The 57,671-nt window shown below is 54.7% G+C and carries 53 protein-coding genes and 1 pseudogene (2 of these 54 only partly in view); 37 read left to right on the forward strand and 17 right to left on the reverse strand.

What is annotated here, in order from left to right:
* From ACZF99_RS07395 to ACZF99_RS07430, 8 genes are all read left to right on the forward strand, one after another.
* Positions 1–275, forward strand: the end of a protein-coding gene (locus tag ACZF99_RS07395) for a bifunctional metallophosphatase/5'-nucleotidase (RefSeq protein ID WP_483610406.1). Its footprint begins 1,159 nt before the window's first position; 275 of the gene's 1,434 nt are visible here — the last part of the coding sequence; the start codon falls outside the window, past its left edge; it ends in the stop codon at positions 273–275.
* A 36-nt stretch (positions 276–311) separates the two neighbouring features.
* Positions 312–1,139, forward strand: coding sequence for an undecaprenyl-diphosphate phosphatase (locus ACZF99_RS07400; RefSeq protein ID WP_483610408.1), 828 nt, complete (start codon positions 312–314; stop codon positions 1,137–1,139).
* Between the two features lie 85 nt (positions 1,140–1,224).
* A complete protein-coding gene (locus ACZF99_RS07405; RefSeq protein WP_483610410.1) occupies positions 1,225–2,352 on the forward strand; it encodes an HD-GYP domain-containing protein in 1,128 nt (375 codons plus the stop codon).
* A complete protein-coding gene (yfkAB, locus tag ACZF99_RS07410; protein WP_483610412.1) occupies positions 2,336–3,463 on the forward strand; it encodes a radical SAM/CxCxxxxC motif protein YfkAB in 1,128 nt (375 codons plus the stop codon). The genes ACZF99_RS07405 and yfkAB overlap by 17 nt, the downstream gene beginning before the upstream one ends.
* A 33-nt stretch (positions 3,464–3,496) precedes the next feature.
* Entirely contained in the window at positions 3,497–4,861 is a 1,365-nt protein-coding gene (locus ACZF99_RS07415; protein WP_483610414.1) for a hemolysin family protein, read from the forward strand.
* 194 nt (positions 4,862–5,055) lie between these two features.
* Entirely contained in the window at positions 5,056–5,274 is a 219-nt protein-coding gene (locus ACZF99_RS07420) for a spore coat associated protein CotJA (protein ID WP_408635057.1), read from the forward strand.
* 4 nt (positions 5,275–5,278) lie between these two features.
* Entirely contained in the window at positions 5,279–5,557 is a 279-nt protein-coding gene (locus ACZF99_RS07425; protein ID WP_483610416.1) for a spore coat protein CotJB, read from the forward strand.
* Positions 5,558–5,581: 24 nt separating this feature from the next.
* Positions 5,582–6,151 (forward strand): manganese catalase family protein, encoded by a 570-nt coding sequence (locus ACZF99_RS07430; RefSeq protein ID WP_483610418.1) that lies wholly within the window; start codon positions 5,582–5,584, stop codon positions 6,149–6,151.
* 361 nt (positions 6,152–6,512) lie between these two features.
* Here the strand turns inward: ACZF99_RS07430 and ACZF99_RS07435 are convergent, their stop codons facing one another.
* From ACZF99_RS07435 to ACZF99_RS07445, 3 genes are all read right to left on the reverse strand, one after another.
* Positions 6,513–6,956 carry a hypothetical protein gene (locus tag ACZF99_RS07435; RefSeq protein WP_483610420.1) on the reverse strand — a complete coding sequence of 148 codons (444 nt, stop codon included), beginning with the start codon at positions 6,954–6,956 and terminating at the stop codon, positions 6,513–6,515.
* Between the two features lie 196 nt (positions 6,957–7,152).
* Positions 7,153–7,332, reverse strand: coding sequence for a hypothetical protein (locus tag ACZF99_RS07440; protein ID WP_483610422.1), 180 nt, complete (start codon positions 7,330–7,332; stop codon positions 7,153–7,155).
* Positions 7,333–7,342: 10 nt separating this feature from the next.
* Positions 7,343–7,945 carry a TetR/AcrR family transcriptional regulator gene (locus tag ACZF99_RS07445; RefSeq protein ID WP_483610424.1) on the reverse strand — a complete coding sequence of 201 codons (603 nt, stop codon included), beginning with the start codon at positions 7,943–7,945 and terminating at the stop codon, positions 7,343–7,345.
* Between the two features lie 120 nt (positions 7,946–8,065).
* On the opposite strand from ACZF99_RS07445, the gene ACZF99_RS07450 reads away from it, so the two are divergent.
* The 3 genes from ACZF99_RS07450 (at position 8,066) to ACZF99_RS07460 (ending at position 10,394) form a co-directional block, all read left to right on the forward strand.
* A complete protein-coding gene (locus ACZF99_RS07450; protein ID WP_483610426.1) occupies positions 8,066–8,461 on the forward strand; it encodes a hypothetical protein in 396 nt (131 codons plus the stop codon).
* An 8-nt stretch (positions 8,462–8,469) separates the two neighbouring features.
* A complete protein-coding gene (locus ACZF99_RS07455; RefSeq protein WP_483610428.1) occupies positions 8,470–9,177 on the forward strand; it encodes an ABC transporter permease in 708 nt (235 codons plus the stop codon).
* 131 nt (positions 9,178–9,308) lie between these two features.
* Complete coding sequence (locus ACZF99_RS07460) at positions 9,309–10,394, forward strand: AI-2E family transporter (protein WP_483610430.1); 1,086 nt, start codon at positions 9,309–9,311, stop codon at positions 10,392–10,394.
* Here ACZF99_RS07460 and ACZF99_RS07465 read toward each other — a convergent pair.
* Both ACZF99_RS07465 and ACZF99_RS07470 read right to left on the reverse strand, forming a co-directional pair.
* A complete protein-coding gene (locus tag ACZF99_RS07465) occupies positions 10,389–11,021 on the reverse strand; it encodes a DUF2306 domain-containing protein (RefSeq protein ID WP_483610432.1) in 633 nt (210 codons plus the stop codon). The genes ACZF99_RS07460 and ACZF99_RS07465 overlap by 6 nt on opposite strands.
* Positions 11,018–12,085 carry a DJ-1/PfpI family protein gene (locus ACZF99_RS07470; protein ID WP_483610434.1) on the reverse strand — a complete coding sequence of 356 codons (1,068 nt, stop codon included), beginning with the start codon at positions 12,083–12,085 and terminating at the stop codon, positions 11,018–11,020. The genes ACZF99_RS07465 and ACZF99_RS07470 overlap by 4 nt, the downstream gene beginning before the upstream one ends.
* A 166-nt stretch (positions 12,086–12,251) precedes the next feature.
* On the opposite strand from ACZF99_RS07470, the gene ACZF99_RS07475 reads away from it, so the two are divergent.
* The 3 genes from ACZF99_RS07475 (at position 12,252) to ACZF99_RS07485 (ending at position 14,926) form a co-directional block, all read left to right on the forward strand.
* Entirely contained in the window at positions 12,252–12,941 is a 690-nt protein-coding gene (locus ACZF99_RS07475; protein WP_483610435.1) for a response regulator transcription factor, read from the forward strand.
* Position 12,942: 1 nt separating this feature from the next.
* Positions 12,943–14,286, forward strand: a complete 1,344-nt coding sequence (locus ACZF99_RS07480; RefSeq protein WP_483610437.1) for a sensor histidine kinase — start codon at positions 12,943–12,945, stop codon at positions 14,284–14,286.
* Between the two features lie 91 nt (positions 14,287–14,377).
* On the forward strand, positions 14,378–14,926 hold the full coding sequence (locus tag ACZF99_RS07485) for a CueP family metal-binding protein (protein WP_483610439.1): 549 nt from the start codon (positions 14,378–14,380) through the stop codon (positions 14,924–14,926).
* Positions 14,927–15,004: 78 nt separating this feature from the next.
* Here the strand turns inward: ACZF99_RS07485 and ACZF99_RS07490 are convergent, their stop codons facing one another.
* On the reverse strand, positions 15,005–15,745 hold the full coding sequence (locus ACZF99_RS07490; RefSeq protein WP_483612598.1) for a sulfite exporter TauE/SafE family protein: 741 nt from the start codon (positions 15,743–15,745) through the stop codon (positions 15,005–15,007).
* A gap of 26 nt (positions 15,746–15,771) precedes the next feature.
* The gene (locus ACZF99_RS07495; protein ID WP_483612600.1) at positions 15,772–17,250 is read right to left on the reverse strand and encodes a carboxylesterase/lipase family protein; all 1,479 of its coding nucleotides are present in this window, start codon (positions 17,248–17,250) and stop codon (positions 15,772–15,774) included.
* Positions 17,251–17,381: 131 nt separating this feature from the next.
* Between ACZF99_RS07495 and ACZF99_RS07500 the strand changes: the two genes are divergently transcribed.
* Positions 17,382–18,278 (forward strand): LysR family transcriptional regulator, encoded by an 897-nt coding sequence (locus ACZF99_RS07500; RefSeq protein ID WP_483610441.1) that lies wholly within the window; start codon positions 17,382–17,384, stop codon positions 18,276–18,278.
* A 59-nt stretch (positions 18,279–18,337) separates the two neighbouring features.
* On the opposite strand, the gene ACZF99_RS07505 is transcribed toward ACZF99_RS07500, so the two are convergent.
* Positions 18,338–19,177, reverse strand: a complete 840-nt coding sequence (locus ACZF99_RS07505) for a helix-turn-helix transcriptional regulator (protein WP_483610443.1) — start codon at positions 19,175–19,177, stop codon at positions 18,338–18,340.
* Between the two features lie 196 nt (positions 19,178–19,373).
* Between ACZF99_RS07505 and ACZF99_RS07510 the strand changes: the two genes are divergently transcribed.
* The 10 genes and pseudogenes from ACZF99_RS07510 to ACZF99_RS07555 all read left to right on the forward strand — a co-directional run bounded on the left by ACZF99_RS07510 (position 19,374) and on the right by ACZF99_RS07555 (position 35,215).
* Positions 19,374–20,726 carry a carbohydrate ABC transporter substrate-binding protein gene (locus ACZF99_RS07510; protein ID WP_483610445.1) on the forward strand — a complete coding sequence of 451 codons (1,353 nt, stop codon included), beginning with the start codon at positions 19,374–19,376 and terminating at the stop codon, positions 20,724–20,726.
* Positions 20,723–21,613 carry a carbohydrate ABC transporter permease gene (locus tag ACZF99_RS07515; RefSeq protein WP_483610447.1) on the forward strand — a complete coding sequence of 297 codons (891 nt, stop codon included), beginning with the start codon at positions 20,723–20,725 and terminating at the stop codon, positions 21,611–21,613. The genes ACZF99_RS07510 and ACZF99_RS07515 overlap by 4 nt, the downstream gene beginning before the upstream one ends.
* A 42-nt stretch (positions 21,614–21,655) precedes the next feature.
* A complete protein-coding gene (locus tag ACZF99_RS07520) occupies positions 21,656–22,519 on the forward strand; it encodes a carbohydrate ABC transporter permease (protein WP_483610449.1) in 864 nt (287 codons plus the stop codon).
* Positions 22,520–22,537: 18 nt separating this feature from the next.
* Positions 22,538–24,715: a 1,3-beta-galactosyl-N-acetylhexosamine phosphorylase gene (gene gnpA, locus ACZF99_RS07525; protein WP_483610451.1), complete on the forward strand. Its 2,178-nt coding sequence runs from the start codon at positions 22,538–22,540 to the stop codon at positions 24,713–24,715.
* On the forward strand, positions 24,712–24,870 hold the full coding sequence (locus ACZF99_RS07530) for a DUF6903 family protein (protein ID WP_483610453.1): 159 nt from the start codon (positions 24,712–24,714) through the stop codon (positions 24,868–24,870). Before gnpA ends, ACZF99_RS07530 begins: the two co-directional genes overlap by 4 nt.
* Before the next feature lie 46 nt (positions 24,871–24,916).
* The gene (locus tag ACZF99_RS07535; RefSeq protein ID WP_483610455.1) at positions 24,917–26,371 is read left to right on the forward strand and encodes an alpha-L-fucosidase; all 1,455 of its coding nucleotides are present in this window, start codon (positions 24,917–24,919) and stop codon (positions 26,369–26,371) included.
* Between the two features lie 145 nt (positions 26,372–26,516).
* The gene (locus ACZF99_RS07540) at positions 26,517–27,587 is read left to right on the forward strand and encodes a peptidylprolyl isomerase (protein WP_483610457.1); all 1,071 of its coding nucleotides are present in this window, start codon (positions 26,517–26,519) and stop codon (positions 27,585–27,587) included.
* Between the two features lie 55 nt (positions 27,588–27,642).
* On the forward strand, positions 27,643–29,544 hold the full coding sequence (locus tag ACZF99_RS07545) for a right-handed parallel beta-helix repeat-containing protein (RefSeq protein WP_483610459.1): 1,902 nt from the start codon (positions 27,643–27,645) through the stop codon (positions 29,542–29,544).
* A gap of 532 nt (positions 29,545–30,076) precedes the next feature.
* Positions 30,077–33,544, forward strand: a pseudogene (locus ACZF99_RS07550) (BadF/BadG/BcrA/BcrD ATPase family protein).
* A gap of 33 nt (positions 33,545–33,577) precedes the next feature.
* Entirely contained in the window at positions 33,578–35,215 is a 1,638-nt protein-coding gene (locus ACZF99_RS07555; protein WP_483610461.1) for a 2-hydroxyglutaryl-CoA dehydratase, read from the forward strand.
* 310 nt (positions 35,216–35,525) lie between these two features.
* Here ACZF99_RS07555 and ACZF99_RS07560 read toward each other — a convergent pair whose 3' ends face one another.
* On the reverse strand, positions 35,526–35,888 hold the full coding sequence (locus tag ACZF99_RS07560) for a class I SAM-dependent methyltransferase (protein ID WP_483610463.1): 363 nt from the start codon (positions 35,886–35,888) through the stop codon (positions 35,526–35,528).
* A 165-nt stretch (positions 35,889–36,053) separates the two neighbouring features.
* Between ACZF99_RS07560 and cls the strand changes: the two genes are divergently transcribed.
* Positions 36,054–37,472, forward strand: a complete 1,419-nt coding sequence (cls, locus tag ACZF99_RS07565; RefSeq protein WP_483610465.1) for a cardiolipin synthase — start codon at positions 36,054–36,056, stop codon at positions 37,470–37,472.
* A gap of 76 nt (positions 37,473–37,548) precedes the next feature.
* On the opposite strand, the gene hcp is transcribed toward cls, so the two are convergent.
* Positions 37,549–39,237 (reverse strand): hydroxylamine reductase, encoded by a 1,689-nt coding sequence (gene hcp / locus ACZF99_RS07570; protein WP_483610467.1) that lies wholly within the window; start codon positions 39,235–39,237, stop codon positions 37,549–37,551.
* A gap of 279 nt (positions 39,238–39,516) precedes the next feature.
* On the opposite strand from hcp, the gene ACZF99_RS07575 reads away from it, so the two are divergent.
* The 8 genes from ACZF99_RS07575 to ACZF99_RS07610 all read left to right on the forward strand — a co-directional run bounded on the left by ACZF99_RS07575 (position 39,517) and on the right by ACZF99_RS07610 (position 47,723).
* On the forward strand, positions 39,517–40,596 hold the full coding sequence (locus tag ACZF99_RS07575) for an FAD:protein FMN transferase (protein WP_483610469.1): 1,080 nt from the start codon (positions 39,517–39,519) through the stop codon (positions 40,594–40,596).
* A 75-nt stretch (positions 40,597–40,671) separates the two neighbouring features.
* Positions 40,672–41,220, forward strand: a complete 549-nt coding sequence (gene yfcE, locus ACZF99_RS07580) for a phosphodiesterase (protein WP_483610471.1) — start codon at positions 40,672–40,674, stop codon at positions 41,218–41,220.
* 304 nt (positions 41,221–41,524) lie between these two features.
* On the forward strand, positions 41,525–43,003 hold the full coding sequence (locus ACZF99_RS07585) for a spore germination protein (RefSeq protein ID WP_483610473.1): 1,479 nt from the start codon (positions 41,525–41,527) through the stop codon (positions 43,001–43,003).
* A gap of 7 nt (positions 43,004–43,010) precedes the next feature.
* Entirely contained in the window at positions 43,011–44,174 is a 1,164-nt protein-coding gene (locus ACZF99_RS07590; protein WP_483610475.1) for a Ger(x)C family spore germination protein, read from the forward strand.
* On the forward strand, positions 44,174–44,383 hold the full coding sequence (locus ACZF99_RS07595; RefSeq protein WP_483610477.1) for a hypothetical protein: 210 nt from the start codon (positions 44,174–44,176) through the stop codon (positions 44,381–44,383). The genes ACZF99_RS07590 and ACZF99_RS07595 overlap by 1 nt, the downstream gene beginning before the upstream one ends.
* A 19-nt stretch (positions 44,384–44,402) precedes the next feature.
* Positions 44,403–45,500, forward strand: a complete 1,098-nt coding sequence (locus ACZF99_RS07600) for a GerAB/ArcD/ProY family transporter (RefSeq protein WP_483610479.1) — start codon at positions 44,403–44,405, stop codon at positions 45,498–45,500.
* Positions 45,501–45,573: 73 nt separating this feature from the next.
* On the forward strand, positions 45,574–46,269 hold the full coding sequence (locus tag ACZF99_RS07605) for an HAD family hydrolase (protein WP_483610481.1): 696 nt from the start codon (positions 45,574–45,576) through the stop codon (positions 46,267–46,269).
* Between the two features lie 209 nt (positions 46,270–46,478).
* A complete protein-coding gene (locus ACZF99_RS07610) occupies positions 46,479–47,723 on the forward strand; it encodes an MFS transporter (protein WP_483610483.1) in 1,245 nt (414 codons plus the stop codon).
* Positions 47,724–47,792: 69 nt separating this feature from the next.
* Here the strand turns inward: ACZF99_RS07610 and ACZF99_RS07615 are convergent, their stop codons facing one another.
* From ACZF99_RS07615 to ACZF99_RS07640, 6 genes are all read right to left on the reverse strand, one after another.
* Entirely contained in the window at positions 47,793–48,902 is a 1,110-nt protein-coding gene (locus tag ACZF99_RS07615) for a YheC/YheD family endospore coat-associated protein (protein ID WP_483610484.1), read from the reverse strand.
* Positions 48,859–49,413, reverse strand: a complete 555-nt coding sequence (locus tag ACZF99_RS07620; RefSeq protein ID WP_483610486.1) for a GNAT family N-acetyltransferase — start codon at positions 49,411–49,413, stop codon at positions 48,859–48,861. Before ACZF99_RS07620 ends, ACZF99_RS07615 begins: the two co-directional genes overlap by 44 nt.
* Positions 49,414–49,611: 198 nt before the next feature.
* Entirely contained in the window at positions 49,612–50,736 is a 1,125-nt protein-coding gene (locus ACZF99_RS07625) for a YheC/YheD family endospore coat-associated protein (RefSeq protein ID WP_483610488.1), read from the reverse strand.
* Positions 50,733–52,109: a YheC/YheD family endospore coat-associated protein gene (locus ACZF99_RS07630; protein ID WP_483610490.1), complete on the reverse strand. Its 1,377-nt coding sequence runs from the start codon at positions 52,107–52,109 to the stop codon at positions 50,733–50,735. The genes ACZF99_RS07625 and ACZF99_RS07630 overlap by 4 nt, the downstream gene beginning before the upstream one ends.
* A gap of 23 nt (positions 52,110–52,132) precedes the next feature.
* The gene (locus ACZF99_RS07635; protein ID WP_483610492.1) at positions 52,133–53,245 is read right to left on the reverse strand and encodes a YheC/YheD family endospore coat-associated protein; all 1,113 of its coding nucleotides are present in this window, start codon (positions 53,243–53,245) and stop codon (positions 52,133–52,135) included.
* Positions 53,246–53,298: 53 nt separating this feature from the next.
* Positions 53,299–54,666: a YheC/YheD family endospore coat-associated protein gene (locus tag ACZF99_RS07640; RefSeq protein ID WP_483610494.1), complete on the reverse strand. Its 1,368-nt coding sequence runs from the start codon at positions 54,664–54,666 to the stop codon at positions 53,299–53,301.
* Positions 54,667–54,907: 241 nt separating this feature from the next.
* Between ACZF99_RS07640 and ACZF99_RS07645 the strand changes: the two genes are divergently transcribed.
* The 3 genes from ACZF99_RS07645 to ACZF99_RS07655 all read left to right on the forward strand — a co-directional run bounded on the left by ACZF99_RS07645 (position 54,908) and on the right by ACZF99_RS07655 (position 57,275).
* Positions 54,908–56,071: a DUF445 family protein gene (locus ACZF99_RS07645; protein WP_483610496.1), complete on the forward strand. Its 1,164-nt coding sequence runs from the start codon at positions 54,908–54,910 to the stop codon at positions 56,069–56,071.
* A gap of 429 nt (positions 56,072–56,500) precedes the next feature.
* Positions 56,501–56,845 (forward strand): YlbF/YmcA family competence regulator, encoded by a 345-nt coding sequence (locus ACZF99_RS07650; RefSeq protein WP_483610498.1) that lies wholly within the window; start codon positions 56,501–56,503, stop codon positions 56,843–56,845.
* A 136-nt stretch (positions 56,846–56,981) separates the two neighbouring features.
* Entirely contained in the window at positions 56,982–57,275 is a 294-nt protein-coding gene (locus ACZF99_RS07655) for a hypothetical protein (protein ID WP_483610500.1), read from the forward strand.
* A 114-nt stretch (positions 57,276–57,389) separates the two neighbouring features.
* Here ACZF99_RS07655 and ilvB read toward each other — a convergent pair whose 3' ends face one another.
* Positions 57,390–57,671, reverse strand: the end of a protein-coding gene (gene ilvB, locus ACZF99_RS07660; protein ID WP_483610502.1) for a biosynthetic-type acetolactate synthase large subunit. The gene runs 1,434 nt beyond the window's last position; the window shows 282 of its 1,716 coding nt (coding positions 1,435–1,716); its start codon lies beyond the right edge, outside the window; the stop codon is at positions 57,390–57,392.

Below are 57,671 nucleotides of genomic sequence, written 5' to 3' on the forward strand. Positions count from 1 at the left end.
TCGACGGCTTGGAGATCGAATACGACCCCGGGGCTCCTCGCTACGAACGTATTGTCCGGGCAAGCGTGGCGGGCGAGCCGCTGCGGGAAGATCGAACCTATCTCGTCGGTACGCTGGATATGTTTACGTTTGGCGTCGGATACGAACGGTTGAAGCGGGGGACGGAGAAACGTTATATGCTCCCCGAGTTTTTACGCGACCTGCTCCGCCTCGAGCTGCAAACCGTCGGCGCGGTGGATACCTGTTTTCAATCCCGATGGAAAAAAGTAGAATAATGGTAGCGCAAAGTCACACTCGATCAGGAGGAATGAATGAGTCTCATTGTCTCGATTATTCTCGCCGTAGTGGAAGGGTTGACCGAGTTTATTCCCGTCTCGTCGACGGGACACATGATTTTGACGGCCAAGCTGATGGGATACGACGATCAATCGCCTGAAATGAAAACCTTTGAAATCGTCATTCAGCTGGGCGCCATTTTGGCGATGGCCTGGGTCTACCGGGAGCGGATTTCGAATCTGCTCGGTTTGAGCCAAAAAGTGACGGTGGTCGACCGGAACGCCCCGAAAGGCCGTCTCAATTTGGTCCATATTTTATTGGGGATCGTGCCGGCGCTGGGTGTCGGGTTTTTCTTCCGAGATTTCATCAAAAGCCTGTTCAGTTCCCAGACCGTGTTGTGGGCGCTGGTGGCCGGGGGCATATTCATGATCGTCGCCGAATGGTTTAATAAGAACAAAGCGACGGTCACCGCCCAGGAAATGGATCAGCTTACATATAGGCAGGCCTTGCTGATCGGCTTGTATCAGTGCATCTCCGTGTTGTGGCCCGGGTTTTCCCGGTCGGGTTCAACGATCGCCGGAGGGATGCTCAGCGGTGCCAGTTACAAAGCGTCCGCCGATTTCTCGTTCCTGATCGCCATTCCGATCATGTGTGCGGTTTCGGGCTATGAAATGTTGGACTCCTACCGATATTTGACGTCGGATACGATCGGGTATTTCCTTATCGGATTTGTGATCGCTTTTGTTGTTGCGTATGTGGTCGTACTTGCGTTTTTCAAGCTGATCCAGAAGATCCAGCTTCGTCATTTTGCGTATTATCGATTTATTTTGGCCGCTATATTCTGGATTTTTATCATGCGTTGACCCGCTTCAAAGGCAAGTGGTGTTCAGTAACGACCGCAGATTCCAGATACTTATTGAAACCTAAACAGAGACGGAAGTGGAAGCCATGCGGTTAATCCCAGTCGCCTCGCTGCAGGCTGGAATGAAATTAGGAAAAAAGATTTATAATGAGGACGGGATCATTCTGCTGTCCGAAAATGCGGAATTAACCGATGCGATCATCCGCAGGCTGCAAACCCACGGACTCGATTTTGTCTACGTGGCCGATCCTCGCACGGACGATCTGGTCATTCCCGAAATGATAGAAGAAGAAACACGCCGCCGCGCGCTTAGCGAAATCCGGACGAATTTCCGCAAATGGGCCGCACCTAATGTAAAGAATGTGGTCTATCCTTACTTGGGCAAAACGTTCTCCGGTCTGATCGAGTCGATTCTGGACGACCTCACTTCCCGCGACGATGCCATGATTATGATGCTCAATATGAACAGCATGGATCATTATCTGTATCGTCATTCGCTGAACGTCTGCGTGTATACCCTGCTGCTGGGCCAGATTCACGGGTATACGAAAGACGAACTGACCGTGCTGGGGCTTGGCGCCTTGCTGCATGATATCGGCAAAACGAAGCTTCCCCTCGAACTGCTCAACAAACCGTCGCGGCTGACGGACGAGGAGTACGAAATGATCAAACGGCATCCCGATCTGGGCTTTAAAATGCTGAAAGACGAGCCGGGAATACCGTTAATGGCGGCACATTGCGCGTATCAGCATCATGAGAAAATGGACGGCAGCGGATATCCTCGCGGTATCCAAGGCAACGAAATCCATGAATATGCCCGTTGGATCGCCATTACGGACGCGTACGATGCCATGACGACGCATCGGGTTTACCGCAAGGCGTTGCTGCCGCATTTGGCGCTCGAGGTGTTATATACCGGCTGCGGGCATTGGTACGAGAAATCGAAACTGGAGATGTTCCGCGAGCGGGTCGCCATTTATCCGATCGGGATGACCGTCAAACTGAGCACCGGCGAAATCGGCGTGGTGTCGAAAATTCCCGGTCACATGCCGCAGCGGCCAATTGTGCGGGTCCTTAAGGATCCGCAGGGGCAGGATCTCCTGTCGCCTTATGAAGTAGATTTGTCCTCCCGACACTCGATCGTGATTACGGAGGTGGACGGAATGGGAACGGGGGTAGCGGATGAGAGAGAATCAAATGAAAACTTGGGATAGGGAAGAAAGGCGGATCAGTCCAAGCTATGATCCGTGGGACCCGATTTTGTCGCTGCGTGAACATGGACGCCACGTATTGACCAGCGTCGAGTTGACGGTAACGAATCTGTGCAATATGCGGTGCGAACACTGCGCGGTGGGAGACAGCTTGGTGCTGAAGGAACCGGAGCAACTGCCGCTGCCGCTGATTTTGAAGGCGTTGGATGAAGTCGAGCATTTGCAAACGATCAGTATTACCGGCGGCGAGCCAACGTTCCGGCGCCAAACCGTAGAGGAGAAAATCATCCCGCTGCTGAAATACGCTTCCGCGCGGGGGATCCGCTCGCAAATTAATTCCAATCTGACTTTGGATTACGAACGTTACGAGCAGTTGCTTCCTTATCTGGACGTCATGCATATCTCGTTCAACTATACGAGCGAGCGCGATTTCCACGAGATCGGATTCGCACGCAGCGGGCATCCGGTGAAGCCGGAGGTTGCCTACAAAATGTACGATACGATGATTGAAAATACGCGCAGGCTCAGCGAGGCGGGGATGTTCATCTCCGCCGAATCGATGATCAACTACCGCACGCACCGGAAACTTCCGGAGATTCACCGGATGATCGTAGAGATGGGATGCCAAAGGCATGAGGTCCATCCGATGTATGCGGCCGATTTTGCCGAAGGCTTGCCGGTATTGGCTCTAAGCGATATGCGAACGGCGATCCATTCGCTGCTGGACGAGCGAGATCCATCGGTCTGGATGCTGTTCGGGACCCTGCCGTTTTTCGCTTGCAACGGAGACGAGGAGGATTTGCGGTTGCTGCGGCGCTTGCGCAAGGAGCCGAACGTCACGGTGCGCAACGATCCGGACGGACGCAACCGCGTCAATGTGAATATGTTTACCGGGGACGTATATGTGACGGATTTTGCCGCGATTCCGGCTTTCGGGAATGTGCGGGAAGGACGTCTGGACGATATATTCGAACGTTGGGTCACGGAACATCCGTTGAACCGGAAGGTTAATTGCCACTGCGATGCAGCCGGCTGCTGCGGCCCGAATTTGTTGGTCGCCGACATGTATTATCAAGATACCGATTTTAAAACGCGCAAAGCGGCTACTTTATAGAGGTAGAAACAAATTAGGAAAGAGGCGTATGACATGCCTGTACCCCCTGATGGTCATACCGAATTTGAAATAGGCAAGCTGATCTGGAATCTGCTGCTCGTCCTTATTCTTGTTTTCTTGAACGGGTTCTTCGTGGCTGCCGAGTTCTCGCTTGTCAAAGTACGCCAATCCCGGCTCACCCAACTGGCACGGGAGGGCAATCGGCGGGCGAACTACGCCCTGAAGGTCAACCGGCGCTTGGATACTTACCTGTCGGCGACGCAGCTCGGCATTACCCTCGCTTCATTGGGGCTAGGGTGGGTCGGGGAGCCGGCGGTGTCGGAGCTGTTAATCGAACCGTTGATGCACAAGCTGGGCGCGACCGACCCAACGCTGATCTCAACGGTTTCGGTGGCGGTTGGTTTTGCGATCATCACCTTTTTGCATATCGTGATGGGCGAGTTAGCGCCTAAATCGCTGGCCATCCAAAAGTCAGAGGAGTCGTCGCTATGGCTTTCGTGGCCGCTGCTGATGTTCTACCGCCTGTTTCTTCCGGTCATTTGGCTGCTCAATTCGGCGGCGAACGCTATGCTGCGGCTGATTGGCATCGAACCGGCCGGCGAAGGCGAGGCGGCGCATTCCGAAGAAGAAATCCGTATCCTGATGGATCAAAGCGCCAAAAGCGGCGTTATCGATAAAGACGAAATGAAGCTGATGGACAATATTTTCGAATTCTCCGACATGCTGGCGCGGGAGGTGATGCTGCCGCGGACGGACATGGATTGTTTGTACACGAATCTGAGCTGGGAAGACAATATGAAAATCGTCGCAAACACGAAGCATTCCCGCTATCCGGTGGCGGTGGAGGATAAAGACCAGATCATCGGTTTCGTCCATATCACCGATCTGTTGCTGCCCGATTCGGAGAAGCCGCTTGAACTGGCGGAGATGGCTCGCCCGATCCTGAACGTGCCGGAGTCGATGGAGATCAGTCAGGTGCTGCGTCTGATGCAAAAGAAGCACTCCCAGCTGACGCTGGTCGTCGACGAATACGGCGGGACAGCCGGTTTGCTGACGGCGGAAGAAATTCTCGAGGAGATCGTCGGCGATTTGCACGACGAGTTCGAGGATGAACGGCCCGATATCGAGAAATTGGCCGATGGCGTTTATTCGGTCGATGGTCGTTTGCTTATTGAGGAGGTCAACGATCTCGTCGGCAGCGAAATCGAAGACGAAGAGGTCGACTCGATCGGTGGCTGGTTATTCAAGGAGCTGGAAGGAAGCCCGGCCAAAGGTAAGAGAAAGCAGGTCGACCGCTTCTTATTCGAGGTCGAAGAAGCCAGCCGTTTGCGCATCACGCGCGTCAAGGCCATCCGCTTGGCCATTGAGGAGCCGGAAGAAGAAATTGAAGAGGAATAAGGCGGACAAGCTCCGCCCCCGTCGGCCGGCTGTGTACGTCGCCCCCTGGAAACAGGGGACGGCGTTATTTTTTTGCGAATTTTGCATTCGTTTGGTTCAATATTTGGGCGACTGTCATATGTTATTGGTAGGATGCAGGGAAAATATGGCGATCTCGCCTGCATGAACATGTTTTTAAGAAGGAGGAAGTTTCTTTGAGCCATCCGCAGGAACGTGTGTGGACCCCGTTTATTGGCCCGTTCGACCCCTGTCCGCCGATTACGCACAAAACCTACAGCACCCCTCCGCAGCTGTTTATTCACTTTCAACCCCCGAATTTGCCGCAGTTTAGCCCGATGGACGCTCTAAGACACGGCACGTTATGGCCAGCTTTGTACAGTCCTTATGAATCCAAATGGGGAAAAGGACGGTGATCCCATGACGACAGATCCCAACAAGCAACCGTTCGATCAGGAGTATTACGAGATGCTTGAGAAGCTGCAGGCGCTTGACTTTGCGCTGGTAGAGCTGAATTTGTACCTCGATACGCATCCGGATGATCTGGCGGCGATTCAGCAGTTCAATCAGCTGACCCAGGAACGGACGCAGCTTGCGAACCATTTTCAACAGCTTTACGGCCCGTTGCAAAACTTTGGTCGAGCTTATTCGAAATTCCCGTGGGAATGGTCGCAAAGCCCATGGCCTTGGCAGGTTTAAAGTAAAGGAGGTAATTCAGCCGATATGTGGGTATATGAGAAAAAGCTGCAATACCCGGTTCGCGTCAGCAAATGCGATCCGCGGATGGCCAAATTGCTGATCGAGCAATACGGCGGCGCGGACGGGGAACTGGCGGCGGCACTGCGCTATCTGAATCAGAGATATACGATCCCCGACAAGGTAATCGGGCTCTTGAACGACATTGGAACCGAGGAATTCGCCCATCTCGAAATGATCGCGACGATGGTCTACAAACTCACAAAGGACGCGACACCGGAGATGCTGAAGGCGGCCGGAATGGACCCTTATTATGTGAACCACGATAAGGCGCTCTTCTACGAGAACGCGTCAGGGGTGCCTTGGACGGCGACGTACATCCAGGCCAAAGGCGATCCGATCGCCGATCTGTATGAAGACATCGCGGCCGAGGAGAAGGCGCGGGCTACATACCAGTGGCTGATCGACATGACCGACGACGTCGACATCCAGGACGGCCTGAAGTTCCTGCGGGAGCGCGAAATCGTGCACAGCTTGCGGTTCCGCGAAGCGGTGGAGATCCTGAAAGAGGATCGGGAACAAAAGAAGTTCTTCTAGTTGTTGAAATGAACTCATTCTGTCGTTGAAGGTGATAAGGAATGGCCAAAAATAAACGTGGCAAATCGCTCTGGCATCTGCCGTCACGCAGCCGCGGAACGTGTCCGGTGTGCGGAAGCACACGAATCAAGCTGTTGTATGTCAAGAACACCAGTTCAGGGCAACAGCTAAAAGTATGCAAGAAGTGCTCGAACGCCTCGCAGATTAGAATCGATTCGGCGAATGGATCCATGCTTTAATTTAAAAATAGGAGTGACGGCTACATTCCGTATCACTCCTATTTTTAGTGCACATGTGTCCAATAAGTATGCATCTTTTAGCCGGTGAAAAAACAGGTGCGTAATCCTATTTGCCTGGATTTTTACTTGTCTTCCTCTTCTTGAATTTTTTTGAATAGAAACAAGGTGAAGCTTACCAGTGCTAATCCAAGTGAGACTTTGAAAAACGGAAAAACTTGATTCATATTCAAATAGAAAATATATAAGTAACTGATCTCAGTTGCTCCTTGCATGGTTTGAATATAACCATAAAGAAGTAGTACAGAATTCAGTGTAAATAGAAACCCAAGTGTTAAAAATAAATCTCGAAGCTTGTGATTGCTTCTCAGCAAGAATAGTACTTGAAAGAGTAAACAAAGTAGTAAAACAAAGCAACCAAACATTCCCAAGGTAATAACCTCCACAGTTTTTTGTAAATTAGCCTGATGTATATGAAAAATACATATTGCTGGTTTTTTGGCCGACAGCAGGGCTATAGATATTTTGAGCATTCCAAATCGGCCAAACGAGTTTGAACGATATTTCATACAAAATCCCCCTCGTCCGCTCGTTTCACGGGCATTTTGTACGATATTTCGTTTGAAATCCTGGGTTCAGGCGGTACTGGAGTAAAGTTTGTACGACTTTTCGTACAAAACTCTGGCGTGAAGCCGTCCGCCGAGCGAAGTGATCGATATTTCGTACAAAACTCCGGCATGGGGCGATCCGCCAACCCGGGTTGACTCAAATTTTAAAATGAGCCATTCGATCCGTGAGCTCCTGCACGAGACGGCGCCGTTCGCTAAGCCGATGGATCGCCTCGTTCGACTCGTTCATGGACTCGGAGATCGCGTTCGTATGATTGTCGTGGGAGATCAAATCGATGGCTAGATTATCGTATTGTTCCCGAATAAGCCAACGCACGAAGACCGGTTTATAGACGGGTCTTTTCCTTCGTATACATCGGCATCAGCACTTCATCAACCAACTGTTCCAGATACTCCTTCGTGACCTTTCCGCCCCGCATCATGTTCTCAAACCGCAATAAATCGAATGGCAAACTCATTTGCATCACCGAAAATTCATGTCGGATTTCCCCTCGCCGTCTGGCGAAACCCTCAATTTTTCGCATGATCTCGAAATTGCTCTCCTGTCCTCGAAGCGAGAACTCCCGAAATCGTTCGTTGTTCCGGCTCAATTCAAACATAATAGCGCTCGTAATTTCCGGACCCGCCGCATCCAAAAATTGCTGGTATAACTCTAAAACTGCGAATAAATCGGCTCGCAAATCTCCCTTGTCCTGAACCCAATCGATCATTTTCCCGCCGTGCGCCTGCGTGAATTTGTATTGGACCAAGGCGTACAGGAGATCGGCCTGACTGTGGTAACGCCCGTAGATGACCGTCCGGCTGGTCTTCGCTTGTTTGGCGACGTTTTGAAAAGTCATCTGTTCATATCCCGCCGTCGACAGGATGTCATAGGCCGCCCCCAGTATGGCCGCTTCCAATTTTTCTCCTCTTCTTCGTTCGATAGCCATGGTTAAACCTCCCGACAGATCTATAGTGTACAAATTGTACTTTATATAGAGAGGTTGTGAACGATAAGCTGGTATGAACAAAATATTAATCGTGGATGATGACCCGCATTTTCGCAAGATTTGGCCGGCAATCATGGCTTCACGATCTTCATTTCCAGCCATATTCTGGAGGAGATGTCCAAGATGGTGTCGCGGTTCGGAATTATCCATCAAGGCCGGATGGTCCAGGAAATGAGCGCTACGGAGCTGGACCGTCTGCGAGGCAAACATCTTTGGGTGGAATCCCATCATCAAGAAGCGGCCAGAGCAGCGCTTGCGAATGCGGGCTACACCGTTCAACTGTCCGAGAGTGGGGCGCTTGAGGTCACTAGCGAACAAGCGATCCGCCATCCCGAACGGATTGCCAAGCTGCTGGTTCAGGCCGATCTGCCGCCCACCTTGTTGAAGGTTGAGGAGGAGGATTTGGAATCTTATTTTTTGAGAACGATCGGCGGGATTGGAGGGGCGTCCCAATGAACCACTTTATGTCTGCGTTCGGAGTTGAAATCTATAAATTGCGCCGTTCCCCGGTTGCTTGGTTAACCCTGATTTTCCTCATTTTTATCATCTCGCAAGAAGCGAAGGTCAATGCGGACTGGCAAGCCTATTTCGGCGGAGCGGCCTATCGGTTTACGATTTTAGGGGGCGTCGGTTTTGGCTTTATCACCAGTTGGTTATTTGGCCGTGAATATGCGGATCGTACCTTAAAAGATATGCTTTCGTTGCCCGTATCCCGCTTCAGCTTAGTCCTCGCCAAATTTGCGACGGTGACGGTAGCTTGTTTGCTTATCACGCTCAGCGTGTTTGTTTATTCCCTGGCTTTGGGCGCCGTGACGGGATTGGCCGGTTTTTCATGGGATCTGGTCGGGGGAAGCTTCGGGGGACTTGCCCTGACGGCTCTTTATAATATGCTGTTGTGCACGTTGGTCGCTCTGTTAGCTTGCTGGTCGCGCGGCTGGTTGGCTCCGATCGGCTTTGTCTTCCTGACCTTAATTCTGGCGCTCATCCTTGGGGCCAGCGCCTTAGGCCCTTATGTTCCTTGGGCGATCCCAACGCTGCAGACGCTGCAATTCACGGCCCCGGGAAGCGGAGCTCCCTCCCTGACTCTGGCAAGCTATATCATCCTCGGCGTCACCGGCCTTGTCGGCCTTGTCGGTACATTGGCGTGGTGGCGTTACGCGGACCAAAGATAACATAAACAAAGATTCGCGTCTTTTCGATCGTACCTAAGAGTGGTGTTGCTCCTAGGTCGATTTTATTTTCTGGTCGAATCAAAGATATAATAGAGACATCGTATATCCGAAATTTAAAAGGTTAGGTGCTGATGAGAATGAATTTACTGGAAAGATGGACCCGCGGAGCGAAATTTGTTTTGATTCTGCTGGCCATTGTCTATGTGTTTTCCTTGGTGAGGCCATTTTTCCTCCCTATGCAGGCCGTGATCGGAGCCATCTTGATTCCGCTGCTGTTGGCCGGTTTTTTCTACTATTTGCTCCGTCCCGTGGTCCAGTACATGGAAAGCCATAAAATCAAGCGGACTTTCGCGATCCTGATTCTTTATGTCGTCATGGCGATTTTGGCCATCGGCTTTATTGCCGGGGTATGGCCGCTGCTGCAAACCCAGTTGTTCAATTTAGTGCAGAACATTCCCCAATTCGTGAACCTGCTTGATGCGCAACTGAAGGAATGGGGCGAAACGCCGCTCCTCTCGGCCATTATCCCGGCGGATTCCGGCTTGGCAACTAATTTCTCGGAGTACCTGAGCCAGGGGATTTCCTTCTTTACGAACTATCTCAGCGGCTTCGTCTCATTCTTGTCCCAATTCGCGATCGTGTTGTTTACCTTCCCGATTCTGCTCTATTACATGCTCAAGGAAGGCCACCGCTTCAAACGCAGCCTGGTCAAGCTCTCTCCCGTCCGCTATCGGAAAGAAGTGTACCGCGCCGCCAGGGACATGGACAAAGCGCTGAACGACTATATTATCGGCCGCGTTATCGTAAATGCAGCCTTGGGCGTTCTCATGTTTATCGGTTTCCTGATCATCGGGCTGCCGTATGCGCTTTTGCTGACGACGTTTGCGGTCATCCTGAATTTCATCCCCTTGTTCGGAGCCATCATCTCCGCCATTCCCATTGTGATCATGGGTCTTATTCAGTCTCCGTCCACCGGCATTTGGGCGCTGATCATCATTTTGCTGGCTCAGCAGATTCAGGATAATCTCATTTCTCCGTATGTTTTCGGGAAAAAGCTGGACATCCATCCGGTAACGACGATTCTGCTTGTTTTGGGAAGCGGCAATTGGTTCGGCATCATCGGCATGCTGGTCGTCATCCCGGTCTACATGGTGATGAAAATCGCCTGGAAGCGGCTTTACAAGCTATTCTTTAGATCCCAATGGGAAACGTTATGAACGGAGATGACCAATCCTGCGAATCACGATCTCCGGAAGGATCAGCAGCAGGATGATGGAGCCGTAGACGCCGAGGGTATAACTGGTTGCGTAAAGGAGACCAAAGCCCTGGTGGAACAGGGAAGTGATCAGATGAATGAACATATTCGTGAAACAAAAGGCGTAACTTCGGATCATCCAGTTTCGGTGCTGGGCGATCCGTTTCTTTTTGATTTGAACGAGAGCTGTAGCGGTAATGAACAGCCAGATCAAATTCAGCGCATTAAACCCCATACCGCTTGCTCTGCCCCCGGTGGCGTAAGGCGCCATGTATCCGGAAGTCAGCACGACAAGAAGCACGGACACGATATAAACATAGCCATTGATACGATGGAACTTGCGGCTTCTTTTATAGATTTGGTTGGAGAAGTTGAGCAATCCCGCCGCCATGGCGATGCAGGCAAACGCGACGTGAACGTACATGACATTTAACCAAACCGGCTGATTCAGCTCGCGTCTTAGGTCGGTTTTGCGGCTTAAAAATGCTGCGGCCTCGGGGTCGATCACATAGTTCTTCACCAAGGCATAGACGATAAATAAACCGCTGACGACGACCAACAGTCCGTATAAGTTCCCGCTTCGCTTCATATTGTTGTCCTCCCGGGGCCGGATACCCGATGGCCCGATACTTTGGATGCGGGCAGCATGCCGGCTTTGGCGACGCCGGTCATTTGGTCCCCGTCGGCGATCGCTTCGAATTTCAAATTCAAGCGCAGGGGTTTCGAAATGCGAAGCGACCAAGCCAGTGTGTTACCGTCCGGGTCCAGGACGGGATTCAGGAAGGGGACCGTCTCGTCGCCTTGAGTGGCCTTGCCTTGGACAATCCCCTCGTGAATGGATATCGAGAGCTTTACCTGCATCTTGCCTATAGGCGTCGCAATGGTCGTATCCCAATCCCCGTCGAAGAGGGAAGCCTGCTTGATCGGGGGGGTAGAAGGGGTGGGACTTATAGGAGTTCCCTCGTCCGCTGCATGGCTTGATCCGTCCAACGGCCGTGTTTGCTGACGACCGGGGGCCATGCCCGCATTTCGCCAAACCGTCCCCCTCCGTTCAAATTCGAACAACCGCTCCACCTCATGCGCGATACGAGGGCCAAGCTCGCGTTCCACCAAGTATAGCGCGACATCAAAGCCGGAGGTGACGCCGCCGCCGGAAACCAGGTTGCCGTCATCCACGACGCGGGCCTGAACGGGAATCGCGCCGGTCGCTCCCAGGAATTCCATGCCCAGATGGTTCGTGACCGCGGGCCTGTCTTCGATTAACCCGCCCATTGCGAGCAATAGTGAACCGCCGCATACGGTGGCCACGACGATGTCGCTTTGCCCCAGCGCTTTTCCGATCAAGGGGGTGATCTCCGTCGTCATGGCTCGGCCCAGGATCGCCGGGATCGAATCGGGGCCCTCTTGATCGTTCACGTCGCCGGAAGCGCCGGGTACGAGAATGATCCCTGCCCGTTCCGGGTTCAGCTTGCCGCCGGCTTCGATTTGCAATCCATGGGTACCGCTGGGTACGGATCTTGGTCCTTCCGCCGTAACGAATTCAACGTTGATCGAGTTAGGAGCGAACAGGGCGGCAGAGTAGAAAACCTCATAGGGAGCAATGGCATCCAACAGATCAAAGCCATCAAACAATACGATTTGTACGTGCAGCATCGTTGCACCTCCTGAAGTAAAAATGATGTTAACTGAATCATAGCAAGCGAATATCTCAAACCAAGCTGCAAAAAGGTCACAAAACCATAAACAAATCCTCACAAAATATCAAGGCCCGTCTATTCGCGCAGAAAAGATGATAAACTGGGGGGGAGGTGGGATTTTCATGGCCGGATTTACTACGGTGCTCGTTGTGGACGATGATCCAAGCATCGTTGAATTGTTAAGGGACTTTTTGGAGAACGAACGTTATCGGGTGTTCACCGCTGGCTGCGCCGCTGAGGCTTGGTCTTTGTTTGAGGGGAGTGCCATTGATTGTATCGTGTTGGACCTCATGATGCCCGGGGAAAACGGGTTTGAGTTGTGCCGCCGGATTCGGGCGGAGAGCGACGTTCCGATCCTGTTCCTGAGCGCGCGCGGCGAGGATGTGGACAAGATCCGCGGACTGACGCTCGGCGGCGACGATTACATTGTCAAAACCGCTTCGCCCGGAGAGATTGTCGCCAGGGTTAAAGCCGTATTGCGGCGTTCCGCTTCCCGCCGGGAAGAAACGAACGGAACCGTGTTGGATTACGGGCGCCTGCAAATCAACCTTTCCTCCAGAGAGGTATCCGTGGCCGGGAACAACGTCGTCTTGACCCCGAAGGAATTTGATTTGTTGCAATTATTCGCTCAAAACCCGAGACAGGTGTTTACTTATGAGCAACTGCTGGCCAAATTTTGGGACGGGGTGGGCGACAGGCATACGATCCGGGTGCATCTGAGCCGGCTTCGCGAGAAAATCGAATCCGATCCGAACCGTCCCGAGTACCTGGTCAACGTATGGGGCGTAGGCTATCGCTTCGAAGGAGGATAACATGAGGACGCTTCGCATTCGTGCGTTTACTTTGTTGTGCCTGGTTCTGATTACGTTGTTGCCGTGGGTCTTTTTTGTCGGAGCCCAGTACCTGGAGACCCGCAGCTTTAGCCTTGCCGATCGCGGAGCGCAAAGCGAAGTCCTGCAACATCAAATCCAGGAGGCCATTCGCTTGATCGAAACGGAGAAGGACCGGTGGGGGGATCCCGATTGGCAAAATCGGTTATACACCGAGCTCCGGAAAGCGAAGATGGATGTGGCCATTGAATCCGCAGCGGGCCAAGAAATTTACATTTCAAACCCGGATCGCCGCAGCACCCGGCTCTCCACGGAACGGTTTTCCGTCATCGAAGACGGCCGCCTAGTCGGCCGGGCTACGCTGTTGTTGCCCAGATCCTATACGGTTCAGGCGATTTCAGCGGTTGCCGGACTCTTGCTGGCTTTCTTTATCATCGGCGTGGAGATGCGCAGGTTTCTGTTGAAGCCGCTTGAGAAGATGAGCGCGGCGGCGAGGCAAATCGCATCGGGAGATTGGGACGTAAGGCTGCCCCGGTCCAGGATCACGGAAATCGCCGAGGTGCGCGACGGGTTTGACACGATGGTCAAGGGGCTTGAACGGGCTCACCGGAAACAAGCGGAACTGGAAGAGGGCCGTCGATTCGTGATTGCGGCGGTTGCACATGATTTGCGGACTCCGCTGTTTGCTTTAAGGGGGTATTTGGACGGCTTGGAGCAAGGGATCGCCAAGTCGCCGGAGAAAGTAGCTCAATATTTGGCGGTTTGCAAAGAAAAGTCGGCCCAATTGGACCTGTTGGTGGAAGATCTCTTTACCTATACGAAGCTGGAATATTTAGAGACGGAATTTCACGAGAAGACGTTGGATCTTGGGCTCATATTGCGGAAGTCAGCGGATAACCTGAAGGCCCGGGCCGCAGAAAAACAGATCGCCCTCTCCGTCCATCCCGATGGCGATGCCCTGGTTAGCGGAGATGCTCATCTGCTGGAACGGGCGATGAACAACATTCTGGAAAATGCCGTCAGACATACTCCCATCGGCGGGGAAATCACCGTTCAATGCCATAGAGACGACGGGAAAGTAAGGTTTGGGGTCCGTGATACGGGACCGGGGTTCTCCGCAGAGGAGCTGAAGCACGTCTTTGAACCTCTCTATCGAGGGGAAGCTTCGAGAAACCGTTCGACCGGCGGCAGCGGGTTAGGCTTGACGATTTCGCAAAGAATCATAAGGCAACACGGAGGCGAACTCGCCGCTAGCAACCATGCGGAAGGCGGAGCGGTACTGGCAGGCTGGATTCCCGTTAAAACTAGCGCCCCATCTGATGAGTAGACGCTAGGGAATGAAGATCCCCGGAACCTGTGCTATAATCGGGTTGTTCGATGGAATCGGACATACTTAGCTATACGAAAGGGTGCCGGGTATGAAACGGAATACCATCTTGGCGGCGGCCGGGGTCATTGCGGTCGCCGCGTTGGGAAGCTATTTTCTCATCACGGGACAAGCCGATAAGCAAACCGAATCGAACGCTGCAGATGCTCAAAGCATCAAACAACTGGTTCAGGACTACAGCGTTGGCAAGTTAAGCGCCAAGTCCGCGTCCATCACGTCGAGCCAACTGATCGTGGACGGGGATACGGCCGGCTCGAAGACGTATGATCTGCCGAAGGACGAATTTTTCGTCTCGATCGCGCCTTACGTGAACCAGACCCATCCCTGCGAGATCCACAGCTTGACCGGATGCCGCGGCGAAATGACCGAGCAGGAGTTCCAAGTGAACGTCACCGATGCGCAAGGGAATACCGTATTGGACCAAAAAATGAAGTCCCAGGCCAACGGATTTATCGACTTGTGGCTGCCGCGCGATCAAACCTATCGTGTTCGGGTCAGCCATGACGGCCAAATGGCGGAGTCGGAACTCTCCACGTTCGACGGCGATCCAACGTGTATTACAACGTTGCAGTTAAGTTAAACTCAAATTTTAAGCGAACACGACGCGGACCCTCTACATAAGAGGGTCCGTTTCTTGGATGAGGCTAATATGAAGCCTTTACAACAAGAGGATCGCGCCGCCGATCATCGGAGTGAGCACCATGCAGGTTTTTAGCCAGATTGCAGGCACGCGCTTGGTGAACTTGGCTCCCACATAAGCGCCGGACATCGTACCAATCACAACCGCGACGAGCAGATGAACATCCAGGTACCCGATGGTGAAGTAGCCTGCCCCTCCGGCAAGGGCGATCGGCATAATGATCAGCATGGTTGTACCGGCGGCATAACGCATCGTCATCCCAAGGAGCAGCATCAGCCCCAGTTGGATAAACGGGGTCGATCCGATGCCGAACAATCCCGACAAGGCTCCGGTGATACATCCGATGAGAGGCGCATACAACCAAAACCGCTGGCCTTTGCCGGCGGAAGGCGCCGGGTTCCCGGACACCTTCGGACGCCGCGAAACGTATACCATCCTAAACCACAAGGCCAATCCGGAAGCGAACAGCATGCCGGAAGTCAGGTATCCCAGCCGAGCTTCGGGGATCAGCGGTGACCAGCCCGAGCTGATCCATGCCCCCGCCGCACCGGTTAAGCCGACGACCACCCCCGTTTTAAGCTTCATATTTCCTTCCCGGTAATGGCTGATCGAACCGGACAACGACGAGAAGAACATCGCCGCCAGCGCGGTACCTAGCGCCGTATGAATCGGGTAACCGAAGACGACGGTCAGAATCGAGATGATAAATCCCGATCCGCCCGCCCCTACGAAGCCGAGGAGGAAGCCAAGCGCCAACATGACCAGGGCGACATCAAGAAGGGGGATCAAGGCATCCTCCAAACCTGATGGGAGACGTCGATCCCGGCCGGGGTCGGCAAGTCCTTGCGTACGCAGCTCTCCAGGTCCAGCACCATGGTCGCATGATTTCTCCCGTAGATCGGCCAAGCCGGCAAAGCCTCGGTGTTCGGATCTCCGCTGCGGATAAATGCGCCCCAGGCCGCCCTCATCCCGTGCGCAAGTTCGTGCATTTCCGCCGTCACCGCATAAGGGTCGTCGGAAAGCGCGGTAGGCAGGATGCTTGCGCCGCCAGCAGCAAATGCCGCCTGGATCAAGCTGCCTTCATACCCGTGGATCGCGCCAAGCCTGCCGCCGCACCGAAGCCGGTACATCCATACCGGTGCGCCCGAGATCGCCACGGCATCCGCGAACTGCATCGCCCCGATTCCATACAAGTGCTCGGTTAAGGTTCGAGTCCAGGCAACGTCCGGGGACACGGAGCGGCGGTAATGCTGATAGGCGCTCCACACGGCGTCCGCATTCCTCCCGAAGAATCCCTCAAGCACCTCCATGTTCGGGGACTGAAGCAGCGGATCATTTTGTATAAAAATGGCTGCTTCCTCCTCGTTGAACCCGATCAGGAGCGGCGGCAATTCTTGACTGCCTCGAAGGCTCCCCAGCGGATCCGGAGGGATGACAAGGCCGTCAGCCACAGGGCCAAACATGTGCAAGCTGTGCGAGGTATCGAAACCGACTGCCGATTGCGCTTCGATCAACTTCTCTGCGGGAAGCTCGAGCAAGCGGTGCGAGTTCGCCGGCGTCAGTCCGAGCTTCTCTAGCATCCTCCGGCTAGTCACGCCCGCGGTCTGCGGATCTCGAATCGCTTGCGTTGCGCCGCTCTGCGCAATCGTACGGTGAAACAGGCCGCGTGCGCTTGGCATGACATACAGCGACGCGACACACTTGGCTCCTGCCGAATTTCCAATGACGGTGACGCGTGAAGGGTCGCCGCCAAAGGCGGCGATGTTGTGCTGAACCCACTGCAAAGCTGCAACAATATCAAGCATGCCATTATTGCCCGAAGTTGCGTATTCTTCCCCCAGCAGCTCTCTCAGCTCCAAGAAACCTAACGCACCCAGCCGATAGTTGATCGACACATATACGATGCCTTCTTCAGCCGCAAATCTTGAACCATCGCATTCCGCCCCGGTTCCCGCTACGAAGCCGCCGCCATGAATGCAAACCATGACGGGCTTCGGCCCATCGTCCAAGTCTTCCGGCGTCCATACGTTTAAATACAAGCAATCCTCGGACGGCGTCAGTTCCGATAAAATGCCTTGCTGTCCCGGGTTCTGGGGGGCGACGTCGCCAAACCGGTCGCACCGCTTTACGCCTTGCCAAGGAAGCGGAGGGGCCGGCGGTTTGAATCGTCGCCGGCCCGCTGCCGGAGCGGCATAAGGAATGCCTCGGAATACGTAAGCTCCATCTATTTTTATGCCTTCGACTTTGCCCGATAATGTCTGCACGATCAAGTTGACCGTCTCCTGTCCTTTCGATGTTGGGACTATTATAACTTGCTTGTTTTGATCATCCATAATATATATTTGAATATAAAGATCATAACTTATAGGTTATGAAGTAAGGAGGTTGTAGCGGAGTGGAGTTGTTGCAGCTTAAGTATTTTCAGACGGTAGCTCGGATGGAGCATATGACGAAGGCCGCGCACAGTTTGCATATCTCGCAGCCGGCACTCAGCAAGATGATCGCATCGCTGGAAGCCGAGCTGGGGACCGAACTGTTCCGGCGGGAGCGCAAGACGATTCGCCTGAACGAGCAGGGCCGAATGTTTCTCCGCCATGTGGATCTCGCGTTGGAAGCGCTGGAGGACGGAGAGCAGCGGCTGCGGGATACCAACGGATCCGCATCTACCATGGTCACGCTGGATGTTCGGGTTTCCTCGCACCTTCTTCCAGGGTTATTGGCCGCCTTTCGAACAGAATGTCCGAATGCCCAGTTCAACCTGCTGCAGCATGTTGCAGCAATGGACCCTCGATCGAACTTCGATCTATGTCTCTCGGACGGAGCGGTGCCGCCTCCCGGAACGGAGGCGGTCTCCTTGCTCGAGGAGGAGATTCTCGTCGCGGTCCCGGCCGATCATCCTCTCGCACATCGGGAGCGGGTTCGATTAAAGGAGTTAAGGGAGGATCACTTCATCATGCTGCCCGCCGGCAAGTCGTTGCGCGAGACGACGGATGCCTTCTGCCGGCTGGCCGGGTTTACCCCCCGGATTCGGTTCGAAAGCGACGATCCGGCCACCGTAAGAGGACTTATTCGTGCGGGACAAGGCGTTGCGTTTCTGCCCGCTATAACTTGGGGCGGTTCAACCGGAGCGGGCGTCCGGCTGCTGAGACTCGAAGAAAGCTGGTGCAAGCGCTCGATATCCTTGTCTTGGCCGAGCGATCGGTATATGAAGCAAATCGCGGCACGATTCCGGGATTTTACCGTTCAATACTTCGCAAGATTGGCCGAATCGGGCATATCGGATTACGAGTGAGGGTGTCTAAGGGACATCCTTTTTTTGCGCTTTATCTTTATACTGACGGAAAACTCCCCTTACAGCGGCCCCCTCGCCTTCTGCCGGTTCTCCTTCCTGTAGTCCAGCGGCGCGACGCCAACCTCCCGCTTGAATGTTTGCGAGAAATACGATTGCGATTTGAAGCCGATGATCTCGGAGATTTCCAGCACGGAGTAATTGGTCGACTCCAGCAGGAATTTGGCCGTGTCCATCCGCACCCGATTCAGGTATTTGACGGGGGAAATCCCGTACGTTTTTTTGAACAGATGCGATAAATAGTATTTGTTGATATGCGCTTCCTCCGCGAGGGATTCCAGCGTGATGTTGCTTTTGAAGTGGACGTCTATGTAGTTTTTGACCAAAGCCACCTCTTTTTGGACTTTTTCGGTGGCGGAGACATTAATCGATACATGCTTTTTGCGCAGGATCAAAATCAGCATCACCTGGACCAGATGCTTGCACAGCTCCAGATAAGCTTCCTGTTTGGCGTTGTATTCCTCGAACGCTTTGTACAGATAAAGAAGAATGCTCTTGTCCGGATCCCGGAAGCGGACATAAGGCACCGTGTCCTCGTCGGAGATAAAGGAAATGCCGTTTAAACCGATGACAAAGTACTCGAGCGGATCGCTGAAGTCGGAGATCTCCGTATGCTCGATATTGGGGTTCACGATGATGACGTCGTGTTTCTTGATCGGGAGCCGTTCGTCCCGCACGAGAAATTCGCCCGACCCGTTCGTCACGTAAAACAGTTCGGCGAAATGGTGAGAATGCTTCAGGCCAATCCAGTTTTGGCTGTCGGAATCCGACTTGTTGATATAGATCAGCTCCGTATTCAAGCTGGCGATCAGATCGGCCGAGGAATGGGGGTGGTTTGCCATACATCCGTTCCTTTCAAAGAAAAAATGACACCTTAGTTGCTAAGCTCCGCCTTGCTGCCGACCATTCAATCATAGCACAAAATGTTATCTTTATTAATGAATAGAGCAATATAGCTAACAAACATAGCAATAATAACATATTTAAAAACGCTTTCTTCTCACTATAATGAAAATAAATAAAAAGGGAGGCGTTCAAATGCGGATCAAAAAGAGAGGCGCTGCCGTTCTGGCGGCAGTGATGTTGACTTTAACGGCCTGCGGAGCCGGTTCAAACGGAGCTTCCTCCGGGGAAGACGGGAAGCCGGTGCTGAAAATGGCCGCTCTCGAAGGCGGCTACGGCAAGGAGATGTACAGTCAGGTCATCGCGGCGTTCGAGGAGCAATTCGACGTTGACGTAGAGCTGACGATCAGCAAGAGTATCGAGGATGAAATCACTCCGGGCATGAAAGCCGGCAAATACCCCGACGTTGTTGTGCTTGGTCAAGGGCGCAGCGCAGGGCTCACCGAGACGCTGATCAAGGATAAAGGGCTGGAGGATTTGACGGACGTTCTGGCGATGCAGGTGCCCGGGGAAGAGCGGACGCTTAACGACAAGCTGGTCGATGGCCTAATCGGGACGCTCGGCACAAATCCTTACGGCGATGACCGCACCTACTTGCTGCCGATGTACTATTCCCCGACAGGTTTGGTGTACAACAAGGGACTGTTCGAGCAAAAAGGCTGGGAGGTGCCGAAGACCTGGGATGAAATGTTCGCGCTCGGCGATCAAGCCAAGAGCGAAGGGATCGCATTATTTACCTATCCGACCGCCGGGTACCTGGATTCCTACTTCTTCGCGCTGCTGGCGGATGCAGGCGGGCCGGAGTTTTACGGTAAGGTGATGAATTACGAGCCGGGCATCTGGCAGACCCCTGAAGCGAAGCAAGCGCTGGACATAACCGCCAAGCTGCTGAGCTATGCTTCGGATACGACCGTCGCCTACGCCAATGAGCAGGACTTCACCAAAAACCAGCAGGCGATTTTGGACAACAAGGTCCTGTTTATGCCAAACGGCACCTGGATTGCCGGGGAAATGGCCGACGCTCCGAGAGCGGAAGGATTCGCATGGGGACTCACGCCAATCCCGACGGTGAAGGCGGGCGGAGACCGTTACATCGTCACTTCGATGGAGGCCGTATGGGTACCGTCCCAAGCGAAAAACAAAGACCTGGCCAAACAGTTCATCACCTTCCTTTACTCCGACCAAGCTGCCGAAATCTTCGCAAAGTCCAACGCCGTACAACCGATCAAGGGGATTTCGGAGCAGTTGACGGGCGAGAACCAGTCGTTCTACAGCGTGTACGACGAACCCAACGTGAAAGCGCTGGTTGGCGGGTTCGTCAGCACCAGCCCGGTGGAAGGCGTCAATATCAAAACCACGTTGTTTGATACGGCCAATAGCATCCTTTCGGGGGAGAAGACGGTAGACGATTGGCAAGCGGCTTTGCACGAAGCCAGCGAGAAATTGAGCGCGGCCGAAATAAGCTGCAGGAAGCGGGTGAGACGGTGAACCGAAACCAAGGAAGACTCCGCTTCATATGGTTGTGCATCACACCGGCGTTTGGGCTGTTTGTCCTCTTTATGCTCATTCCTACGTTTAACGTCTTCCGGATGTCGGTGTTCAAGTGGAGCGGATTTTCGGCGGAAAAACAATTTGTGGGCTTCAATAATTTCAAAATTTTGCTGGATGATGCGGTGTTCGTGAGGTCGTTCCAGAATACCGTGCTGCTGCTGGTGATCGTGACGATCCTGACGATGTCGATGGCCTTGTTGTTCGCGGCGGTGATGACGCGGGAGAACGTCAAGGGGAAGGACTTGTATCGCGTGGTCTTTTACATTCCCAACATTTTGTCGGTCGTGGTGATCGCGGCGATTTTCTCCGCGATCTACGATGCGGAGCAAGGGCTGCTGAACGGGCTGCTGGGCATTCTCCGGCTCGATTTCCTGCAGCGCATGTGGCTGGGGGATCAAGGCATCGTGATCTACAGTATCGCCGGAGCGATGATCTGGCAATCGGTAGGTTATTACATGGTGATGTATATGGCCAGCATGTCCAGCATTCCGGAGAGCTTCTATGAAGCGTCGGCGCTGGAAGGGAGCGGGAAGGTACGGCAATTTTTCTCCATCACGCTGCCCCTGATCTGGCAGAACCTAAGAAATACGCTGACCTTCTTCATCATCAGCTCGATCAATCTCAGCTTCACCTTGATCAAGGCGATGACGAACGGCGGCCCGGACGGGGCGACCGAGGTGTTCCTGAATTATATGTATAAACAGGCCTATACGAATTCTTCTTATGGGTACGGGATGGCCATCGGTTCGGTCGTCTTCCTGTTCTCGTTTGGGCTGTCGCTGTTGGTCAGCCGGGCGACGAAACGGGAACCGCTGCAATACTAGAACTTATATCACCTCTACTAGGGAGGAGTTGGCGGAGAACGGATGAAAGCCGACAAAGGGTACAAACTGTTTATTTACGTGATGCTTAGCCTGCTCGCCTTATCCATTGCCGTTCCGATGATTTGGGTACTGCTTGCTTCCGTGAAGCAGAAATCCGAATTTTACGGAGATCCATGGGGGCTTCCGGCAGGCGTTTACCTGCAAAATTATATCGATGCGTTTACCGATGCCCATATGGGGTCGTATCTGCTGAATTCATTGCTCGCCACCGTGCTTGGCTTGGCGATCCTGCTGGTCGTCGCCGTGCCCGCGGCTTATGTGTTGGCGCGATACCGATTCCGGGGCCGCAAGATTCTGAACCTGTTATTTATGGGCGGACTGTTCATTAACGTCAACTACATCGTCGTCCCGATCTTCCTGATGCTGCTGGACGGGGATCGGCTGCTCGGCGGCTGGTTCCCTGACGGCGTGCTGATCGACAATCTGGCGGTGCTGTCATTGGTGTACGCCGCCACGGCGATTCCTTTTACGATTTATTTGTTGTCCGGGTACTTTCAGACGATTCCCGAGGTATTCGAGGAGGCGGCGGCCATGGACGGCTGCTCGCATGTTCGGACGATGCTGTCGATCATGGCGCCGATGGCCCGTCCCAGTATCGTGACGGTGATTTTGTTCAATTTCCTGGCCTTCTGGAACGACTATATCATCGCCTTAACGCTGCTGCCGGGTCCGAACAAGACGCTCCCGGTCGGGCTGCTGAATCTGATGACCGCCCAGAAGGCGGCGGCCAATTACGGGCGATTGTACGCCGGCCTGGTGATCGTAATGGTTCCCGCCCTGATCCTGTACATTTTGGTGCAGCGCAGATTGGTGGAGGGCATGACGGCCGGAGGAACGAGAGAATAGGAGAGGGAGAGGATCGGTATGGCCAGGCAAAGAGGCAGAGTGACTCTGCCAAGCGAAGAAGGTTTTGTCCGGGAAACGAAGGAACTGATGGAGAGGTGGGGGGCGGACGCGATCCGGGACAGCGACGGGACGAAGCTGGATGCGGCCGTCAAAGCGCTGGACGCGAAAATATATACGGCTTATTTTCCGTCCAGGGGACATAACGAATTTATCGCACGACATATGGAGGAATGCCCGCAGATTTATTTAATGAGCGAATTCGTGCTGGCCCGGTCGGCCACGCTGGAGATCGAGCTGCTGCGCACCTACTACCGGGAACAGCTTGACGTCGATTATCTGCATGATCCTTATCGCTATTGGCAGGTGATCGATCGAACGACCGGCGAAGAAGTGCCCGCATCCGATTGGCGGATCCGCCAGCAGGACGATACCGTGGTCATCGACAACGCGGTGCCGTGGCATGAGTACACGGTTTCGTTCCTCGCCTACATTCAGTGGGACCCGGTCCAGATGTACAACCACATCACCAACGACTGGGGCGATAAGCCGCATGAAATTCCGTTTGACGTAAAGCAGCCTCATTCCAATGCTTTTATCTATGAAACGATGAAACAATGGCTTCGGGACAATCCGGAAGTGGATGTCGTGCGGTTTACCACGCTGTTTTATCAATTTACGCTGGTGTTTAACGAGCTTGCGAAGGAGAAGTTCGTCGACTGGTTCGGATATGGCGCCAGCGTGTCGGTAGCCATGCTCGAGGATTTCGCCCGGGAACAAGGATACGCCTTGACCGCCGAAGACTTCGTCGACCAAGGATACTACAATTCCTCCTTCCGGGTACCGTCACCGGCTTATCTGGATTACGTCGATTTTGTCTCCCGCTTCGTTGCGGCGGAAGCGAAGAAGCTGGTCGATCTGGTGCACGAAAGCGGCAAGGAAGCGATGATGTTCCTCGGGGATCAATGGATCGGCACGGAGCCATACGGGCCTTACTTCGGATCGATCGGCTTCGACGCGGTTGTCGGGAGCGTGGGCGATGGCACCACGCTGCGGATGATTTCCGACATCCCGCACGTAAAATACACGGAAGGGCGGTTCCTGCCTTACTTTTTCCCGGACGTGTTCCATGAAGGCAACGATCCCGTGGTCGAGGCGAACCGGAACTGGCTCGCGGCGCGGCGCGCGATCCTGCGCAAACCGATCGATCGTATGGGATACGGCGGATACCCAAGCTTGGCTTACCAATTCCCGACATTCGTGGAGTATGTCGAGCGGATAACCGATGAATTTCGCGAGATCCACGAGCATATCGGGGGAGCCAAGCCCTACTCGGGGCTAAAAGTGGCGATTTTGAACTGCTGGGGAGCGCTGCGGACGTGGCAGGCGTTTACCGTCGCCCATAGCCTCTACAGCAAACAGGCGTATTCCTACTACGGCATCCTGGAAGCTTTGAGCGGGATGGGCGTGGATGTGGTATTCATCAGCTTCGACGACGTACTGGAGCGCGGCGTCGATCCGACGATCGACGTGGTGATCAATGCCGGCGATGCGTATACGGCGTTTTCCGGCGGCGCGGCGTGGAAGAACGCGCGGCTGATCGAGCGGCTTCGCCGATGGGTATACGGCGGCGGCGGGCTGATCGGCGTTGGCGAACCGGCGGCGGTGCAGCATCAGGGGCGGTTTTTTCAGTTGGCCGATTGCTTTGGAGTAGATAAAGAGCTGGGGTTCAGCGTGTCCACGGACAAATATTTCGAACGGACGGCGGCGGAGCATTTCATTACGGCGGACAACACGGCATTCGATTTCGGGGAAACGACGAATCACGTCTATGCTTTGCATGACCGAGTCGAGATTTTGGAGTACTCGAACGGAGAGGTTCATCTCGCCGCGAATCGACCGGGTTCAGGCCGCGCGGTATACATGGCCGGACTCCCTTATTCCCCGGGAAATGCGCGTCTGCTCCTGCGCAGTTTGTATTTCGCGGCCGGGAAGGAAGGGGAGTTGAAGCGCTGGTATGCGGATAACGTACATTGCGAGGTGCATGCCTATCCGGAACAAGGGGTTTTTGCTGTCGTCAACAACACCAACGATCCGCAATCGACGGCCGTGTACGACGGGGAAGGGAAGGCCTGCACGATGGAGCTTGGCCCGAGCGAGATCTTGTGGAGAAGAACGGATGGGGGGGCTGCTCGGTGAAATTCATCCTTCGATTCATCGGATTGGCCATCTGCATCTGCCTGGTCGTCTACGGGCACAGCCAAGGAACCGGTTACCGGAATCTAGGTCTGATGACCGTCGGCTTGGTCGGGTTGATCGGATTGCTTTACGAATACAACCGCAAATATCAATAGCCCGCGCACGACGCGGAGACGGGAAAGGAATACTTCTTGGATGAACATGAACGAGATTTTTGACATCAGGCCGTCGCAAAGGCAACTCGATTGGCAAAGGCTGGAGTTTTACGGATTTATCCATTTCGGGATGAACACGATGACCGGCAGGGAGTGGGGAGCGGGGCACGAGGACCCGGCCTTGTTTGACCCAAAGCGCCTCGACGCGGCGGAATGGGTCGCCATTCTGAAGCAGGCCGGTATGAAAGCCGTGATTCTGACCTGCAAGCATCATGACGGCTTCTGCTTGTGGCCTAGCCGGTATACGAAGCATACGGTCGCGTCCAGTCCCTGGAGAGGCGGCCGGGGGGACCTGGTCCGCGAAGTCGCGGAAGCTTGCCGGAAGGCCGGGCTTAAATTCGGGGTGTACCTGTCACCTTGGGACCGGACCGAAGCGAGCTATGGGGAGGGCCAAGCGTATGACGACTTTTATGTGAATCAGTTGACCGAGCTGCTTACCCAATACGGCGAGATCGGTTGCGTCTGGTTGGATGGAGCCAACGGCGAAGGGCCTTCCGGCAAGCGGCAACACTACGATTGGGACCGCTACTATGAGACGATCCGCCGGTTGCAGCCGAAGTGCGTGATCAGCGTATGCGGTCCGGATATCCGCTGGGTCGGCAACGAGGCGGGTCATACGCGGCGGGAAGAATGGAGCGTTGTGCCCCGGGCGCTGCAGGATGCGGAGAAAACGGCGGAAAAATCGCAGCAAACCGACGATCCGGCCTTTGCCCGTTCCGTCAACTCGATGGAAGAGGATCTGGGCAGCCGGGAAGCCATTGCCCGCTACGGCGGGGAATGGGTGTGGTACCCCGCCGAAGTGAATACGTCCATCCGGCCGGGCTGGTTCTACCATGCCGAAGAGGACGGGCAAGTCCGGAGCGACCGCGAGCTGTTCGACATCTATTTGAAGGCGGTCGGCGGCAACGCCATGTTCCTGCTTAACGTTCCGCCCGACCGGGACGGAAAGATCGCTGCGCCGGATCGCGAAGCGTTGGCCGGGCTGGGGCGGAGGATTGCGGAACTGAATGACCTGGCGCCGGTGCGAGGGCCGAAGTGGACGGTATCGAGCGCCGCTTCCGGGAAGGAAACCGCGGAGATTCTCGCCGGGACAGATCCGGAAGAGGGCTGGAGGCCGGACGAGACGGATCGTGAACCATGGGCCCAAATCGCTTTGCCGGAGGTTACGGCATTTAACGCCGTAATCTTGCAGGAGCATATTTTGCGGGGACAGCGGGTGGAGGCGTTTGAGCTGTGGGCGTCGGATCGCGGCGGGGACGAACTGAACGAGGAAACCGGGAACCCGGACGAGTGGCATTGGATAGGCGAAGGTACGATGATCGGCCACAAGAAAATCATCAAGCTTCCGTTAACGACAGCTCGGCGGGTAAGGGTTGTTTTTAAGCGGTATCGGGGGTACCCGACATTGGCGGCGCTTCGACTCTCTCTATTGAGCGAGTAACTATAGGCGGTATCGTCAAGCATGGACTGAATCTGAATTGCACGAGATCGTCGAAGTAACTGCGAAGATGAAGTTATTTCCCCCACCGGCCCAAGCGTTCGCGTTTTCTCTATGGATTCGAGTAGGTTGAAGCGGAGGTGAGATCATGCCCGCACGGACGGGAACGAGCAAGAAAAGCAAAGGCCGGCGGAAGGGATGGCAGCTTGTCGGTTTGATCGTCGTGGCCGGTCTCCTGCTTACGGGTTACCTGCTGGCGAGAGATTCCGACGAGGAAGTGGCTGCGGTAGGCGGATACGCGATCACGGAGCGGGAAGTCGCGTTTCATATGGGTCGGCTGAAACCCGCCGTCCAGAACGAGTTCCGCGTCAAATACCAGGTGACGCTCGGGAGAGCCGATTGGACGAAGCCGGTCGGGGACATCACTCCAATCGCCTTCCTGCGGGAGCGGGCGCTGGAGCAAGCCGTCCGGGATAAAGCCGTCTTCGCCTTGGCCCGCACGCACGGCTTGCTGGAGACGGCGGATTTCGCCGGGCTGACCGCCAAGATGGAGGCGGAAAATCGGGAAAGGAAGGCCGCCGTGCAGCGCGGGGAAGTGGTGTACGGCCTCGTCCGGTTTACCTTGGAGCCTTACTATGCTCATGTATTGGCTTCCTTAAAGACCGAATTAAAGCGGAAGCTTAGCGAAAATCCGGAGGACCCGCTTTATCTGGAAAGGGGGGATGTCGAGAGCTATTATGATGAGCATGCCCCGGAGTGGGCCGCTAACGCGACGAGCTACGCGGTCGCCCAATTGACCGTGCCCGTCTCGCAACCGGGCAAGGAAGCCGCAGCCGGCGCCTTGGCGAAGCTCCTTGCGCAACAAGTCGGATTGGAGGAAATGGCCAGCCGGTTTGACGGTGCTTCCATCCGGACTGAGACGCTGACGGAAGAGAGCGGAGCCCATGTCAACTCGCCGGTTCATCAGGCGGTCTTGCAACTGAGGGGTATGGAACCGGGCGAATTGACCGCTCCCGTGGAGATCGGCCAAGGATTTGCCGTCTATCGTCTGGAGGAAGTCAAGGTCGACCGGCAGAAAGCGATGCAAACGTATGGATATCAGATCAAGCAGCAGTTGCTGGAAGAACGGTTTGAAGCCTATGTCGAGCAATACGGAAAAGGACTGCCGGTTCAAGTGAACCGGGAAAAGCTGGCCCGGGTCACGATCCCGGGAATTTAGCCCATTTGCGAATCCGTAAAAAACGTAACTATTCCGAAGGTATTGGAGGGAAATTATGTACGTGTCGAAAAGCCGCATCGCCCTGATAAGTCTGTCGTTGTTTGCCCTAATCTTTTCATTGCTGTCCCCGGCCGCTTCCGCTTCCGAGACGGTTTCCGCATCCCCCGGCGTCCAAACGATCGATCCCGCCCAGGTTGCGGGGAACCGGGCCAATCCTTATAAAGGAACCGACTATTATATCGATGCGACGCTGGGGAACGATGCCAACAACGGGACCTCGAAGAAAACGCCGTGGAAGACGTTCCGGAAAGTCAACGAAACGGTATTTAAGCCGGGCGATCGAATTTTATTGAAAGCCGGGGAGACCTGGAATGACCAGCAGCTCTGGCCAAAGGGCTCGGGAGTCGAGGGAAAGCCGATCGTAATCGATATGTACGGCAATCCGAAGGACGGAAAACCTTATATCGCCGCGGGCGGCAACGTGGAGAATCCGGTCCGCTACGAGAATGGGGATTTCATCAAGGACAAGACAAAAGTGGGCCTTACCGGCGCCGTCGTGCTGCGGAATCAGCAGTATTGGGAAATCCACAACCTGGAGATATCGAATGACGACGACTTCGCCACGGATATCGACGTGTCCGCGAAAAAGCAGTCCGTCGTTCGGGACGGGGTGTCGATCACGATCAACGCCGATCTGCTGGGTCCGGGCGATGACAAGATCATGAACTATTTCCGCATCAGCAATTTATATATCCACGATATCGACGGCCCGACCGATTGGCAGAAAATCCATTACGGCGGCATCGTTTTCCAAGTTTTCGGCGAAAAAAGCTATAAGGACTACGATCAAGGGGCTTACTACTTCCAGGATGTCCGCATTGAAAACAACCATTTCTACAAGACCGAACTCCATGCGATACAGTTCGCGTTCAACTGGTTCTACGACCGCGACGCCAGCTCCGGCGAATACGATGAAACCGGCAAATATCATGAGGGCTGGGAGCAGCTGTGGGTGCGAACCCGCGACCTGTACAGCCGCGACGTATACATCGGGCACAATTATGCGGAGGACATCGGCCAAGGCGCCATTCAGTTGGCGAACACCAAGAATATGACCGTGGAATTCAACGAGGTCAACGGTTATTTGCAAAGATATGACGCCGTCTCCTGCGGGCTGTATTTATGGGCGGGAGCCGACTCGGTCATGCAGTTCAACGAAGTGTACGGCGGTCCTTACGGCGAATTCGACGGTACCCCCTGGGATTTGGAATACACCAACTTCAACGTGACCTATCAATACAACTATTCCCACGACAACGCCGCGGGCTGGATGGCCTACATGGGGAACAGCTCCAATTCCGTGGCGCGTTACAATCTGAGCGTCAACGACAACGGCGTCATTGTCAAAAATATGCTGTCGACCAATTACTCGCCGACGTATTTCTTGAATAATGTGTTTGTCTATAACGCGGAACAAATGGACTGGTTCCACGACGAGGTGTTTAAGGATACGGTGTATTTCCTCAACAACGTCTTCTACAACACGTCGGAAACGACGCCGACAAAATGGTACCGGAAGGAAGGCGCCTTAAATAAGGCGGTATTCTCCAATAACGCCTTCTACGAAGCGGGGGGCGTCTACTCCGAGCAGCAGCCTAAGGATCCCAACGGCGTATTGGCGGACCCGATGTTCGTGAAGGATCCGCAGGACTACAAGAAGAACAACGGGGTAGACCGGATCGTGAACTCGGCGGCGAATTTCAAGCTGAAGCAGCACTCTCCGCTGATCGACGCCGGCCGTTACAACCGAAACGTCGGCGAAGAGGATTTCTTCGGCACACACTTGTACTATGGGAACGGCATCGACATCGGTTTGCATGAATCGCCGATCGGCAAGCAGGTGAAGCATCCGATCGATACGAATCCGATCGAAGCCAACTATCCCCATCCGAACTAAAGGACAGCGAATACTGGACGCCAACGATGATGGAGATCCAGGTTTATCATGGCGGGAGCACAAATCCGGACGACGTCGGCACCACAACGGCTGACTTGATTTGATCCTACCCGATTTAAGTAAAGTCGACATCCAAGGGACTGTCGACTTTACTCAGACTGTTGGCAAAGCCCGGATATTTACGGGCTTCTGCTTATGGATCGTGAATAAAACGAGTATTGAAAGCTGTAGAAAAAGAAGATCGCCAATATCCCGGCCAAGAGGGCGGGATATTGGCGATCTTCTTTACGTTCCGGCAAGTTGCAGTCAGCAGCACTTGTTGCTGTACCTTACGGCGACCGCGGAAACGGCAATAGTGAAAACCCGTGGGAGGTCTTTGGCGTCCGCGAAGCTTCGATGATGATGTTATGCTTGCTGTCCGGATGGTCGTGCTCATTGTAGGATCGGCGGAATAATATCGAATGCGAGTGTGATAAATGTCATGAAATTGTATAAACTATTCTGGAAAATAACTGGAATACGAGGTGCGTTCATGAATGATATCGACCGGGGAGCGGACTCCTTGATCATCGGCATCGACGTGGGTTCGACCACCGTCAAAGCAACTGTAGTGGATACGAAGAGCAAAGCGATCCTTTGGTCGGACTATCAGCGCCACCATACGAAGCAGGCGGAGAAAGTCATGGAACTCTTGGTCGCCATCGGCAACGAGTTCCCGGACGTCAAGAAGGAAAACGTCCGCGTTTTTGCGACGGGTTCCGGCAGCGGCCCCATCGCTCCGCAGATCGGGGCTAAATTCGTGCAGGAAGTCAACGCGGTCACCATGGCGGTGGAAGAGTTGCATCCCGATGTCGGGAGCGTCATCGAGCTCGGCGGCCAGGATGCGAAAATCATCATCTTCTAAGAAAACGCGGAGACGGGAAACAAGCAGGCGATCACGTCCATGAACGACAAATGCGCGTCCGGCACCGGCGCCACGATCGACAAATGCATGATCAAAGTGGGAATGCCCATGGAAGAAGTGGGAAAGCTGCACTTTGACGCTTCAAAATTGCACCATGTGGCCGCAAAGTGCGGCGTGTTTGCCGAAACGGATATCGTCAACCTGGTGAAGAGCGGCATTCCTTCCCCGGAAATCATGTGCTCGCTGGCCGATGCCATCGTGATGCAGAATCTGTCGGTGCTGACCCGCGGCAATACGTTGCGGCACCGCGTGCTTCTCTTGGGCGGGCCGAATACTTACCTGCCTTTCCTGCAGGAATGCTGGCGGCAGCGGATTCCTCAGACCTGGCGGGAACGTGGTTACGATTATCCCCAAGACGCGGCGATCGAGGACCTGATTTTCGTGCCGGACAATTCGCAGTATTACGCCGCCTACGGAGCCGTGCTGTACGGCCTCCACGAACCGGCGGACGTCGGGGTTTATCAGGGACTGGAGGGGCTGAAGGAGTTTATCGCCCACGGCCGCAAAGCCAAACTCGGCGAGAAAGCAGGCCCTCCCTTGGTGGAGACCGATGATGAATTGGAGCAATTCCGCCGAAATTACAGCATTCCCCGGTTCGAGCCGGCCTTATTCGCTCCGGGCCAGCACGTGAGGGCGGTGATCGGCCTGGACGGCGGGTCCACTTCGTCCAAAGCCGTTCTGGTGGACGACCGCGGCCGGATTTTGCTTAAAGAATACCAGCTTTCCAAGGGGAACCCGCTGGAGGACACGAAAGAGATGCTGCAGCGTATCCAGGGCAAGGTGCGGGAACAGGGAGCCGAGCTGGAGATCATCGGCTTCGGCGCAACGGGGTATGCCGCGGACGTTCTGGAAAAAACGTTAAAGGCGGACGTCAACATCGTCGAAACCGTGGCCCACATGATGAGTGCCGTCCACCAATTCGGCGATATCGACGTCATTTGCGACATTGGGGGACAGGATATCAAAGTGTTGTTCCTAAAAAACAGGGATATCCGCAACTTCAAGCTGTCCAACCAATGTTCGGCCGGGAACGGGATGCTGCTGCAGGCGATGGCCGACCAGTTTGGCATTCCGGTTCAGGAGTATGCGAATACGGCTTTCGGTGCGGATCTCAGCCCCAAATTTTCTTACGGTTGCGCGGTGTTTCTCGACGCGGATCGGGTGAATTTCCAGAAGGAAGGCTATTCCAAAGAGGAACTGCTTGCCGGGCTCGCCCTCGTCCTGCCGAAAAACGTGTGGCAATACGTGGTGCAGATTCCGCGCATGGCCGAACTCGGCCGCAAGTTCGTGCTCCAGGGCGGCACCCAGTATAACCTGGCCGCAGTCAAGGCCCAGGTGGATTATATCAAGCAGCGGGTTCCCGATGCGGAAGTTTACGTCCATCCGCATCCGGGAGAAGCGGGCGCTATCGGAGCGGCGATGGAAACACTGCGCGTGGTCAAACGGCGGGGATACTCCACCTTTTTGGGGCTGGATTCCGCGATCCATCTGCGATATACCAGCCGCAACGACGAATCGACGCGCTGCAATTTCTGCCCCAACCACTGCAGCCGCACCTTTATCGATTCCGAGACGCCGAACGGTCAAACCGCCCGTTATATTTCCGGTTTCTCCTGCGAAAAGGGGACGGTGGAGGATCAGGATGCGGTCGTCAAGCTGACCAAAGAGCGGCAGGAGTTGAAGAAGCATTACCCCAACCTCGTCGAATACGAGGCGCGCCGCATGTTTCAACATTTTTACGATCCGGAGCCGCTGCCGCAGCCGATGGCGGAGGACGCCCGGCCCAAACAAAGCCTGCTGGGACGGCTAGGCAGGCGCGCTGAACCCGGCCAGAGCCGGTTTGCGCGTTCTTCCGCCGAGGCGATGGAGCGGCGCGGCCGGATCCGGATCGGGATTCCCCGCGTGCTGAACATTTGGTCGACGGCGCCTTTTTGGCGGACGTATTTCGAGACGCTTGGCATAGGCGGCAAAAACATCGTGTTCAGCGACCATACGAGCGAGGAAATGTGGCAGGAAGGCGGCAAATACGGTTCGATCGACCCGTGTTATCCGTCGAAAGTGGCCCAGGCTCACGTCCACAATTTGCTGTTTAAGCACCATGAGCAAAAAGCGCTGGATTACGTCTTTTTCCCGTGCATCACCCATATTCCGACACATCTGAACAATGTGATGGATTCGACCAGCTGCCCGATCGTGGCCGGTGCCCCGAACGTGATCAAAGCCGCCTTTACCAAGGAAGTGGATTTCTTTGCCACACGGGGAATCACGTATCTGGATCCGGCGGTGACGTTCATCGAACCGAATTTGCTGAAAAGACAACTGTATGAGGCGTTTGCCGAAAATCTGCAAATCACCGAGGACGAAAGCGATTTTGCCGTGGAGCAGGGATGGAAGGCGCTGAATCTGTTCGATGCGGAGATGCAGGAGAAGGGGCGCCAGATCCTGGAGCAGGTTGAGCGGGAAAACCGCCTGGCCATTTTGATGATCGGGCGGCCCTACCACTCCGATCCGGGCCTGAATCACGGCGTGCTCGAAGAGTTCCAGGTGCTCGGCTATCCCGTCCTGTCGATGCGCTCCATTCCCAAAGACGAAGCCTGGCTGCACCGCTTTTTCGCCAGTGACTTGAAGAGCGGGCGCGTCCAATCCGCGCTGGAAGTGAGCGATGTGTGGCCGGAAAACTTCAGTTCCAACAGCGTGCAAAAAGTGTGGGCGGCCAAATTTGCCGCACGCCATCCGCACGTGGCCGTGCTGGACTTGTCCAGCTTCAAATGCGGCCATGACGCGCCGACCTATGGGTTGATCGATTCGGTCATCAGCGCCGCAGGCACCCCTTACTCCGCGCTGCACGAGATCGACGCCAACAAGCCGGGCGGCTCGATCAAGATCCGGGTCAAAACGTACGCCCACAGCCTGGGGCTCCATGAAGAGCGTCTGGAGGATCTGGCCCGCAAAAAAGCCGAGCTGCAGCAGCGTTTGGAGCAAAAACGAGCTGAACTACTAAGTTTGAAGCAAGACGAGCAGGCCGGAGCGATTTAACCGGAGCGATAAATACAAAGGAGTGAAACGACCATGGCTGTCGCCAAAAGAAAGATCAAACCCGCCGAGCCGTCCCGGATCGAGGACATCCTGGCGGAGTACCAGAAAGAACAGGAACAATTGCTGGGTTTGGAGCAAGGGGATAAACAGCATTGGTTCGACCCCGTTCCGCGCCAGTTTCTGGCCATAGACAAAGCCGCCACGACGATTCTGTTCGGGGGCTTGACGATGGCACAGGATTTTTTGGTGGAGGGAGCGTTGAATGGTCTCGGGTACCGGGTTCGGCATATGGAATGTCCGGACAACGAGTCGCTGCGTTATGGCAAGGAATTCGGAAATCGGGGGCAGTGCAACCCGACATATTTCACAGTCGGCAATTTGATTAAGTACCTGTGCCACCTGCGTGACGTGGAAGGCAAATCCAAGGAAGAGATCGTCGGCAGTTACTTATTCGTGACCAGCGGGTCCTGCGGCCCCTGCCGCTTCGGCACCTATGTGACAGAGTACCGGAAAGCTTTGCGCGACGCGGGATTCGACGGTTTCCGCGTGCTGCTGTTCCAACAGACGGACGGTCTGAAGCAGGCGACCGGCGGCGAATCGGCGCTGAAGCTGGATACCGCGTTTTTCCTCGGCTTCCTGAAAGCCGTTCTGCTCGGAGACATTCTGAATGCGCTGGCTTACCGGATTCGTCCCTACGAGTCGGAGGAGGGCGCGACGGACGCCGCATTGGAACGCTGCAAACGGCTGTTATATGAAGCCTTGAGCGAGCGCAAGCGGTTGATTCCGGCCTTGCTTCGCTGCCGCAAAGAACTGCGGGCCATTCGCGTGGATCGCACCAGGGTGAAACCGAAGGTCAGCATTATCGGCGAGTTTTGGGCGATGACGACCGAAGGCGACGGGAACTATCACCTTCAGCGCTTTTTGGAAAGCGAGGGAGCCGAGGTGGAGGTGCAGTCGATGACCGCCTGGATCCTCTTTCTGATCTGGTCGGCGCGCTACGATACGCTGAAACGGATCTCCCTGCGCGAGGCCGATGCCGGGAAACACGGTCTGAAAGGGAAAAATCCGCACTCGCGCCTGCGCCTGTTATGGCTTGCGGATCGCGCCGTCCGCGTCATCTTCCAAAGCTATGCCAAAACGATCGGTCTGCGGGGTTACCATCTTCCCGATATGGAGGAGATCGCCCGCGTCGCCCATGAACACTATAACAACCAGGTGCGCGGCGGAGAGGGACATATGGAGGTCGGCAAGCTGATTTTGAACGTAATGAAGCGGAAAGTCAACATGACCATTTCGGTCAAGCCCTTCGGCTGCATGCCGTCTTCCGGCGTTTCCGACGGGGTGCAATCGCTGATCACCGAGAAGTATCCCGACGCGATCTTTCTGCCGATCGAAACGACGGGGGATGGAGCGATCAACGTACACAGCCGCGTACAGATGATGCTGTTTAAAGCAAAACAGGCGGCGCAGAAGGAATTTGAAGATGCGTTAGCGCAAAAAAATCTGTCGGCCGACGGGCTCCGGCAAAGGTACAAATTCAGGTTCGCCGATCCGCTGCGGGCAAGCCGTCACGTCGTTGCTTGTACGGCAGCGAATGGCGTATACGGCTTAACGAGGTTTGCGAACGGTTTTTCACTCCGAAGAAACCAGCAGAATCCGCAGAGGATATAACGATTGGACTGAATAAGACGTACAGAAAGGACCTTATCTTCCGACGGATCGTGGAATTTAAGGTCCTTTCGTTCGATTATATAAAGCTAATTCCCGGTTGGTCTGGCAGTAAAAAAGATTTCATTGTACAGAAAGCATTTTCGGAACTTTTTCAACACCTGGCAATCATACTGCTGATTGATAAACATCCGAAGGTAATCCTTCTCGTTTCGGATATAGTTTCCGTCGTCATAGCGGGTCATGAACCAGTTGCTGAAACGGTTTTCCTGGCATAAATAAGGTTCAATGACGGCCAAATTTCCACCCGGCTTCAACACCCGGCGGAACTATGTAAATAGTCTTTAACAAGTTCGTTCGATATATGGTGAAGGACCGCAACAATCAAGATGAGATCGATGGTTTGATCCGGTACCGGGATTCGTTTCCCGTCGAAAACCATAAACGTATGATGCGGGAAGAGACGTTTGGCGAATTGGATTCTCTTCGAATCGAGATCGATGCCGCAATACCGATCGACATGACTCATGCCGCAGTTTGCGCCCGTACCGCAGCCAAAATCGAGAACCATTTTATTTTCCACTGGGAAATGGCTTTTGATATGGTTATGAATATATTTTTCGGTAAACCATTTTGGGCGTACCATTGAGTGATACAATCTTGGGGTTAAATACATGGAATCGACCTCGCTACCGTTTGTTGAATTTCTTACGAAATTATGTCCTAACGAAGTCGAATTATGTATGGAAAATCCATATGCATCCCTGGGCGGACAATATGACTTAAATGAATAATAAATATAGACCTGTGACACGCTTTATCATGGGGGTGAGACGCATCATTGCTTTGGATCATTTTAGCAATTTCCCTATTGGTCATCCAAATCGCCGCGGTTATGGTCCTGGAACATTCGCGTCCTTACAAAGCGATCGCATGGATTGTCATCTTGCTTATGGTGCCGTTGTTCGGGTTTCTGCTCTATTGTTTTATAGGAAAAGAATATTCTCTCAAACGTTTCGTCAGTGGGACCGACCGTACGGCGCTGGAGCAACTCGAACAACAGCTGTCCGGTCGCTGTCGTTGCAATCGCACGGAGGAACGGTCAACCCCGGCGGCTATGCACTTGGGAGGTATCCATTCGAAACTAAAACATGCGACACCGCTTCCCGTAACCTATGGCAATAAAATAACCGTGTTCGCAGAAGGCGATAAGGCATTTGAAGACATGCTTCAGGCCATCGCTTTGGCCAGGCATCATGTTCATATCGAATTTTATATTATCCGTGACGATCGCCTCGGTTCCCGGTTTCGGCAATTATTGATCCGCAAGGCACAGGAAGGGGTAAAAGTGCGGCTGATCTATGACGGAATCGGCTGCTATCATAAGTTTGGGAAATCTTATATGGAAAGTTTGCATGAAGCCGGCGCGGAAACCGGCTGCTTTTCTCCTCCGCTCAGCTCCTTTATCAAGCAACGGATCAATTATCGCAATCACCGGAAAATCGTGGTCGTGGATGGGAAAATCGGGTATTTCGGCGGTTTGAACATCGGGGATGAATACCTGGGAAGAAATCCGAAAATCGGCTATTGGCGGGACACCTTTTTTCGCATCGAAGGCGATGCGGTGTTGTGGATTCAATATACGTTTCTGACCGATTGGCATTTCGTGAAAGGAGAATTGGCGGTCGGTCCGGACTACTATCCGCATCAGGACAGCAAAGGGAACGAAAGGGTCCAAATCGTCAAAAGCGGTCCGGACGATCCGTTGCTGGGGCTCGTTTTTTCCTGCTTCATTTCCGCCAGGAGTAGGATCTACATCGAATCGCCGTATTTCGTGCCGGAGCCCGGCGTCATGATGGCGCTGAAAACGGCGGCCCTCGGCGGAGTTGATGTTCGCGTCATCTTGCCGGCGGTTCCCGATTCCAAAATCGTTTACTGGGCTTCGTTGTCCTATGTGCAGGATTTGCTGCAATCCGGGGTTCGCTTTTTTCTGTACGAGAAGGGGTTCATCCACGCCAAAGTGACGATTGCCGACGATCTGGCGTTTTCCGGATCCGCCAACATGGATTTTCGCAGTTTTTGCGGGCAATTCGAACTGGATGCTTTTTTTTACGACAGGAAGACCGTTGAACGTTTGCTGCGGGATTTTTACAGCGATTTGAACGTAAGCAAGGAAATCAGGCTTAGGCAATATGAAAAACGGCCGCAGCTTCAAAAGTACAAGGAAGTGTTCGCCCGCTTGTTGTCGCCTTTGTTTTAGGAACCCGCAAGCGAGGAGCTTTTAGCCGAAATGCTATCGCTCGCGGGTCGTTTTGTTTACTCAAAACCAAACAAACTTAGGCGCCCAGGAACATGGCCATATCTTCCTCGACGTTCGTGATGCCTCCGATGCCGAATTTTTCGATCAGGACATTAGCTACGTTCGGCGAGAGGAAAGCCGGCAACGTCGGTCCGAGATGGATGTTTTTGACGCCGAGATAAAGCAGGGCGAGTAGGACGATCACGGCCTTCTGCTCATACCAGGCGATATTGTACGAAATCGGCAGCTCGTTAATATCCTCAAGCCCCAACGCTTCCTTCAACTTGAGCGCAATAACGGCCAGCGAATAGGAATCGTTGCATTGGCCGGCGTCCAGGACACGGGGAATTCCGCCGATGTCGCCGAGCTCCAGCTTGTTGTATTTGTACTTGGCACAGCCGGCGGTCAAAATCACGGTGTCGCGGGGCAATGCCTCGGCAAACTCCGTATAGTAGTCGCGCGATTTCATTCGCCCGTCACACCCGGCCATCACGAAAAACCGTTTGATCGCCCCGGTTTCCACCGCCTGAACGATCCGGTCGGCCAGCTGTGTCACCGTATGATGGGCAAAGCCGCCCACGATTTGCCCGCTCTCAAGCTCCGTTGGCGGCGGGCAGTTTAGGGCGTGCGCGATCAGTTCCGAGAAGTCCTTCGGTTGACCCTCCTTGCCGTCCGGGATATGCCGTACCCCGGGATAACCGGTATTCCCCGTGGTGTAAATTCGATCCTTATAACTTGCTTTGGGCGGAACGATGCAGTTGGTCGTCATCAGAATCGGGCCGTTGAAGGCTTTGAATTCCGCCGATTGTTTCCACCAGGCGTTGCCGTAATTGCCGACGAAATGGCCGTATTTCTTGAAGGCCGGATAATAATGGGCCGGCAGCATTTCGCTGTGGGTGTATACGTCCACGCCGGTTCCTTCGGTTTGCGCCAGCATTTCCTCCAAATCTTTTAAATCATGGCCGCTGATCAAAATGCCGGGGCGATTCCGCACGCCGATATTAACCTGGGTTACTTCCGGATGCCCATACGTGCCGGTATTGGCCCGGTCCAGCAAGGACATGGCTTCAACGCCATATTTGCCCGCCTCTAGGACTAAGGCGACGAGATCGTCGGCGGTCAAGGTATCGTCCAATGTTGCAGCCAACGCCCGGCGCAGAAAATGATCGATCTCCGGGTGAGAATAGCCTAACTGATCGGCATGATACGTATAAGCGGCCATCCCTTTAAGTCCGTAAGTCAGCAGCTCGCGCAAAGAACGAATATCTTCGTCAGCGGTGGCGAGGACGCCCACCTGCTTTGCTTTGGCCGCAAACTGGATTTCATCATCCGCTTCCCAGAGCGCGGCATCGGGCAGGACGGCCTCTTCGCCGGCATGCCGTTCGTTCCAGCAGCTTCGCACGGCATTGCGCAGGACAAGAGCTTCACGGATTTGGCCGACGAAGAAGCCGGGATCGAAATTGGCGTTCGTAATGGTCGCAAACAAGGAGTTCATCGTAAAAACGGATAGCTGCCGTTCCAAGGGGTCCGGCAGGTCGCTGTCCAGCGCGAGGAATGACGCACCTTTGAGTACATAGACGAGCAAATCTTGCAAATTGGCTACGTCCCCGGGCTTTCCGCAGACGCCCGCGATCGTGCAACCCGTTCCATTTGCCGCCTCTTGGCATTGATAACAGAACATGGATGGTTCGTGACGCATGTCGGCAGTGGCATGGCTTTGGTTCATGGGAAACCTCCTTGAGATAAAATGGATAAGGGAGGCGCTAAGAAGGGTGATTTTTATTAACGCAAATATATTTGAGGGCGCTGCACCTCCGATTATGCCAGAAGCATATCGCCGGACGGTTCACGGTTTAGTGATTGGAATCACATTCATTTCCACAAAATAGAAAACACGCAGGATCTTAACCAACCGTGAAGGACTTACTGGACTAATCGGTTGTGGAAATTATACAATACGAGATGTTAACCACTAGATGCGTGGAATTTCAAATGAGGTGAAACGATGTTGCGAACACAGAAATGGCGCATACGGGCCGTGATCTTAGGCTTGACGGCAATGCTGATGACAATTCTCTCCGGCTGCGGAGGGGATGCGGGAATTAAGGAGAATCCGGCGGCTGCAGAGCCGGCGTCGAAACAATATTATATTTTTGATACGGTGGTTAACATCAAATTGTATGATGACCCCAAGGCCGACGAGCACTTGGACCATATCGGCGAGATGCTGAAAACCTTGGATGAAGAGTTGAGCCGGACGTTGGAGACGAGCCAACTCTACAAAGTGAATCAGGAAGCCGGCAAACAGGCGGTTGAAGTCTCGGAAGAGACGATGGAGGTTCTCGAACGTTCGATTGACTACGCCAAAGCGACGGACGGGCTGTTCGATCCGACTGTCGGCGGACTGGTCGATCTGTGGGATATCGGACATGAAGGGGCCCATGTCCCAGCGCCGGAGGATTTGCAGCGGGTACTGAGCCTGGTCGGCTATCAGGATGTGGTTGTGGATGATGCCAAACGGACCGTCTTTTTAAAACGGCCGGGGATGATTCTGGATCTCGGCGGCATCGGGAAAGGATATGCGGCCGATGAGATCGCCGCGTACCTGCGGGGCGAGGGCGTGAAGAGCGCGCTGATCGATCTTGGAGGCAGCAGTATCATCGTGGTCGGAAGCAAGCCAAACGGCGACAGTTGGAACGTCGGGCTTCAGGACCCCGACAGTTCGCGCGGCATCACGGTAGGGACGATTCGTTTAAAGGACCAGGTCATCAATACCTCGGGAGTCTATGAGCGGTATTTTATTGAGGATGGGGTGATGTACCATCACATTCTTGATCCCAGAACCGGCGCTCCAGCGCAAAACGAGTTGAAAAGCGTGACGATCCTGACGGATAATGCGACGGATGCCGATGCGTTATCCACCGTCGTATACGTGATGGGTTTGGAAAAAGGGATGGAGTTTGTTGAAAATTATAATGAGGAAACCCAAGCCATGTTTATTACGAAAGACGACAAAATCTACGTCACATCGGGATTGAAGAATGTATTCAATATTTCGAGCGAGCAGTACACGCTGGTCGAATAACGGCAGGCCGGGACGTTCAAGCGATTGAGCGTCTTTCTGCGATGCCGGAACTTATTGACGAAGGAGATGGTTTCTATGAAACTGATGTTTATTTCGGATATCCACGGATCGAGCGCTTGGCTGGACCGGACGATGGATAAAGCCGCGGACGAAAAGGCGGATCAGATCGTGTTGCTGGGGGATTATTTATACCACGGACCAAGGAATCCGCTGCCGGACGGGTACGATCCGAAACGGGTGGCGGCAACGCTTAACGGGCATAAACAAAGCATCTTCGCCGTGCGCGGAAACTGCGATGCCGAAGTGGATCAAATGCTGCTCGAATTTCCGATGATGGCGGATTATACGATGATCTTCTGGGAAGGGCGCCGGATTTACGTCACGCATGGGCACGGATACAGCATGGAACAGCTTCCGCCGCTGGCGCCGGGCGACGTGTTTATTCAGGGACATACGCATGTTCCGGTGGCCGACCGCAGGGATGGAATCTATGTGTTGAACCCGGGTTCAATCGCTTTGCCGAAGGAGAATTTCCCGAACTCCTACGGGATTTTGGAGGCCGGAACATTTATCGTGAAGGACTTTGCCGGCGAGACCGTGAAACAAATCGCGTTCACGCCATGAGAAACGATCGGATCGAACATCAACTCCGGGCTCTTCCCGCTTCGCCCGGGGTTTATTTGATGAAAGAATGCGATGATTTGAAGCCTGGTGGCGAACCGCGACAAGGTTGGAGGCGCCTATGGAGGCATTTTGGCTAATCAACCTATAAGTTAACGCCGGGAAGATTAAAAAGCAGCGAGGGAGGTTTTACGCCCCGCTGCTTTTTTGTGCGGACTCCGAGTTTGCGATCCCGTCGATAAAATTTGGCGATTTTGGGAATAACATATAAACATTCTTCTAAGCTTTCTCGGGAAAGGGTGGATACATGCTGAATCAGGAACGCTTGCACGATTCCGTCAATGAGAATATCGCGTTATTCAAGCGGATTTTTTCCGGGGACTCCACCGTGAAAATCCGCAAGTTCCAACATCCCGAAATCGGATCGATCTCCGGCTGTTTGATCCACATCGAAGGCATGGTAAGAAGCGAGGCCATAAGCAACAACATTATTAAGCCGATCTTAGCCTTTAAAGCCTCCGGGGAATCCCCGGGAATTCCCCTAACGCAGCTGTTGATGGACCGGATTATCGATGCCCCCGAACTCAAATTATCGGATGACATGGATGAGTTGCTGAATGAGCTCCTGTGCGGCAAAACTCTGTTGTTGGTAGAGGGATACCCTCAAGCGCTGACCGTCGGGACGCAGGGAGGACATTACCGGGACGTGTCGGAACCGGGAACGGAGAAGTCGGTTCTTGGGCCAAGAGAAGGCTTTACCGAATCGCTGATCACCAACTTGACGCTCGTCCGGCAAAGAGTAAAGAACCCGGATCTTAAATTTGAATTTATGGAGCTCGGGGAGTCGACCCGTACGACCATCTGCCTATGTTATATGAAAGGAGCCGTCTCTCAAAAGATTCTGGACAAGCTCGTTAAACGTCTGGAACAACTGAACATCGACGCCGTACTGGATTCCGGGCAATTGCAGGAGATGCTCCGCGATCACCCCATGTCTCCGTTCGAAACGGTCGGCAATACGGAGCGTCCCGACGCCGTGGCCGGCAAGATCCTGGAAGGGCGCATCGCGGTGCTGGTGGACGGTAGCACGTTTGCCCTTACGGTTCCCTTTTTGTTCCTGGAATATTTTCAAGTGAGCGAAGACTATTACAGCAATTACTTCTTCGGTTCGTTCAACCGGGCGATGCGGTTTCTCGGCGAATTTCTCGCTGTCAGTATTCCGGCCATCTATGTATCGCTGGTCACCTACAATCAGGAAATGGTGCCGACCCCCTTGCTGCTCAGCATATCCGCCGCAAGACAATCCGTGCCGCTGCCGACGGTGGCGGAATGTTTCTTGATGCTGCTCGTATTCGAGATTTTGCGAGAGGCCGGAACGCGGATTCCGAACTCCATCGGCCAAGCCGTAAGCATCGTTGGCGCGCTGGTATTGGGACAAGCCGCGGTTGATGCGAGAGTCGTGAGCGCCCCCATGGTGATCGTCGTCGGTACGACCGGGATTACGACGCTGCTCAACGTCAAGATGAAGGCGGCATCCATCTCGACGCGTTTTATTTTGTTGTCTTTGTCCTCGTTTTTGGGGCTTTACGGTTATTTGTTCGGAATGATCGGGTTGATCATTCATTTGATGGGCCTGCGGAGCTTCGGAGTGCCTTACATGATGACGATCGGTTCCTTCAAGGAAGCCGATATTCGGGATACGGTCATCCGTATGCCTTGGTGGCGGGCGAAGAAAGGAGTCCCCAGCGGGCAAGCCAAACGGCGGATTCGAAAAATCGCGAGGTGAGCGAAAGATGCCGATCCATTCGAGAGTGAAACGTGGGGCTATTCTTGCATGCAGCCTGATTTTTTTATCGCTGGCAGGTTGCTGGAATTACCGGGAGGTCGACAAAGTGATAACGGTTGCCGGAATTGCCATTGACAAGGACAAGGAAGAAGGCGAAATCAGGTTGACTATCGAGATGGTCGACGGTTCGGGGGGAGAAGACTTGGTGAACATCGGTTCGAAACGGGTTACCTTATCCGGGAGCACCATGTTTGAAATCGTACGAAAAATGATCGCCGAAACCGGGATGCGACTTTACTGGGCCCATGCCAAGTCGATTATCTTAAGCGAGGAAATCGCCCGGGGGGGAGCTTCGAAAGTTCTCGACTGGTACGTCAGAGACACGGAAACGAGGGGCGACATTCATATCCTGGTATCCGGGGAGAAAACCGCGGAGGAGGTGCTGCGTACCGGCGGGGACTCCGGCGCCCCGCTTTCCTTTAAAATCGATGAAATCCTTAAGAACGAGGATAATATATCCTCCTTTCCGGTGATGGAGATTTTTGATTTCGCAGACACGATCAATACGACCGGCATCAGCAGCATCCTGCCGATGATCCACCTGACGGGGAACGAAGGCAAACAGGTGGCTTCCATCGGCGGGCTGGCCGTATTCGACAAGGACAAGATGCTGGGAACGATGGATGCCGACCAAACCAAGTATGTGTTGTTTCTCCGGAACGAAATCAAAGGGGGGATCCTGCCTTTGGGCGGTTATCGGCGTTCGCCGGGCGTTTCATTGGAAATTTTCAAGAGCAAAACCAAAGTGGAGCCGGTGCTTGTGAATGGTCAGGTTGAAATCAGGGTAAAGACGGACACTGTTGTTTCAGTGGACGAAGCACAGGAAAACATCGATTATTCGCCAAAATGGCTGGCGGAAATTGAGAAAATCGCGGAAGACCTGCTTGTGAAGGAAATGGAGAACGTTATCGGGATTGCGCAGCGGCGCTACCAGCAGGATATCTTCGGTTTTGGCAACCGGATCCACAAGAAAATGCCAAAGGTATGGAAGTCGCTCGAAAGGAACTGGGACGAGCAGTTCTCCAAGTTAAAGTTATCCGTACAAGCGGATGTTAAAATCAAAAATACGGCATCCGTCAGAAAGCTGATTCAATCGGAGGAAGAGGGTTAGTGATACTGTTTACGATCTTCGCTTATGCCTTCATCGTGCTGCTGGATCAGGTCCAAACGTATAAAAACGGTTATATCAAAGACTTTTACGTCAGTTGCGCCTTGAGCCTGGTATCCTTCTCGGCTGCTTTGGCGCTGGCCGCCGGGGCGAAGCTGCCGGGCCCTTCGCGGATGATTGAACATGCGGTGCGGCTGTTGTTTGGCTTATAACGCGGGAGGTGGACGGGTTATGAACAAGGATTTGATCAGCGGAGGCGAGGCCAGAACTATCATGATCCTGTTCATCATGGGCAGCACGATGATCCTGGGCGCCGCAGGCCAAGCCAAATCCGACGCATGGCTCTCGATTCTGATTTCCGTCGCCATCGCCATACCGATCGTTCTGATCGCTGCAAGATTGTTGGCTCTTTTTCCCGGGCATAATCTGTTTGACATTTGCCAGTACGTCTTGGGGAAATGGCTAGGGAAAGCGTTCATTTTGCTGTATGTATGGTATGCGATTCATGTGGGCGCATTGGTGCTTAGACACTACGGGGAATTCATGGATACAGAGACGATGCCGGAAACGCCGATGATCGTGCCGATGCTGTTTGTGAGCGCGCTCAGCATCATCGTCGTTCTGTACGGCCTCGATACGATGGGGCGGAGCGCGCGGCTGCTGCTGAACATCTGTGTGTTCACGATTGTTCTCGTTTTGTGTCTCACCGTTCAAAGAGTGGATGTCGATCATCTTCTGCCGATTTTGGATAACGGCTGGGGACCGGTTTGGGAGGGGGCTTTTTCGGCATTTTCGTTCCCGTTTGCCGAGACCTTTTTATTAACCGCGATCTTTGGCGGCGTGAAGGATCGGAAGTCGTTTTACCGCATTTTTCTACATGGATTAGGGATCGGTGGAATCCTCGTTTTGTTCATTTCTTACCGCAACATTTTGGTCCTGGGGCCCAATACGATAAGCAATGTGTATTTTCCTTCCTATACGGCCGTCGGCCGGATTAATGTCGGGGATTTTATTCAGCGCATCGAAGGTACGGTGGCCGTCGTGTTCGTCATTTGCGTATTCATGAAGCTCAGCGTATGTTTGCTGGCTGCCGGCCAGGGCATCGCGAAGCTGCTTGACCTGAGCAGTTACCGGAGCGTAGTGGTGCAAATCGGGCTTCTGATTACGTACTTGGCTTCCGCGTTGTTTGACAACATCATGGAGGTGGATTACTTCGACATGAAAGTCTACCATTTTTACGCGTTTCCGTTCCAGGTCGCCTTTCCCCTGTTATTGCTGCTGGCTGCCGAGATCAAGGTGCGCCGGGACCGCCGGACAACGTCCGGATAATGCCTTCGGTTTACAAGGAATGCCGCCATGACATATCATGAGGCTATAACCTACATACGGAAGGAATGTGGAGATGGAGAGAAAGACAGTCGAACTGGCGAAGCCGGAAGCGATGATCTTTGACATGGACGGGACGTTGTTCAAAACGGAAACGCTGCTGGTTCCGGTGTTTCATCAGGTATTTGACCAACTGCGGGAAGAAGGGCTTTATACCGGGGAAACGCCGCCGGAACAGTTGATCTTAAGCAGTTTGGGCATGCTGCTGCCTGAAATTTGGCGCCGCGTCATCCCGGACCAAGGCGAGGCCGTACATCGCCGGGCCGATGAGCTGCTGTTGGAATTTGAACTGGAGGGGCTGCAGCAATTGGCGACCGAGCTGTATCCGCAGGTGCCGGAAACGCTGCAGGAGCTGAGCGGGCGCGGCGTAAGGCTGTTCGTCGCCAGCAATGGGCTGGAGCATTACGTCAAAGGCGTAGCCAGGGCGCACCGGATTTTCCCGCTGTTTGAAGGGATCTTCAGTGCGGGCGAACATCAAACGGCGACCAAGGTCGATTTGGTCAAGCTGCTGCTGGACAAACACGGCGTATCCCGCGCCTGGATGGTCGGCGACCGCTCCTCGGACGTCGAGGCGGGCAAGAAAAACGGGCTGACGGCGATCGGCTGCGCTTATGCCGGATTCGGCGACGGCGGTGAGTTGGCCGGGTCCGACGCGCTGATCCGCTCTTTCGATGAGTTGGTCTCCCTTTATGATCGGGCGGAAGAAGCGTAAAACTATCGTTTTTTATGATTAGGGCTTTTCACTATTTTGGAGGTGTTTACATGCGACAAACCTATACTCAACCAGCCAACCTTTTGGAATTAATCAGGAACAAACAAGAAAACCGGTAAGCGGCCGCATGTTGCGGTTGGATAGCGAATAGACAATATGACCTTCTAAACTGAGATGACGTGCCGCCTACCCGAAAGGCGGAATCCGTTTTGCATAACAAACAAGCGGCAAAAGTATTTTATTTGATGAACTTTTTCACCTCTCTTGCAAGCAGTACGATATTTACGACTTACAGCATTTATTACGTTACTGAGCTGGGCCTGAATCCGTTTGAGCTTGTCCTGGTCGGTACCGTTCTGGAGTTGACGGTGCTGATCTTCGAAGGAATCACCGGCGTCATTGCCGATACCTACAGCCGCAAGCTGTCGATCATCATCGGGATGTTCATTTTGGGCATGGGATTTATGTTCGAAGGCAGCATTATATGGCTCCAGGGATTCGATTTGATGATCCCGTTCGTGGCATGGGTAATGTTGGCCCAGGTGCTGTTTGGGATCGGCCACACCTTTATCAGCGGCGCGGACAGTGCCTGGATGGTCGATGAGGTCGGAGAATCGGCCGCCGGAGTCGTTTTTATGCGCGCCAAACGAGTGGCGCTGGCGGCATCCCTGCTGGGAATCGGCGTTAGCGTTGGCCTATCGGTTCTGGCGCCCAATCTGCCCTATCTGGCGGGAGGGCTGATGTATATTGCGCTTGGTTTGCTTCTGATCCGGAGGATGCAGGAGACGCGTTTTGTCCGGCCGCCGCGAGGCGGGAGAACCTCCCATTTCCGGGAGATGGGCCGAACCTGGAAAAGCGGGGCAAGGGTGATCGCCCGCAGCCCGTTGCTGCTGCTGATCGTAGGCGTCACGCTGTTTAGCGGCGCGGCCTCGGAAGGCTACGACCGGCTTTGGGAGATTCATCTGATCCGGGAAATTGGTTTTCCGGACGGGATATTGGAGGTGGCCGTATGGTTTGGCCTGATCAGCGCGGCTTCTACGATTTTGAGCATGCTGGCGGTAAGCTTCACCGAAACAAAGCTGAACATGAACCGTGAGCAAACCGTTTCCGCAGCCATGTTTTTGCTCACTTTCATTCGCGTTGCCGGTATCCTCTCGCTTTTTCTGGCGACGGACTTCGTCTGGGCGCTGGCATCCGTACTGGTCGTGAGTGTAGCCGTTGCCGTGAGCGAGCCGATTTATGCGACCTGGCTCAACATGAATCTTCGCAGCGACAGCCGGGCCACGGTCCTGTCGATGGTCAGCCAATCGGATGCGCTTGGCCAGACCGCAGGCGGGCCGGCCGTGGGGTGGATCGGAAGCAGATTCTCCGTTCGGGCCTCCCTGCTGGCGGCCGCGGTGTTGCTGCTGCCGATTTTAGGCGTATTCGGCCGGATGTTGCGCAAGCGGCAATAACGCGGCTGAACTTCATTTCAGTCCGTATCAAGATATGAAGCTGAGCTTAATGAAAGGCCGCTTTCCTCTCTAATTAGAGGGGGAAGCGGCTTTCTGCTTATGCAGCCACAAAGCGTATTCCAGCGGCTTGACGATCGCAGCGCGGTACGCTTGCGGATCGCCCGATTTGTTGAATACCTCGCGGGCAGGCTTGGGGTTCACCTCGAGCAAGTATATTTGGCCATGGCGGTTGATCGCCAGATCAAGCGCCAATTCGCATAAGGCTCCATAAGTCTCCTCCAGGTAGGCCGCGACCTCCAGACTAAGTTCCTCGGCCGATCGGCGAACTTGCTGGCGCCGTTCCTCGCCCGAAATCCATTGTTTCAGCAGCGTATTCATCGCCACCGCATGACCGCCGCCATGGAGATTGGAAGTCACGCTGCGGGGAGGCCCGACGCGGCCGGCACACCCGGTCATTTCCCACTTGCCTTGGCCGTTCTTCTGCACAAGCATCCGGTAATCGTGAACGCGCCCGCTGGGCAGCTTGATCTGGATGCCCTGCTGCGCGATGAAGCGGCCGCTCCCCTTCCAGCCCAGCAGGAAGGCGCCCAGCCGGGATCTATGAATTTTCTGAGGCGTGATGATGCTTCGATTCTGCCGCCGCCCCTGGATCAGGAACAGATCGCCATCCAGGCGTTCAACTCGCAGGATGCCCCGGCCGCCCGTGCCGTTAATCGGCTTGACGTAGACGACGGGATGCCTTTTGAGCAGGCTCATCACGTCACTGGTGCTATGAAACAGCACGGTATCCGGCAGGTTGGCCCGGAACCGGCCTCTACGCGACAAGGTTTGATATATCGTCCACTTATTGCGTAACGGCCGATTGAGAAAGGTCAGGTGGTCGTAACGCGCCCGGAACCGCAGCAGCTGTTCGAATCGCTTGCTGCGCTGGATTCGGCAGCGGTCGAAGATCAGGTCCGGGAAGCTGCGCCACTTTCGAAACCATCTCTTGGCTTTCGTGTCGTATTCGAGCGCGAAAATCTGCTTTTTCCGGTCGAACACGTCCATCGGGGTGAACACGAAAATGTCCAGGCCGATTTTTTGTCCCTCGGCGATCATGCGCTGGTAGATCTGCCGTTCCTCCAGCTGCTTCTTGTCATTGAGGTACAAGGTCAGGATGCCCAGGACGGGTTGTGACAACTAGATCACCTTCTTTGCTGTTATGGGAGGCCGGTTCTCCGTGCTCCGGTAGAGCGGGCCTGGTCTCCAGCAGGAGCAGCGCCTTACCGCTCGGGTCGCGGATCAGACCCGAAGCCCAAAGGCCTGCGCGAAAGCACATGCGCAGGCTTGGGACCTGACTGAGCGCGACCCGGCAACTGAGTTTCTTCAGCCGGGCCAGCTGCGCTTGAAGCAGCCTGGCGCCGATGCCCCGACCGCGGTACAGCGGATGCACGACAACTACGCAAAGCTTGCGGCCGTAATCCACGGTGCAACAGACGCCGGCCAACCGTTCCCCGTCCTCCGTTCGTATCCGGGCGACGAGGAGGGAGCAGCCGGGCCGGTCAAGGTCGCTCGGCGCCAGCCGGAGCAGAGCCCGGAAGGCGGCGGAAGAGATGCGGCCGGCACCGTATTTCTGCACGAAGGCCAGCATTTCGCCGTGTTGCAGCTCCCAAGGAGGCCCGGCTTCCAAGGTTACGGCTCTAATCTCCATTCCTACCGCCCTCCTCTAAAGGTAGTTCAAAAAGTCGTCTTTGGATCGCGAAGCAATTCATGAAGTAGATTCGGCATCGAAACTTGAATTCAGCCGGGCCTTCCGTTGCTCACGTAGGCCTCCCTACGCTGCGCTACTCATGCCCTAGCTTCATCCAACCTTCTCGGTGCTCATAACCCGACTTTTTGAGCTTTCGTTTCACGACTTGAATTTCGGCTGACGGGCCAAATATTGGCTGTATTGAATAATCCGCTCCAGTGATTTCTTGCGGATATGCGGCTCGTCAAATTTCATGGGTTTGGCGTTGGCTTCGAAAAACCACAGTCGGCCGTCGGTGTCCACCCCAAGATCCATGGACATTTCCCCAAGCGGGAAGCCGGATTCCTTTTCGATCTGCTTGGCGATCAGGAGGGAGCTCGATTTGATGCGGCTTAGGAGAAGCGCCGTCATATCGGGCCCGAAAGCCGGAACCAACATCTTTTCCGGATCCTCGATGCTGCCGCCTTGGGGAACATGGGTGGTGATCCGTTTCGGCCCGGCCAGACGGGCGCCGATCCCGGTCACCATCCAGAGGCCCTTGCTGTTTTTTTGCACAAGCACGCGCATGTCGAAGTGGCGGCCTCGATAGGTCGTCAATTCGATGCTCTCTTGCATAATGTAAGGCGTATTGCCGGCTTCCTTCTTGATTCTTCTCCATAACAAAGGGAGCTTGGCGGTCTTATAAACGACGTTTCGGCGCTTCTTTCCTTGGATCGTAAGCCGATACGGTTTGACGGCGCCTTCGTCCAGCCGCAGCAACATGATGCCTTTGCCGGCTTTGCCGCTTTCCGGTTTGAGATACAGCGAGCCGTATTTCTCCAGCATCGCGGCCAGCGTTTTGGGCCCCAGCATTTTTTTCGTGTCCGGTACGAGCGTTTTGGTCGCCCGGCCTTTCTTCAGCCATTCAAACAAGCGCCGTTTGTTGAAGAAAAACGGATTAAAGAGATGGATCGATTCGTGCTGGATTACTTCATCGATTTTGCGGCGCACCTCCGGCTTTTTCTCGTCCTCCCGAAGCGGGATGCGGTTGTAGATGACATCCGGCAGAGGGAACCAGTGTTTTCTCCACGTTTTATCTTCCGGATGGAATTGATAGCCTTGGACCCTCTTGGAACTGAGCTTCAGATCCCTGGCGGTCACGACATAAACGGGACAATCCAGCTCCTGGCCGGTTTTCAAGAGATCTCTGAAGTTGTTGCGGTTCCCTCGGAACTGCTTGGCGTCGTCATCGACCGTCAGCACGGCGACGACCGTTTTTTTCTCGCTCAAGAGCGAAGTGCTCATGAGCCATCCCTCCTCCGGAATTTGCTTAAATAGAGGCAATGATCCAAAATGTGGTCTACCGACGCCTTGCCTTCCGCCCGGAGCGAAGGATGCTTGAAGATCGAGCGGCCCGGCTTGGCGTTGGCTTCGAACATCCAGATCCGCTCCTCCCGATCGATTCCGATATCAAAGCCGATTTCACCGATCAAATGCTGCTGGTGGGATTCGATCGCTTCCGCCAGCGTGATTGCGACGGTCTTGGCGCTCCGCAGCACCTCGTCGGCGCGCGCGCCAAACGTGCGGCCGAGCGCTTGCTCCGGCGTGAGCAGGGAGCCCCCGTTCTTCAAATGTGTCGTGACGCTGCCTTTGCCCGCTTTTTTGGCCCCGATGCCGACGACCACCCATTGGTTTTTCCCGTTTTTATGCATATGGAACCGGAAATCGATCGGGCACCCGTCGATTTCGATCAGGCGGATCCCCTGTTGGGCGACGTATCCGCGAAGCGCCCGGCCGTGTCTGGCCTGCAGCGTGCGCATCAGGCTGGCGAAGGAAGAGAAACGCAGCAGGGCGTTGCGTCCGTTCTTCCGGTATCTGGCGTAGTAGCCGCTTCTCGGGATATAGGACAAGCGGTAGATCCCGTTGCCGAGACTGCCGCTGTTCGGCTTGTAGTAAACCAAAGAATGCCTCTCCAGCATTTCCTTGATTTGTTCCGCCGTCGGGCTCATGATCGATTCGGGAACGTAGCGGCCGACCGCCGCATCCTTCTCCAGCAAACGGTAAATATCGGATTTATTGAAGAAGCTCCAGTTGAAAAAAGGGATCCTGCGGCGGACGAACCGTTCCCGAAGTTGATTGATCGAGCTTGTGGTTTCGGCCCGCCGGCTGGGAAGGCGGTTGTAAACGACGTCGGGCAGCGGCACCCGTTTACGAATGAATCGTCCGGCTTCGTTCAGGAAATAGCCGTTGACCGTTTCGTCCTCCCAGTGGATGTCCCTAGGGGTGAACGCGAAAATATAAGAGATCCGGCTCCCTTGCCTGAGCAGTTGCTTGATGAAGCCGGTGCGCGAGCCGAACGGGTTCGTCTGCGAGGACGTGGGTCCATCGGACAAGACGCCGATGAGCGGGCCGATCTGCACCTCACCTTCCTGAAGACTGCGGAGGTAAACGCCGCCGGGTTTGGGGATTTTGATCCCTCTGCGAACGCTGCTGGCAAGGTACAGGTGTTTACCCGCTTTATTGATCCGTTTGATGGTGGCGGGCACCCGTTCTCCGCCGAGTCTCAGATGCACCGACTTTTTTCCGGACAGATTCAGGTTCTTCATTAGAGCCCCTGACACGTAAACGACCCGCTCGGGGGTTTGCGTGAAATGGACGTTGCCAAAAGTCAAACTCATGGATTTTATCCTCCTAAAAGTGATCAGGGTTTGCTCAGCAGTAAATGGCGGGCATAGTCGATCGGATTTTCCAGCGACCTTCTGGCGGTTTCCGGATCGCCGATCCGAAAGAACGAGGTGCGCCCCGGTTTGGAGTTGACCTCCAGGACCCACACGCGGCCTTGGCGGTCCACGCCATAATCAAGGCCCAGCTCCGCCAGCCTGCCGAATCGGGTCTCCAGATAGGCCGGAATCAAAAGCGACAGTTTGCGGATCTCGTTTGCGGCCGCTTTGCCGGCGGACTCCCCGAGCTCCCGAGTGAGATAAGGCAGCGCCCGATGGGCGGTACCTCCTCCGTGCAGATTGGAGGTAAGCGAATCTTTGCGGCCCGCACGGACCGCCATGCCCGTCAAGCCCCATTCGCCGTCGGCGTTCTTCTGCATAAGGACGCGGACGTCGAACGGTTCGCCGCTTGAGCTGATCAACTGCAGATAAGGCTGAATCAGGAACGGGCGTTTTCCGGCAAAGCGATCGATCCAATCGAGCGCGGCTTGCTTGGTGGAGAACCGGCGCCGGAATACCGCATTCCGTCCGTTCCGGCCCATTACTCTTACTTCATCGCGGGACGGGTGCCATTTGACGTGCAGTGTCCGTTTACCATGCGTGCCGTTGCGCGGCTTCAAGAACGCTTCGCCGTCATGCGCCCGCAGCCATTCGTCCAGTTGAGCCCGCCCCTGGTAAAGCGCCGTCTCCGGCAAATAACCGGAGACCTCCGGGCATTTAAGCAGAGCCTGGTACACCGTCCATTTGCCCGCGAGCCCCCGAGCCAGGTAGACAAACGGATGCTCGGCGGACAACCGTGCGAGTAGGCGATGCTTGCGCAACTGTTGTTTGCGGTCATGGGTCAGGCAGCGGTCGTAAATAATGTCCGGCCGGGGGAACCATCTGCGGACCCAGGCTCCTTGTTCGATGGTGTAGGCCGGAATGCCGGCGGCGTTACCCGAGGCGATCCAGCCGAGGCAGAAGACATACACACAGAGGCCCTGTCTTTCGCCGATGCGGCATAATCTGCGGCAGAACGCCGCTTCCGCGAAGGGAAGGGGCCCGTCGCTTTCGGCGACCAGGATGCCCACGATCCCTTGAGGCGTTTTGTTCATGGCGAAATCCCTCCTTCCAAGAGGCCCATTAAGCGCGTCTTCTTTGAACCCCTTTAAAAGCCGGACAAATAACGGGTATATTCGATCACTTGCTTGACCGATGGGCGAATCTTGCCTTCGCCCATCGGGGTATTGTCATTCTTGGACGGCTTGGAATTGACTTCCAGCAGCCACACCCGGCCGCTGGTTTCCACGGCCAGATCGATGCCGAATTCCCCGAAGTGAGCCGGAATTTGCGCATCGACGCTCTGGGCGATATCCAGGGCCGCTTTCTTCAGCTTCGGGGCAATTTTGCTCTTGATTCCCGGCGGCAGCGAGCTGCGGGCGATCGCGTCCTTTACGGTGCTGAGGGTGCCGCCCCGGGCCAGGTTGGAAACGAAATGCTGGCTTCCGGCGATCCGCGCCACGATGGAGGTCGTGTTCCATTTGCCGGCCAGGTTCTTCTGGACCAGTGCGCGAAAATCCACCGGCCGATGATCCACCTCGATCAAATGAAGCCCCTGCTGGATCTGATAGCGGGTTGCTTTCATTTTGCCGGATAACGACGTAAACAGCTTGGCGAGACTCGGATAAACCTGCCGCCTCGTGCCGCCGACCTGGGCGGTCAGCGTCTGGTAAGCGCCGCCTTCCAGCCGCGAGATCCGGATAATGCCTTTGCCCAGGCTTCCTTTGATCGGCTTCAGGAAGACGACCGGATATTTGGCGCACATCGCTTTCAGCATGGCGTAATTCCGGAACAGATGCGACTCCGGCAGGTATCGCTGCACGGAGAGATCGCGGTCAAGCGCGTCGAACACTTCGGTTTTATCGAGATATTTTTCGTTGAAAAAATGGCTCCCGTAGCGGGATTTTACTTCTTTCATAAAATGCTGTACGCTAGGTTTGTTCTCCAATTTCCGCGAATTCAGCCGGTTGTAGAAGACGTCTGCGGCGGGCAGCTGGGTTTGCTTCCACCCGTTGCCATAGACCCAGCCCGAGACCTGGCCTGCGCTTGCGCCGATATGTTTGGGTGTGAAGAAGTAGACGTATACCCCCTGGCGCGAGCAGGCGTTGACGAGCTCCTTGCAGAACAGGGTCATTTGGCCAAACGGTCTTTCCGGATTGCCGGGGAAGTCCTGGCTAAGCAGGATGCCTAGCAGCGGACCCAATTGAAGGGTCGACGAATGCGGCCTGTAAATCAGCCGCAGCGGCGATCGCGGTTGGATTCCCATTTTTCTGGCAAGACCGGAACTGATGCGAACTCCGTCGGATCTTGACAAGGGAATGACTTTGACGCGGTGCCGGAATGATCCGAAAGTGAGCAGAAGCGGAAGATGCGTCGGTATTTTCCATTGTTTGATCAGCATGTCTCCGAGCGCGAGAATGTCGTCTTCTAAAATGCCCGGACTCATGATCTGTACCGTAATTTTTTTGGAGGGCATGAATGCGGATCTCCTTCCAAGCTAAGCTAGAGTCTTGGATGCAAGTAAGGATCGTCTGCGTAAAATGCATGTAATGCATCATATGAGGACATAGAATCCTTGGTGATTAACCTATGCCCGTTTTCGAGGGTCCCCGGGCGAAGGGAGGAGTCGATATTTTCCTTGCCGGGCGCGGTCCGAAGGCGGATTCCGCGGGAGATAGTTAGGGCGGCAGCCTAAGAGAAAGAAGGAGGAAGAGAGGGTGCCCGATTGGCTTTACGTGTTGGTCAGCGTCGTGGTGGCCGCTTTTGTCGGCGGCGTCACCAACCATTTTGCGATTAGAATGCTGTTTCATCCGAGGAACCCTGTACATATCGGCAAGTTTCACGTTCCCTTTACGCCGGGACTGATTCCGAAGCGCCGCGACGACATCGCCGAGTCGCTGGGCCGGGTCGTGGCGGAATATCTTGTGACGGCCGAAGGGCTGCAGGAAACCGTGCAGCGCCCGGCGCTTCGGGGCAAGGCGGAGGACGCCTTGCGCGACTTCGTGGGGCGCTTGTCCCGAAGCGAGTCGACGCTGCGGCAAGCGGCACTCCGGGTGTGGAGCGAGGCGGAGGTCGAAGCGCTGAAGACGCGGCTCGCGGCTGGGGTTAGAGAAGCGGCCCAGCGGGGGGTCGCGCGACTGTGGGGACATGCGGACCTGGGCAGCCTGCCGCTGAAGCAGCTTGTTCCTGGCTGGTCCGAAGAGAACCGCAAAGCCTGGAGCGCCGCCCTAGCCGAGGCGCTACTGCGCGTCGTTGAGGAGGAGCTGCTGTCCGCTGGCGGACAGCGCATGCTGTCAAAAATGGCGGCGGGGATGATGGACAAGGCCGGCGGCTTCCTCGGCACGATGGCGGCGATATTTATGGACGAAGACAAATTGGTGCAAAAAATGACCCCGGCCCTAGTCCAGGCGCTGCGGGGCGAAGAGGCCGCCGGCAAAACGGCCCGGGCGATCGAAACGCGGCTGGAGTTGTACGGCGAGAAGCCGGTGGCGGAGCTGCTTGCCGAGTTGACCGGCGAAGAGGCGCTCGGCTGGCTGGGCGCCAAGCTGGAGCAGCTTCCGCTGGAGCGGTGGCTGGAGCAAGTGGAGAACCTGCCGCTTCGCTCGTTGATCGAGCCTTGGAAGGCGCAGGCCATCGCCATTGTTCCGGCGTTGACGGAGCGGCTGCTGCGGCTTGCCGCCAAGGGGATCCCCGCAGCGATGCAGGCGGTCGATCTGCCGGGCCTCGTCGAGGACCAGGTGCAGAAATTCCCGGTGGAACGCCTGGAGGAGGTTATCCTCAGCGTCTCGGGTAAGGAATTTCGGGCCATTACCTGGCTCGGTGTGCTGCTTGGCGGGATCATCGGGCTATTCCAATCGCTGCTGCTGCTGTGGATGGGCTAGAGTGACGGGCGGGGACTTGCCTGTTCAACCGACCGCTTGCCGTAGTGGGCTTGCCATGGCGAAAGTGTAGTGGCAGTAGTAATCACAGTGGCGACGGCGGCGCGTTTCGGAAGTGCAAACACGAATTTTTTTTCTAACGCTTATGAGGATCGCTATTTGGCCCAAAAAGAGGAAAAGGAGATTCTAACGCTTACTGCAGAGCTTATTTCCCCATTTTTGCGTTAAACTGTGATCGTTCCCTCACAATAAGGTGTCTGATCAGCGTTACATTTCGATCTCCTTGTTTTTGGGGCAAATAAGCCTTCTGATCAGCGTTAGCGGAAGCCATACGGCGTTAGCGCAAGTCGTTACAGCGTTGGCATAAGCTAGTACGGGACAGGCCAGCCTTACCTGTCTGTATTTCATTAATTAAAAAATGGAGGTTTACAAATGAACATTTACGACAAAGCGCATGACCTGGCGGCAGCCTTGAAGGACAGCCCGGAGGTGGCTGAAATTACGGCAGCGATGAAGCTGGTGGACGCCGATCCCGAAAGCAAGCGGATGCTGGACGATTTCCGAGCCCGCCAAAATGAAGTGCAGCAGCGGATGATGGCCGGGGAGATGCCCTCGTCCGAAGAAATGGAACAAATGGAGAAGCTGTTCGAGGTGCTTAGCTTGAATCTGAATATCCGCCGCTTGTTTGACGCCGAACGCCGGCTTAGCGTGATCATTCAGGACGTCAACAAGATTATTACGGACAGCCTGGCCCACCTATACGGCGCGGGGATCTAAATCCCCGCTTTTTCCGCTATCTTTCATTCGCAAGTTTCTATCATATTCCCGCAGCACGGTTCATAGAGATAGAAGAGACAAGGCACAACGCACAATCTCGTATCTCGTATTCTATGAAATGAAGGAGCTGCGGAAGATGAAAACCGTAAAAAAACCGAGCAAATGGAAGCATGTCGTTTATCTGATTCTGGCATTGGCGATGCTCGTATATGCACTGCCGATGATTTCTTTTGAGCCTGGGGCAGGCTGGGTGTCGCTGTTTGGCGCCGTGTGGGCGGGGTTCGCTTTCCTCGTCATCGGGGCGCACCTCCATTTTCTCCTGGGCGTCGGCGAGGAGAAGCAGCGCGAGCTGGATAAAATCCGGCGGGCAAAATACCGTGAATTGGAGCTCCGATGGCAGGAGGACGGCAAACGCGGCGAAAATGCATAAATATCAGGTTTTGCGGCAAACGGCCGGCCTGAAAATGGACAGGGACGGTCCCGGAAGAAGCAGCAGTCTTCCGGGACCGTCCCTTGTTTGTGCAAATGCAAATCAGGCTCGGCGCTATATTTCGCCCTCGCCGGTCAGCATTTGATCGTTTCCGGCCCCGGGCGGAACCATCGGGTATACGTTTTGCTCTTCCCGCACGTTAAATTCCATGAGAACGGGGCCGGGAATTGCAAGCGCCTGCCGGATCGCCGCATCGGCTTGTTCCGGCGTTTGCGCCCGGAACCCGGGCACCCCGTACGCGCCGGCAAAAGCGACATAATCGGGCGAAGTGATGTGTACGGAGGAGTACCGCCGCTCATAAAACAGCTGCTGCCATTGCCGAACCATCCCGAGATA

The organism is Paenibacillus sp. JL3B1040 (assembly GCF_057063165.1).

Coding starts and splice junctions, on each gene's coding strand:
- ACZF99_RS07415 (WP_483610414.1), top strand. CDS start 3,497: ATGCCTGTACCCCCTGATGGTCATACCGAATTTGAAATAGGCAAGCTG.
- hcp (WP_483610467.1), bottom strand. CDS start 39,237: ATGAACCAAAGCCATGCCACTGCCGACATGCGTCACGAACCATCCATG.
- ACZF99_RS07655 (WP_483610500.1), top strand. CDS start 56,982: ATGAAAACCGTAAAAAAACCGAGCAAATGGAAGCATGTCGTTTATCTG.
- ACZF99_RS07400 (WP_483610408.1), top strand. CDS start 312: ATGAGTCTCATTGTCTCGATTATTCTCGCCGTAGTGGAAGGGTTGACC.
- ACZF99_RS07465 (WP_483610432.1), bottom strand. CDS start 11,021: ATGAAGCGAAGCGGGAACTTATACGGACTGTTGGTCGTCGTCAGCGGT.
- ACZF99_RS07520 (WP_483610449.1), top strand. CDS start 21,656: ATGAAAGCCGACAAAGGGTACAAACTGTTTATTTACGTGATGCTTAGC.
- ACZF99_RS07630 (WP_483610490.1), bottom strand. CDS start 52,109: ATGAGTTTGACTTTTGGCAACGTCCATTTCACGCAAACCCCCGAGCGG.
- ACZF99_RS07600 (WP_483610479.1), top strand. CDS start 44,403: ATGAACAAGGATTTGATCAGCGGAGGCGAGGCCAGAACTATCATGATC.
- ACZF99_RS07430 (WP_483610418.1), top strand. CDS start 5,582: ATGTGGGTATATGAGAAAAAGCTGCAATACCCGGTTCGCGTCAGCAAA.
- ACZF99_RS07470 (WP_483610434.1), bottom strand. CDS start 12,085: ATGCTGCACGTACAAATCGTATTGTTTGATGGCTTTGATCTGTTGGAT.
- ACZF99_RS07540 (WP_483610457.1), top strand. CDS start 26,517: ATGCCCGCACGGACGGGAACGAGCAAGAAAAGCAAAGGCCGGCGGAAG.
- gnpA (WP_483610451.1), top strand. CDS start 22,538: ATGGCCAGGCAAAGAGGCAGAGTGACTCTGCCAAGCGAAGAAGGTTTT.
- ACZF99_RS07590 (WP_483610475.1), top strand. CDS start 43,011: ATGCCGATCCATTCGAGAGTGAAACGTGGGGCTATTCTTGCATGCAGC.
- ACZF99_RS07585 (WP_483610473.1), top strand. CDS start 41,525: ATGCTGAATCAGGAACGCTTGCACGATTCCGTCAATGAGAATATCGCG.
- ACZF99_RS07650 (WP_483610498.1), top strand. CDS start 56,501: ATGAACATTTACGACAAAGCGCATGACCTGGCGGCAGCCTTGAAGGAC.
- ACZF99_RS07405 (WP_483610410.1), top strand. CDS start 1,225: ATGCGGTTAATCCCAGTCGCCTCGCTGCAGGCTGGAATGAAATTAGGA.
- ACZF99_RS07445 (WP_483610424.1), bottom strand. CDS start 7,945: ATGGCTATCGAACGAAGAAGAGGAGAAAAATTGGAAGCGGCCATACTG.
- ACZF99_RS07625 (WP_483610488.1), bottom strand. CDS start 50,736: ATGAGCACTTCGCTCTTGAGCGAGAAAAAAACGGTCGTCGCCGTGCTG.
- ACZF99_RS07475 (WP_483610435.1), top strand. CDS start 12,252: ATGGCCGGATTTACTACGGTGCTCGTTGTGGACGATGATCCAAGCATC.
- ACZF99_RS07510 (WP_483610445.1), top strand. CDS start 19,374: ATGCGGATCAAAAAGAGAGGCGCTGCCGTTCTGGCGGCAGTGATGTTG.
- ACZF99_RS07485 (WP_483610439.1), top strand. CDS start 14,378: ATGAAACGGAATACCATCTTGGCGGCGGCCGGGGTCATTGCGGTCGCC.
- ACZF99_RS07435 (WP_483610420.1), bottom strand. CDS start 6,956: ATGAAATATCGTTCAAACTCGTTTGGCCGATTTGGAATGCTCAAAATA.
- ACZF99_RS07460 (WP_483610430.1), top strand. CDS start 9,309: ATGAGAATGAATTTACTGGAAAGATGGACCCGCGGAGCGAAATTTGTT.
- ACZF99_RS07635 (WP_483610492.1), bottom strand. CDS start 53,245: ATGAACAAAACGCCTCAAGGGATCGTGGGCATCCTGGTCGCCGAAAGC.
- ACZF99_RS07535 (WP_483610455.1), top strand. CDS start 24,917: ATGAACGAGATTTTTGACATCAGGCCGTCGCAAAGGCAACTCGATTGG.
- ACZF99_RS07425 (WP_483610416.1), top strand. CDS start 5,279: ATGACGACAGATCCCAACAAGCAACCGTTCGATCAGGAGTATTACGAG.
- ACZF99_RS07640 (WP_483610494.1), bottom strand. CDS start 54,666: ATGCCCTCCAAAAAAATTACGGTACAGATCATGAGTCCGGGCATTTTA.
- ACZF99_RS07560 (WP_483610463.1), bottom strand. CDS start 35,888: ATGTATTTAACCCCAAGATTGTATCACTCAATGGTACGCCCAAAATGG.
- ACZF99_RS07455 (WP_483610428.1), top strand. CDS start 8,470: ATGTCTGCGTTCGGAGTTGAAATCTATAAATTGCGCCGTTCCCCGGTT.
- ACZF99_RS07545 (WP_483610459.1), top strand. CDS start 27,643: ATGTACGTGTCGAAAAGCCGCATCGCCCTGATAAGTCTGTCGTTGTTT.
- yfkAB (WP_483610412.1), top strand. CDS start 2,336: ATGAAAACTTGGGATAGGGAAGAAAGGCGGATCAGTCCAAGCTATGAT.
- ACZF99_RS07490 (WP_483612598.1), bottom strand. CDS start 15,745: ATGTTGGCGCTTGGCTTCCTCCTCGGCTTCGTAGGGGCGGGCGGATCG.
- ACZF99_RS07575 (WP_483610469.1), top strand. CDS start 39,517: ATGTTGCGAACACAGAAATGGCGCATACGGGCCGTGATCTTAGGCTTG.
- ACZF99_RS07605 (WP_483610481.1), top strand. CDS start 45,574: ATGGAGAGAAAGACAGTCGAACTGGCGAAGCCGGAAGCGATGATCTTT.
- ACZF99_RS07555 (WP_483610461.1), top strand. CDS start 33,578: ATGGCTGTCGCCAAAAGAAAGATCAAACCCGCCGAGCCGTCCCGGATC.
- yfcE (WP_483610471.1), top strand. CDS start 40,672: ATGAAACTGATGTTTATTTCGGATATCCACGGATCGAGCGCTTGGCTG.
- ACZF99_RS07480 (WP_483610437.1), top strand. CDS start 12,943: ATGAGGACGCTTCGCATTCGTGCGTTTACTTTGTTGTGCCTGGTTCTG.
- ACZF99_RS07505 (WP_483610443.1), bottom strand. CDS start 19,177: ATGGCAAACCACCCCCATTCCTCGGCCGATCTGATCGCCAGCTTGAAT.
- ACZF99_RS07620 (WP_483610486.1), bottom strand. CDS start 49,413: ATGGAGATTAGAGCCGTAACCTTGGAAGCCGGGCCTCCTTGGGAGCTG.